Source organism: Amycolatopsis sp. NPDC033938 (genome assembly GCF_055575975.1).
Window position 1 is genome coordinate 1 of sequence record NZ_JBVIRO010000023.1, and the last position, 56,550, is coordinate 56,550.

A 56,550-nucleotide genomic window follows, 5' to 3' on the forward strand; every position below is an offset into this window, starting at 1 on the left:
CGGGAATTGATTTCCGCGAGGATCGCGTACTGCTCCGCCTCCAACTGACGTTTCAACACTTCGATTTCCTGTTTGCGGGCGTGCAGCGTCGCAGTGTCGGCACGCCACCACTCGGAGTGCGCCACCTGGGGACTGTTTTCGCTGGCCACGCCCCCAACAATACCCGCACTCGAACAGGTGTGCTATCACATATTCAGACTACAAGGTGGTTTCAACTGGTGAGTGCACCACCTCTAGTCTAGCAACACTTTACTGAACGCTTCGATCCAGTTTAAGCCATCCCAGTGTTTGCCGCGGCCGGTCGTTGAGCTCGTCTGCGATGAAATCGAGTTCGTCCTGTGAATACCCGGACAAGTCGGTTCCTTTGGGGAGGTATTGGCGCAGCAATCCATTGGTGTTCTCATTGCTGCCTCGCTGTCAGGGTGAACGAGGATCGCAAAAATACACTGGCATGCCCGTGGCCATGGTGAACTGCTTATGGCCGCCCATCTCGCCACCCTGATCCCAGGTGACACTGTTTTTGAAAACGTCAGGCAAGGTGTTCATCTTGGCGGCCAGTCGTGGGGCCACGTTCTCGGCCGTGCGATCGTGAGGGATGCGCACCAGCATGACAAATCGGGTGCTCCGCTCGACCAACGTAGCGATCTGCGACTGATTGTTCGCGCCGACAATCAGATCGCCTTCCCAGAAGCCCGGCACGGCGCGATCCTCAGCATCGGCCGGCCGCTCGCTGATCAGGACCATGTCCTTGATCCTGCCCCGCGGCTCCGCCCCTCGTGACCGGGCCCGTCGCTTGATCCTGCCCTGCCGTAAGCCCTCGGCCACCTCCGCCCGCAGCGTCCCCTTCGCCTGCACGAACAACGCCTGGTAAATCGCTTCATGTGACACCCAGCGAGAATGATCCATCGGATGCTCGAGCCGCAACCTGCACGCGATCTGCATCGGCGACCACTTCGTCCGCAACCCCGCGTTCACCACGCGAGTCAGAAAACGGTGACTTCAGCACCTTGCGTTCCTTCCGCCGTTCCGATCGACCTCGCGCGACACCACCGAATGATCCCGCCCAATCCAGGCCCCAACCTCCCGAAACGACTTCCCCTGCCTCAACCCGAACGCGATCAACTCACGCTCCACCGACCTCAACGGAACATCACGCGAAACGAAACACCCCCTTCGCTACCCAGAACGGTCATTATCCCAGCCGGTGCACTGACCATTTGAGCCCAAGCAAGTGGTTTCATTCGATGGGGAACAAGTGGCTGTGAAGAGAATGCTCTAATCGTCCACAAAGGACAGCCGATATTCGCCGAGGACGACCGGCAAACGACCGGCAATCGACCGGCCTCTCTCATCCAGCGTCGACGCCCGCGCCCGAGCAGCGAGATCAGCTCGCTCCGACAGGGTTATCGCGATGAAGGCAGCTCAACGTCCTCAGGCGTCTTGTCCGGCCGCAACCCGCGCCAGGTCGTATGCCGCAACCGCCCGTCCGGCGTCCAGTTCCGGTGCATGACCTCGCCGACGAGTTCCGGAGACACCCATCGCACGCCCCTGGCCCGGTCGCGCGGGACCTCGGTGGCGAACGGCGGCTTCTTCCGTCCCAGCGGAGCGAGCCGGGCATGCAGGTCTTCGAGGACCTTTTCGCTGAACCCGGTTCCGACGTCGCCGATGTATCGCAGCTCGCCGGATTCGTCGTGCGCGCCGAGCAACAGGGCGCCGAGCGTGCCCGAGCGGCGCCCTTCCCCGGGGCGCCAGCCGCCGATCACCACCTCTTGGGTGAGCCACAGCGCCCGTTTGATCCATTGCCGCGACCGCTTGCCGGGGTGGTATCGGCTGTCGAGCTTCTTCGCGATCAATCCTTCCAGGCCATGCTGGCGGACGACATCGAGGAGCTGATCGGGTGCGATGTCGTCGTCGGTGTAACCCGGTGGGATGACGACGCGGCCGCCGCCTCCCAGCGACGTCAAGAGTTCACGACGGGCGGCGTAGGGCTCGTCGAGCAGGACGGTGCCGTCGAGAAGCAGGACGTCGAAGGCGAAGAAGTGCACCGGGCTGCGGTCCAGCAGCGACGCGTCCGGGGTGCGCAGGTGCCGGGTCTGCAGCAGCGGGAAACTCGGCCGCCCCTGGTCGTCGAGGACGACGATCTCGCCGTCGAGGACGGTTTCGTGACCGTCGAGGGCTTCGCCGGTCACGTCGGGATACGTCGCGGTGATGTCGAGGCCGCGACGGCTGGTCAGGCGCGTCTCGCCGTCGCGGGCGACGCGCAGGCAGCAGCGGTAGCCGTCCCATTTGTATTCGTACCCCCACCCGCCGGTGGGCAGGTCGCCGTCGGTCGCCAGCATCGGGGCGATCGCGTCCGGAACGGTACTCATGCCTCACGGTACCCCGGAAACCCCGCCGGTGATCTATCGTCGAAGGGTGCCTGAGCGGATAACGGTCGAGGTCGAGGGACGGCGGCTGACGCTGTCCAATCTGGACAAGGTGCTTTACCCGGCGCACGGTTTCACCAAGCGCGAGGTCCTCGACTACTACCGCCGCGTCGCCCCCGTCATGCTTCCGCATCTGCGCGACCGCGCCGCCACGTTCCGCCGCTTCCCGGACGGCGTCGACGGCGAACCGTTCTACGAGAAGAACGTTTCCCGGCACGCGCCCGAGTGGGTGCGCACCGCGCGGCTGACCAACCGCGGCCGACGGGGCGGGGAAGAGACCCTCGACTATCCGGTGGTCGGGGACCTCCCGACGCTGATGTGGGCGGCCAATCTCGCCGCACTGGAGCTGCACGTTCCACAGTGGACGGTCGGACCACGCGGGGCGCGGAAATCACCCGATCTGCTGGTGTTCGATCTCGACCCCGGACCGCCGGCGGACGTCGTCGACTGCTGCCGGGTCGCCGAGACGCTCAGCGAACTGCTCACCGAAGACGGCCTGACCGTGTACGCGAAGACCAGCGGCAACAAGGGGATGCAGTTGTACTGCCCGGTGCGCACCCGGTCCGACGAACGCACCTCCGAATACGCCAAGGCCGTCGCGGAAGAGCTCGCGCGCCGGTCTCCGGAAACCGTGGTCGCCCGGATGGCCAAGGCGATCCGGCCCGGCCGCGTGTTCATCGACTGGAGCCAGAACAACACCGCCAAGACCACCATCGCGCCCTACTCCCTGCGCGGCCGCGCCATCCCGACCGCGTCGACCCCGGTGACCTGGGAGGAGGTCGAGGCCTGCCGGAAGGCCGCCGATCTGCTGTTCACCGCCGAGCAGGTGATCGAGCGTGTGGAGGAGATGGGCGACCTGTTCGGCGACATCGCCGAGCACCGCGCCGCCGTTCCCGTTCGGTGATGTTTAAGTCCCGGCGAACGGGAAACTCGCAGGGTCAGAGGAGTGACCCCGAATGACCGAGAACAGCAAAGACCCCGAAGGCTTGTCATACCGCGCACTGGCCATGCTGCGAGCGGTGGCACAGGGCAGAGCCGAAATCACCGTCAGTCAGGAACCGGATCTCTACGTCGACGGCTTGCCCTGCAGTGACCAGCTCACCGCCCACCGGCTCGCCCACGCCGGGCTGATCCGGCCCGCCCGCGACGGGACCCCGGGTGGCCGGGTACCCGCGAAGTTGTCCGAAACGGCGCGAGATCTGGTGGAGCCCTTGGCACCGGCGGCCTGAGGAGCGATTCGCCCGGAAAAGACCACTGTGGACTCCGCCCTGTTCCGCATACGATCGGCGGAACGGGCGCGCGGGGGTGCGCGCCACCGTACGGGTACCTCCGGGGCCGGTGAGGATGTGGCTGTTGACCGGGTATCACACGCTGGCCGAGACCGAGAACGCCGTGCGGGCCAAGCTGGGCGGCATCCCCCTGCTGTGGGAGCGGATGGAGGCGGTGGCCAACCTCCACCGCGCCGCCACGGCGGTCCGGCTGCACTTCGAGAACTCGGTCCTGCGGACGGCCGGCCTCACCTGGACCGCGTTCGTGGTGCTCTGGGTCGTGTGGATCTTCGGCGAGAAGGAGACCCGGCACGTCGCCGCGGAATCCGGGATCACGAAGGGGACGCTGACCGGGGTGATGAAGACCCTGGAGGCACATGGCCTGGTCACCCGTCGTAAACACCCGGAGGACGGCCGGTTGGTGCTGCTCGCGCTCACGCCGGAGGGGGAGCGGCTCATGCGGGAGCTCTTCCCGGAGTTCAACCAGGAGGAAGCGTTCGTCACCGAGCGGCTCAGTCCCGCGGAATGCACCGAGCTGGCCGGTTCGCTGCGGGAGATCGTCAAGCAACTGGAGGAGAAGGGCGAGGAGCGGCGCCGGGCCGCGGTGCCCCGGCCGAGCTGAGCCCTACCGAAGGCGGTTGCGGGAGCCCTGTCGCGACTCCTACGTTTTTTGGAGCCGAACGATCGAAGGGCGCCCCGATGGATTTCCGGTACTGGCTGGGTCAGGCGTTGACGTCGAACGAGGCGTGGGCGGAGATGTTCACTCCCGTGCGGCCACATCCCTCGCTGGAGATCCCCGACGGGCGGTTCGAGACCGCGTTCGAGGAGCTCACCGAGCGGCTGAAGGACAACTACCCGTTCTTCCACCCGTCCTACGCGGGCCAGATGCTCAAACCGCCGCATCCGGCCGCGGTGGTCGGCTACCTGACCGCGATGCTGGTCAACCCCAACAACCACGCGCTCGACGGCGGCCCGGCGACGGCCGAGATGGAACGCGAGGTAGTCCGTCAGCTGGCCACGATGTTCGGCTATACGGAGCATCTGGGGCATCTGACCACCAGCGGCACGGTGGCGAACCTCGAAGCGCTGTTCGTGGCCAGGGAATCGCATCCGGGCAAGGGGATCGCCTACAGCGCCGAGGCGCACTACACGCACGGACGGATGTGCGGGGTGCTCGGCGTCGAGGGCCATACGGTCCCTGTCGACGCCCGCGGCGCGATGGATCTCGACGCGCTCGAAGACCTGCTGCACACCGGGAAGATCGGCACCGTGGTGCTCACCGCGGGCACGACGGCGCTCGGCGCGGTGGAACCGGTCCACGAGGCGCTGGCGCTGCGCGAGCGGTACGGCGTCCGCGTGCACGTCGACGCCGCCTACGGTGGGTTCTTCCGTCTTCTGTCCGGTTTGGACGGTCCGGAAGGGCTGCCGGAGGCCCCGTGGCTCGCCATCGCCGAGGCCGACTCGATCGTCATCGATCCGCACAAGCACGGTCTCCAGCCCTACGGCTGCGGCGCGGTGCTGTTCAAGGATCCCCAGGCGGGGCGGTTCTACCTGCACGATTCGCCGTACACCTACTTCACCTCCGAAGACCTGCACCTCGGCGAGATCAGCTTGGAATGCTCCCGGGCGGGTGCGGCCGCCGCCGCGTTGTGGCTCACCTTCCGGGTGCTGCCGCCCACTCCCGACGGGCTGGGCCGGGTGCTCGCCGCCGGCCGCCGCGCGGCGTTGCGGTGGGCGAAACTGCTGGAGGACTCCGAGCGGTTCGACCTGTACCAGCCGCCGGAACTCGACATCGTCGCGTACTTCCCGCGTACGGAACCGCTTTCCCTGTCGAAGATCGACGCGGAGAGCGCGCGGATCCTGCGCAACGGCATGGCGGCGGCGAAGGATCCGGTGTACCTCAGCACCCTGCGCGTGAGCGACCGGCAGTTCGGCCTGCGTCACACCGGAGCCGAGGCGGACGCCGACGCCGCGAGGATCCTGCGTAGCGTGCTGATGAAGCCCGAAAGCGAGGACCACGTCGACCGGCTCCACGAGCGGCTGGAAGAGTTGTCCCGCGGTTGAGCGCCGCGTACCACCGCAGACGAATGGATCCGCCATGCCCGCACCAGGTCCCGCCGAATCCGTGACCGCACCGGAAACCCGGTCACTCGGCACCGGCTTCCGGCGGCGGCACGTCACCATGCTGGCCGTCAGCGGGGCGATCGGCGCCGGCCTGTTCGTCGGCACCGGCGCGGGGATCAAGACCGCGGGCCCCGGCATCCTGCTGTCCTATGTGGTCGCCGGACTGCTGATGGTGCTCGTCATGCGCATGCTGGGCGAGATGGCGGCCGCCGAGCCGAGCAGCGGTTCGTTCTCGGTGTACGCGGAGAAGGCGCTCGGGCGCTGGGCGGGGTTCACCGTCGGCTGGCTGTACTGGTCGCTGCTGGTGGTCGTGGTGGCCGCCGAGGCCACCGCGGCGGCAGGCATCGCGAACGGGCTTCTTCCAGTGATTCCACAGTGGACCTGGGTGCTGGCGTTCATGGCCGTGCTCACCGTGGTGAACCTGTTCGCCGTGCGCTCGTTCGGGGAGTTCGAGTTCTGGTTCGGCGCGATCAAGGTGACCGCGGTGGTGGCCTTCCTCGTGCTCGGCACGCTGGCGGTGTTCGGGATCCTGCCGGGGACGTCGCCGGTCGGCCTGAGCAATCTCACCGGGCACGGCGGATTCCTGCCCAACGGCCTGCAGGGAGTGCTGACCGGGCTGCTCGCGGTCGCGTTCTCCTTCGGTGGCATGGAACTGGTCACCATCGCCGCGGCGGAATCCGACGACCCGGCGGATTCGATCCGCCGCACCACGCGGACGGTGATCGTCCGGCTGCTGCTGTTCTACGTCGGCTCGGTCGCGCTGATGGTGCTGTTGCTGCCGTGGGAGTCCGCTTCGGCCAACACGAGCCCGTTCGTGACGGTGCTGGAGCAGGTCGGGGTCCCGTCGGCGGCGCTCCTGATGAGCTTCGTCGTGCTGACCTCACTGCTCTCGGCGCTGAACGCGAACCTTTACGGCGCTTCGCGGATGGTCTTCTCGTTGGCCTCGCGGGGTGAGGCGCCGCGCGCGATGCTGCGGCTCTCCGGCGCCGGGGTGCCGCGGACGGCGGTGCTGGCGTCGGTCACCTTCGGTTTCGTGGCCGTCCTGCTGAACTTCCTCGCCCCGGACCGCGTACTGCCGTTCCTGCTGAACGCCATCGGCGCGAACATCCTGCTGGTGTGGATCTTCGTCGCCGTCTCCCAGCTGCGGCTGCGGAAGGCGGCGGAACGCGACGGCACGGCCGCGGACCTGCCGGTGCGGATGTGGGGCTTCCCATGGCTCAGCTGGATCGCGCTGCTCGCGATGGCCGGCGTCCTGATCCTCATGTGGACCGACGCCGACGCGCGTACCCAGCTGTTCACCAGTGGCGCGGTCGCCGTGCTGATCGTGGTGATCAGCCTGCTCAGGCGACGTCCGCGACGCTGAACAGTTCGTGCTCCACGCGGCTGAGCGCCAGCCGCACCGCGCCGAGGGCCACCGAGTCGTCGCCGAGCGCCGACGTCTCGACGCGCACCGGGAACAGGCACAGCCTGGCCAGTTCGGCCCGCAGCGGCGCCGCCAGCAGGTCGTCCGTCCCGCCGATCACCACCAGCTGCGGGTCGACGGTGAGCACGGTGGCGGCGATCAGCTCGACGAACCTGCCCGGGGACGCGTACCAGCCGGTTCGCCATCCGGCGCCGATCTCGCCCGCCACACCGTTGTGCCCCATGTGCAGTTTCCCGCCGAGCAGCAGGCCGAGGGACACGGTCCGGCCGACCCGCACGTAGACGACGTCGTCGACGCCGTGCGCGGCTCCGCGCCAGTGTTCGGCCAGTGTCGCGAGCTTGGTGTCGTTGGCGGCCAGCACCGGGCAGGCGCCGCCGAATTCCGCGGGCAGGTCGAGGCCGGTCCAGCCGGGCAGGCGTTCGCCGCGGACGACCTTGCCGCCGGCCACCACCCCGGTGGTGCCGACGCCGAGCACGCGCACCGTCGAGCGGCCATCGAGGGCGGCACCGAGTACCCGGTGCGCCACCTCGAGGCGTTCGGCCGCGGCCATCTCCGGCGTGAGATCGGCCCTCGTCCGGCCGACGATGTCGCCACGCAGATCGGCGACCAGGCACAACGCCTTGTGCGGGCCGATCTCGAGTCCGGCGACGTGCCCGGCCTCCGGACGGAAGCGGTACCGCTTGGCCGGCCTGCCCACCGGTCTCGGCGCGTCGGGGGCGAGGGGGACCTCCTCGACCAGCCCCTGTTCACCGAGGTCGGCGGCGATCTCCTCGACCGTCGGCCGGGAGACCTCGCTCGCCTTGACCAGTTCGGCGAGGGTGAGTTCTTCGGCCGCGTACAGCGCCCGCAGGACCGCTATGGCGTTGAGCCGCCGCAGCAGTGACGGATCCCCGCCCGACAGTTTCGCCATACGGCTCCCTAGACGGTGACTCGCTGGTCGTACCGGGCGCGAGCGGCGGCGATCTCGCTCTGGTGGTCCTCGGTCCAGGTGACCAGTGACTGGATGGTCTGCAGCAGGGTCATGCCCAGCGGTGTCAGCGCGTAGTCCACGCGGGGCGGGACGACCGGGTAGACGGTCCGGTGCACCAGCCCGTCACGTTCGAGGTGACGCAGCGTGGTGGTGAGCATGCGCTGGCTGATGCCGTCGATCTTGTACTTCAGCTCGGTGAACCGGAGGGTGTTCCGGTCGAGCAGGGCGATGACCAGGAGTGACCATTTGTCCGCCACCCGGTCCAGGATCTGCCGGACCTCGCAGTCCTCGCGCGTGTCCCACTGGAAGGCCTCGTAGTCGGCCTCGGTGAGTTCACAACGACTGGGTGAGTTCAAAGTGCCTTCTTCCATGGTCGTCGATGGTGACGGAAGATCCCCTTGGTTACAAGAGGGAACTGACCGGCTGCTGGGTAACCGTCGGACCTCGTGCACTGAGGGAGAACCGATCTTGACCACGACCACAACGCCGCCGCGCGCCCCCGAGAAGATGAGCGGGCGGGCCTGGGGGGTGCTTCTGGTGCTCTGCGGCGCGATCTTCCTGGAGGGCATCGACGTCGCCATGCTGAACGTGGCGTTGCCGTCCATCCGCGCCGAACTCGGCCTGTCGACCGCCACGCTGAGCGGCGTGGTGAGCGCCTACGTACTCGGCTACGGCGGTTTCATGCTGCTGGGCGGGCGCGCGGCCGACCTGTACGGCCGCCGCCGCATGTTCCTCACCTGGCTGGTGGTGTTCCTCGTCTTCTCCGGACTCGGCGGGTTCGCCACCGAAGGCTGGACGTTGCTGCTCGCCCGCTTCGTCACCGGCGTCGCCGCGGCCTTCATGACCCCGGCAGGCCTGTCGATCATCACCACGAGCTTCGAGGAGGGCCCGAAGCGCGACAAGGCCTTGCTGTTCTACGCCGGCACGGCCGCGGGCGGCTTCACCCTCGGCCTGGTCATCGGCGGGCTGCTGACCAGGATCGACTGGCGCTGGGTGTTCTTCACACCGGTGCTCCTGTCCGCCGTCCTCCTGCTCGCCGCGCTCTGGCTCATCAAGGAACCCGTCGCGCGGGAACGCATTGTGCGGCGCGCGGACTTCGCCGGAGCGGTCACCGTCACCGCGGCGATGTTGCTGATCGCGTACGCGGTGGTCCGGCTGGAGCACCCCGGACAGGGCTGGGGCTGGACCGTGGCGTCCTTCGCCGGGGGAGTGGCCGCGCTGGTGGCCTTCGTGGCCATCGAACGCCGCTCGCCCGCACCACTGGTGCGGCTGGGGATCCTGAAATCGGGACCGCTGGTGCGGGCCAACGCCAGTGCTTTGCTGTTCGCGGGTTCGTTCTTCGGGTTCCAGTTCCTTGTCACCCTGTACCTGCAGGAACTTCGAGGCTGGTCGACGCTCGAGACGAGCTTGGCGCTACTGGCCGTCGGGGTCGACGCCGTCCTCGCGCCGACGTTGACGCCGCGCCTGGTGGCGAAGTTCGGCAACACGAGGGTGATCTTCGGCGGCCTCGTGCTCGCCACCGTGGCGTACGCGCTCTTCCTGCCGCTGGGCCTGGATTGGACGTACGCGGCGATGTTCCCGTCGATGATCATCCTGGGGCTCGGGTTCGCGCTCGCCTACGGACCACTCACCATCGTCGCCACCGAGGGGATCGCCGAAGACGAGCAGGGACTGGCGGGCGGCCTGCTGTACACGGCCTTCCAGTTCGGTGCGGCGCTCGGACTCTCCGCGGTGACCGCCGTCAACGTCGCCGCCCTCGGTGACGGGTCGCGGGAGGCCGCACTCGGCGGCTTCCGCGCGGCGTTGGTGGTGCCGCTGGTGATGGCCCTCCTCGCGGCGATCATCACCGCGTCCGGGCGTCGGCGCGGTTCGGCGAAGGACGCCGGGTCGGCGAACCCGGGGACGGATACGCTGGCCGCGAAGATCAGGGACACCGGTGATCCGCGGAGAGGGTGATCCACATCGAGTACCTCATCGCCTGGTCCGCCTTCCTCGGCGGCTGGCTGCTCGTCGCCGGGCCGATGTACCAGGGCGCGCTCGAGCTCCGTGAGGAGAGCGAGCGGTTCGGCGACCTGCGCGCGGTCGAGGCGCCGCGTCCCGACTTCGGTCCGCGTATTTCGCGCTGGTGGTGGTTGCTGCCGCCGGTCGCCGTCGTCAAGGAACGGCGACGGCGGCGCAAGGTGCACCGCGAGGTCATGAAGTCGCTCACGGCCGGGCAGCGGCGCACCATGGCCACCTTCGCCAACAAGGCCCGCGGCTGGTTCATCGTGACCGCGGGCGCCTTCTTCATCGCCCTCAAGGAAACGTGGCATCTGAACCATCTGTACCACTGGCCTTTGTGGACCTATGCCGCGCTCGTGCTCGTCCCGCTGGCACTGAGTTTCCTGCACACCTCGCGAGGCATCCGGCTCACCGTCCTCATCCTGGGTGACGAGGAGTGATCGTGTCGCGAGTGATCGACTCGACCTTCTCCTGCGTCTTCTTGGCGTCGGTGACCCAGAGCTTGTAGAAGTCGAACGGGCAGTCCGCCACGCCCTTGTCGCCTTCGTCCGCGTCCTGGACGCCGGTGTAGCCGCGGTGCAGGAGCTTGAAGATGTGGTTCTGAGACTGGTCGTAGGTGCGCGCGTCCCGGATCGCCGAGACGGACAATTGCGCGTACTGGATCCCGTATTCCTCCTCGCCGGTCTCGCCGAGTGTGCGGCCGTCGAAGCCGATGATCGCGGAATGGCCGAAGTACGAGTACACGCCGTCGAAGCCGGCGGCGTTCGCCACGGCCACGTAACAGTTGTTGGCCCACGCCATCGCCTTGGCCATGAGTACCTGCTGCTCCTTGGCCGGATACATGTAACCCTGGCAGCGCACGATCAGTTCGGCACCCTTCATCGCGCAGTCCCGCCAGATCTCCGGATAGTTGCCGTCGTCGCAGATGATCAGCGAAATCTTCAACCCCTTGGGGCCGTCGCTGACGTAGGTCTCGTCACCGGGATACCAGCCCTCGATGGGGCACCACGGCAGGATCTTGCGGTATTTCTGGACGATCTCGCCTCGGTCGTTGATGAGCACGAGAGTGTTGTACGGCGGCTTGTCCGGGTGGTCCTCGTGCCGCTCGCCGGTGATGGAGAAGACGCCCCAGGTTTGGGCTTCCCGGCACGCGGCGGCGAAGATTTCGGTCTCCTCGCCGGGGATCGTCGCGGCGGTCTCGTACATCTCCTTCGGGTCGTACATGATGCCCTGCGTCGAGTACTCGGGGAACACCACCAGGTCCATGCCGGGAAGCCCGGACTTCATGCCCACCACCATTTCGGCGATCTCGCGGGCGTTGGCGAGGACCTCGGCCTTGGTGTGCAGCCGCGGCATCTTGTAGTTGACCACCGCGACGCCGACCGTGTCAGGGCTGGCGGAAATGTCACCGTGTCGCATGAAGACTCCTTGTCTCCGAACGGCTTCCGGAACATCGAGGGCGTAACCGATGTCACCTGGAATACTTTCATCTGAAAGTATGTGGTGTGCCGGGGTGAGTCAAGGGCCGGATTTCAGAGCCGGGTGAGGACTTCGAAGTCGTAGCCGTCGGCGACCGCGAGGTGGACGTGCTGGTCGGCCTGCCGCCCACGGAATTCGACCGTGCCGCGCGGCCCGTGGTAGGCGACGCCGTCGATCGCCGCGTTGAGCGCGGGCAGGTCGGACGTACCCGCCCGGCGGACGAGTTCCGCCAGTGTGTGCAGTCCCTCGTAACAGGATTCGGCGGCGTTGTTGAGGGCGGGGGCACCGGGGCCGTTGCGGTCGATGTAGCGGCCGAGCAGGTCCATCGCGTCGGCGGTGACCATGGAGCGGAAGTAGGCGGCGGAGACGTAGAGGTCGCCGGTGGCGTTCGCGCCGCTCGCGAGGAGCATGTTCTCCTCCATCAGCGGGCTGAAGCGGATCAGGCGGTCGCTGAGCCCGCGCGCGGCGAAGGCCCGGTTGAACCGCACCGCGTCCTGCCCGACCAGCAACATCAGTACACCGTCGCTTGTGGACTGTTCCACCGAACGGACCACTGTGGACATATCACCCGTGCCGAGCCCGACAAACGCCTCTCCCGTGATGCGAAGGTCGAGATCCTTGGCGTACTGCCGGATCGCCCGCGTCGATCGCCGCGGCCAGACGTAGTCGTCACCGACGACGAACCAGCGCCGGGCGCCGAGATGATCGCGCAGCCAGCGCAGTGCCGGTTCGATCTGGCAGCGCGGCGTTTCGCCGGTGCAGAAGATGCCCGACCGGCGCTCGCCGCCTTCGTAGAGCGAGGTGTACACGTACGGCACCCTGTCGGCCACGACCGGCGCGAGCGCGTGCCGGATCGACGAGATGTGCCAGCCGCTCACCGCGTCGATCCGGCCGCTGTCGACGAGCCGTCGCAGGTCGTCGGCCACCTGCCCCGGACTGCCGCCGCCGTCGACCACCTCGGTCTCGACCCGCCTGCCGAGGATGCCGCCGGATTCGTTGAGCTCGTGGACGGCCAGGTCGGTGATCGCCTCGCAGGACGGGCCGAACAGCCCGGCGGGCCCCCGCAACGGGACCACCATGGCCACGCGCCAGGTGTCGTCGCGGGTCCGCGTGGCGAGGCGTAGGGGCATGGCGCTCCGTGCGGTGGCCCGGTAAGGTCAAATTGCTTTCACCTGGAAGTATTGCGAGGGTGTCCGGTTTTGGCAAGGGGACGGGATATGGGGCCACGCGGCGTCGCGACCACAGGACTGTCGCTCACCGGCTCGCTCACCCGCGCCGCGCGCGCCGTCGCGACCAGGGTGGAGCACGTGCTCGCCAAAGAAGGTCTCACCCTGGACCAATGGCTGGTACTGGACGCGCTGAGCGGTAAGGGCGGTCTGGCCATGGCCGACCTCGCCGACCGGACACTGACCACCGGCCCGACCCTGACGAGGGTGGTCGACAAACTGGTGACCACCGCGCAGGCCTACCGCGAGGTCGACGCCGCCGACCGGCGCCGGGTGCTCGTCCACCTCAGCGCCCGCGGCCGGGCGACGCACCGGCGGTTGGCGGTGAAGGTGAGCGAAGTCGAAGCCGGTCTCGACGTGACCGACGAGGTGCTCGCGGTGCTCCGGAGTCTCGGCGCCTGAAGTCAGGATCGTGCTGGGCCCTGCGGTGGGTAAGCCATCGGCTGGACCGGCGGTTTCGCTTTCGCCTGCGCGACGATGCCGAGAACGCCGGCGACGACGAGCGCGACGAACACGAACAGCGTGGCCACCAGGTACACCAGGCGGAAGCTGAGAGCGTCCGAGAGCAGCCCGCCGAGGAACGGCGCGATCAGCAAGGCAAGGACACCGAGGCCCGCCGCCGTCGCCGTCGCGGCGCCCCGCCGGGCGGGGAGCCGTCGGATCAGTGCGGCGGTCACCCCGATGACCGCGCCCGCGCCGAGTCCGGTGAGCACCCGCCCGACCAGGAGCATTCCGCTGCCCGAAACGAAAGCGACCATCAACACGCCGAGGAGCATCGAACAGATCGCGGCCACGGACACCGCCGTCGGGAGACGTCCCCCGAGCAGCAGACCGGGCGGGAAGGCGATCGCGGCCGCGACAAGGTAGGCGACGACGCCGATCAGCAGCAGCGACTGGCTGGACATGGCCAGTTCGACCTGCAAGGCCGACCGGCCCCGCGGGTCGAAGCGGTAGATCACGGTGAGCAGGAACAGGCCGATGAGCGCGGCGAACCCGGGGCCGATGACCAGCCACCAGGGAGGCCCGGCGGGTGTGCGCGGATCGTGCTGCGTCGACGCGTACATGCGCACAACCTATAGCGCCCGGCGAGGCGGATCGACCACTTCGCGGGAAGACGTGCCGGGTTCTCGGCGGTCCTGCGTCAGAGCTCCTCCATGACTCCCCGGTCGAACCAGTCGTCGTCCTCGTCGCGCCGTTCGACGGGCCGGGAGGGCCGGGATTCCCGCGGCGGCTCGGACGCGGCCCGCAGCTCCGCCTCGGCGGCTTCGATGTCCATACTCGCCAGCTCGTCGACCTCGCGACGCACCGCCTCCTGGGCGTGCGCGTGCAATTCCCGGAGCTCGGCCGGTGGGATCTTGTCGAGCAGCCGCCGGAGGGCGGGACCCTGCTCGGCGAGTTCGTCGGCGACGGGCCGGTGTGACAGGAGTTCGCGGGGTTGCCGCGTGCCTGCCAGGACGTCCTTGGCGAAATCGGCGCCGGCACCCGTTCCGGACGCGGCCAGCAGCCTCAGCATGTTGTGCCGGGCGGTCGACCAGTGGGGGCTGTCCGCGGGATTGATGAAGGTCATACCCGGACCTCCTGTCCGCACTCCGCGTGTGGATGGTCGTAGGTGAAGGGCCAGTTGGGGAGCTCGACGTGGCGCGCGGTGGCGCTCGTCGCCTCGCCGATGGCCCGGCCGAGTTCGAAGTGGTGCGCCAGCGCCATGATGGCGCTGACGGTGGCGCGAATGGCGCCGGCCTGGTCTATCGCGGCCGTGGCGAGGGCGACAAGCTGCTTGGCGTCGCCTTTGATGAGGACCTTCCACAGGTTTTTGCCCTCGGCGATGATGTCGATGATTTCGAGAATGAACTCGACGGTCTTCTTGCCGGACTTCGCGGCCGTCGCGGCCCCTCTGGTGTAGAGCAGCAGCACGATGTCGACCAGGGCGCCCAGGCCGTGCTTGAGCTCCTGCATCAGGTGGTACGCCGCTCTGGCCAGGCCCACGATGGCGTCCCCTGCCGCACCGCAGTATTCGGACAGGTCCAAGCATGCCGCGTGGTACTTGTCGAGCCAATCCTTCGCGGCGTCGGCCGCCCGGCCGGTCCACTGGTCCTGGATGCCGTAACGGCCCTGGTTGAGGTTGGCGGCGATATCGGCGAACCCGGATTCGGCGTCGTGAAAGAGGACCGCCTGTTCTTGCAACGCTCCCCAGTCGCCGATCACGGCGCGGGCGGCCAGGTGGAAGACGTCCACCCCGGTGAGGTCTTTGATGAACCCGGCCACGTCGCCCAAGACGCCGCCGAAATCGAAGATCTCCTCGACCGTGTCCTGGAGCTCGACCGGCCACCAGGCCGGATTGGTGATCTTCTTCAGGTCCGGGCCCGGATAGTCCACTGGTGCCACCTCCCGGAACGCTCCCGCGGAGGCCGGATCCCGGACCTCGTCCTTGCCGACGCGTTCGACCTCGATCTCCCGGAGTTGCCGGTCCAGTTCCGCCACCTTGGCGCGGTCGGTGTTGCGATACCAGACGGCCGCGCAGTGGAGTGCGTCACCGCCGGAAACACCCCAGTTGAACGCGATACCGAGATGATTTCCCGTGTTGTGCTGCCAGCCGTCCAGTTTCGGCCAGATCAGCGCGAGCAACCCTTCGCCGTCGTCGCTGGGCACGACGCTGTTGCGGAACGCCTGCTGGAAGTCGCCTGCCCCATCCCCCTGCTTGCGTACGAGGCCGGCGAGCCCATCCACCGCATCCGGCAGTACGAAAAACCCCGCTCCGCCTGATGTCATCGATCCACCCCCCTTGTGCCCCGGACGTTCGCCGACCGGGTCGATGTGGCACTTGAGGGTAGGATGTCACACAAGCCGGATCGGTTCCATGGTTCGCGGCCGGCCTCGAAACCAGCCGTTCCCCGAGGTAACGAAGATGTCTCGAACAGGGTTTGTTCGGGCACTGTGAGATCCGCTCGGACCCGAGGGACCGGATCCAGTCCGACGACAGCTCGCCGAGAAGTTCCGATCCGGCCATGCCGTAAGTGCTCGACATGGCCGGATCGTCGGCAACAATCTCTTGCCGTGCAAGCGACGTACACGCTGACCTCACCAGGGTTTCCCCTGGTAGTGCCCCCGGCAGGACTTGAACCTGCGACCTAGAGATTAGAAGGCTCTTGCTCTATCCAGCTGAGCTACGAGGGCCAACGTCGGCGACGTTGGGGTGTCGCCCAGCATCGGCAGCTTAGCCGTCGCCAACCTGTCGATCGTTCGACACCGCCAGATCGTTTCAGGTCGAGCCCACCGTTTTTTGGAACGCCCGTGAGCGCGTCGCGACGCGGGGTGACGCGCTCACGGGCCGGGGCCGCTTCGGGGGAGCGGCCCCTGGGTTCGCGCAGGTCGCGAGTCGACTCCGTGGCGAGCGACGCGCGCGAACCGCCGGGGTGGTCAGTCCCAGATCTTGAGGGCGCGGATCACGAACGGTCCTTGGGGTACGTAGGTGCCGCCACCCGGATAGGTGATGAAATCTCCTTCGGTCGTGCACTCTTCGCTCTGGTAAATCGTCACGTCCCGGCTCAGCCGGTTGACGAACGAATGTCCGGCGAAGTCTTGGGGCAGCGGAATGCATTCCTCGGGATTGGCGGTGCGCAGGTCGAATTTGTGCACTGTCCCGCCGAACGATTCTTCGCCCCATACGCAGAACTCGCCCTTCTGGCAGGCGGGTTCGGGCGGCGCGGTGGTGGCGCTCGCGACTCCGGTACTGGTCAGCAAGCCGAACATGGCCAGCAGAAGCACGTGCGGGATGCGGGCGCGCAGGTTCGTCAAACGTCGTGTCATGGCTGGGTTCTCCCCCGTGAATCGGCGGCTCGATCGCCGTCGTGAATGTGTGATTCCACGATGACCCGGCGGAAAGGCTTTGTCTGCCCGCATTTCTACTTCTGTGGATAAGTAGTCGTGCGCCGCTCGATCGGGGTGAGTTGTCCACAGATCGCCGGACCGCGTTGTGCGGACCGGCGATGAGTGTTAAGCGCGCGCGGTCGAGCCGCGGACGACCAGCTCGACGGGAAGTTGCGCCGGCGCGGGCGTCTTGTCGCCGCGAAGGAGGCCGAGGACCAGTTCCCCGGCGATCCGTCCCTTGGCCGAGAGGTCTTGCCGGACCGTCGTCAGCGGAGGTTCGGACCACCGGGCCGGTGGGACGTCGTCGAAGCCGACGACGGAGAGATCAGCGGGGACGGACAGGCCCAGATGCCCGGCCGCCGAGATCGCGGCCAGCGCGAGCTGGTCGGACATGCACAGCAGTGCCGTCGGCCGCGGGGTCCGGTCGAGCAGGCCCAAGGCGCTCGGGACGGCCCCCTCGACGGAGATCCCGGACGCCTCCCAGATCGGCACGTCCGCCGCCGCGATACCGGCCTCGGCCAGCGTGTCCAGGTAGCCGGCCAGCCGTTCTCTCGTGTCGTGGAAGCGGGTGTCCGCGGCGTGATCCGGGGTCATCTCGCCGCCGCGCGGCGAGGACAGGCATTGCGCCGAGAAGATCCCGATCCGCCGGTGCCCGAGTTCGAGCAGATGCCGGGCCGCCGCGGCCGCTCCCGCCCTGTCCTCCACGCCGATCCTCGCCGCACCGCGGACGTGCGGCTGGTCGATCACCACCAGCGGCATCCTCCGGTCACGGACCGCGTCCAGCGCCGGCGCGCCGTCCGCCAGGGAGCACGCCACCGCGATGTCGGCCTGCGCGGTCAAGACGCGTTCCGCGCGCGGTCCGCCGCTCTCACCGTCTCCCGGCAGCAGGAGGAGGGCGTGTCCTCCGGGGTCGACGACGGATGCGAGCGCGTCGAGGGTGACGGAAAGGGCGGGGTCCGAGAACGCGAGCGAGAGGTTCGTGTCCAGCATGACCGCGATCGCGCCGGTGCGGCTGGTGGCGAGGCTGCGCGCGGTCGGGTTGGGCCCCGCGTACCCGATCTTCTTTGCCGCGCGCAGCACCTCGTCCCGCAGCTGGGCGGACAGCTGATCGGGCCGGTTGTACGCGTTGGAGACGGTCGCTCGCGACACCCCGACGGCGTCGGCGACATCGTCCAACGTCGGCCTTCGCCGTCGCGTGCTGGTCACGGCGGCAGTCTAGTCCCGGGCGGGACGGGTGGACTTTCTGAAGCGCTTAAGTCATTCTGGAGCAACAGGAATCGGAGGGAGACTGGGGTCTATGCGTGATCGTACGGCCGTTTTCACGGTGTTCGCGCTCAACGGGGTCGCGCTCGGCTCCTGGGCGACGCGGACGCCGGCGCTGTCGGAAAGAGTGAGTGCCTCGCCGGGTGTTCTGGGCCTGGCGTTGCTGGGGGCCAGCGTCGGGATGCTGATCGCGGCGTCGGTGTCGGGGCGGCTGATCGAGCGGTACGGCGCACGGGCGGTGGTGGCGGGCAGTGCGATCATCGCCTGTGCCTCGCTGCCGATGATCGGCTTTTCGACGTCGGTGCCCATGCTGGCCGGGGCGCTGTTCGTCCTCGGGGTGAGCAACGGCGCACTGGATGTCGCGATGAACGTCGCGGGCGTCGAGGTGGAGCGTCGTTCCGGACGCGCCATCATGCAGACCCTGCACGCCGGGTTCAGTTTCGGCGCGCTGGCGGGTTCGGTCGCCGCCGGCCTCGCCGCGTCGCATCAGTGGTCGCCGGGCAGGCATCTCACCGTCGCCGCCGTGGCCGCGCTGATCGTGCTCGCCTTCATTATCGCGGCCGTGCCCGGCGCGCGGCCCGTGCACACCGAACCCGTCGAGAAACCGCGGACACCGCCCGTCAAGCGTCCCGTGCTCTGGCTGCTCGCCGCCATCGCGCTGTTCTCGGCGATTGCGGAAGGCGCGAGTTCGGACTGGTCCGCGCTGCTGATGACGTCCGTGCACGGCGTCGGCGAGGGCGCCGCGGCCTTCGCTTACTCCGGGTTCGCTTTGGCCATGGCGATCGCCAGGCTCGTGGGCGGCCGGCTCCAGAACCGTTTCGGCGCGACCCGCGCGCTGGCAGCGGGTGCCGGGCTCGCCGCGGCGGGGCTCGTGCTCGCCGCGCTGGCGCCGTCGCCGGTGTTCGGGTTCGTCGGCTTCGTGCTGGCGGGTGCCGGACTGGCCGCGGCCTTCCCGATCGCGTTGAGCCTCGCGGGGGCGGCGGGCAAACGTGCCGACGGCACTGGAGGCGAGCGGGAACTGGCCTTCGTCACCGCGATCGCCTACACCGGCTTCCTCGCCGGGCCGCCGCTGATCGGGGGAATCGCGCAGGTGACGTCGCTGTGGGTGTCGTTCCTGTTCGTCGGCCTGACCGCGGCCCTGATCGTCCCGTCCGCGTTGGCCGCCGCCAGGGCGCGGAAACGGGAGGAGGTCTCCGAACCCGTCGCCCGTTGACATCCTCGCCACGCCACGGGCAAGCTGATTGCTCGTAAACTGAAATGAATGCGACTCGCTCGCTGTTTCAGGGTGGCTGATCCGGGGAGGAGCGGCGTGAGGATGCTGATGCTCGGAGGCGGAATCCCGCCGCGGCTGGCGCGGACCACCTTGCCCCGGCTCGTGCTGGTCCCGGTGGTGTTCCGGCTGGCGATGCTGGCGCAGGCGGTGTGGACGGCGGGGGAGAGCGGCTCGTCGGTGCTGTGGACGGTCGCGGCGCTGCACCTGGTACCGAACGTCGCCGAGGCCGCCTGGGTGTTCCACCGGTCCGCCAGCGAGCCGGCGGGCACCCGGCTGGTTCCCCCGGCCGACGCGGCGTCCGCACTGGTACTCACCCTGGGGGCCGCGCTGATCGGCTCGGACACCGCGATCATGTCGATCGTCTGGACCCAGCTGATGGGCACGGTGATGATCTGGACCCTGCTGCGCGGCGCGCTCGCGGGTGCGCTGGTCACCGGGGGCGCCATCGTGCTGCATTCCACCGTGTACCCGGGTTCCCCGCTCGCTCTCTTCCTCACCCTCGGAACGGCGCTGGTGGCGTCACTCGCGATCGTCGGCCTGGTCGGCGCTTCGATGCGGTTCGCGCTCGGCTTCGGGGAGCAGCAGGGCAGGGCGGCGGAACGTGAACGGCACCGCCGCGACGTCCACGACACCGTCCTGCAGGTGATGGAGTCGTTCGCGATCCCCGCGCCCGCCGACGAACTCGATCCGGCGGCCAGCCTCGACCGGGTCCGCCGCACCGCCCGCGCACAGGCGATGCGCATCCGGATCAGTCTCGAACACGAACAGACGGGTCCGCTCGGGCTGCATCAGCGGCTCCGGCTGCTCGCCGCCGAGATGGCCGCGGAGGGGCTGCGGGCCGAGATCGTCATCCAGGACGAGTGTGGTCCGGACCTCTCGGAGGAGGCGGCCGTGGCCCTGCACGACGCGACGCGGGAGGCGCTGCGCAACACCCTCAAGCACTCCGGGACCAGGCGGGCCGTCGTCAGCGTCGAGGAGATCGACGGCGGCGTTTCCTTGACCGTGCGCGATCACGGCGCCGGTTTCGACGTGGGCGACCAGCGGCGCGGATTCGGGCTCGAGAACTCGATCATCGCGCGGATGGCGGAGATCGGCGGCTTCGCCCGGATCGAGTCCAGTCCCGGGCTGGGGACGAGGGTGGTGCTCCTCGCGCCTTCAGTGCTGAGTCTCCCCGTCGGGTGAGTCCCGCCACTGACGGAACGGGCGGTCCAGCGTCCACTTGTCGCCGTCGCGCTCGAGGACGCGGTATTCGCAGGTCGCCGGATTGGACAGCGACTCGAACAGCTCGATGCTCCAGCCGAAGAGCCGTCGGCACAGCAACCGGATGGTCAGGCCGTGTGAGACGACCAGCACGGTCCTGGGGTGATCTTCGCCGCAAGCCGCCAGTTCGCTGAGGTACGCCGCCACCCGGTCGTCGACGTCCGCCCCGGATTCACCGAACGGGAGCCGGTAGAAGAAGTGCCCGAACTCGTGACGGCGTTGCTTCTGTACCTCCTGCTCCAGCGGATCCTGGAGGTTGCCCCAGTCCTGTTCCCGCAGCCTCGGCTCCGGCACGATCCGCTCGTAGTCGTCGATGTCCAGTAGCCGCAACGTTTCCCGCGTCCTCAGATACGGGCTGACGTACACCGCGGGCCGCTCACCGTCGAACAGTTCCTTGATCTCCGGCCCGGTCCGCCGTGCCTGCTCACGGCCTGCCTCGGTGAGCGGGAGGGCGTGGTCGGGGATCCGGGTGTAGGCGAGTTCGTCGACGTTGCCGAGCGACTCGGCGTGCCTCAGCAGGATGATCCGCACGCCGCCATCTTGCCCCTTGCGTGCCCGGCATACCCTCGTGACGTGCCTTCAGACCCCGAGACGAAACCGGCCCCATCCGCGCGGAAGGCCGGTGTCCTGCCGCTGGTGTCGATCGGGGCGCTTCTGGCCGCGGTGGTGGCCGTCGGACTGGTCGCGCTGACCGGTGGCGCCGGTTACGTCATCGCGGGCCTGCCGGATCCGGGCCTGGTGACGCGCTACGGCATCACCGTCGTCAGGGTGCTGGCCGAGGCGTCCTCGGTACTGTGCGTCGGTTCGCTGCTGCTCGCCGCGTTCCTCGTCCCGCCGCAGAAGACCGGCACGCTCGCGGCGGACGGCTACGCGGCCATCCGCGTCGCGGGCGCCGCCGCGTGGGTCTGGTTCTTCGCCGCCGCCGCGTCGATCTTCTTCTCCGCCGCGGACGGCGCGGGCCGCCCGTTCACCGAGGTGCTCTCGCCGCAGGTCCTTGTCGACCTCGTGGACGCCATCGAGCAGCCCAAGGCCTGGCTGTTCACCGCGTTGATCGCGCTGCTGGTCGCGCTCGGCTGCCGTCTCGCGCTGACCTGGGGCTGGACGACGGTGGTCTTCTTCCTGTCCGTCGGCGGGCTGATCCCGGTCGCGGTCACCGGGCACTCCGCGAGCGGCGGCTCGCACGACATGGCGACCAACAGCCTGCTCTACCACCTCGTCGCCGCCGCGCTGTGGGTCGGCGGCCTGGTGGCGTTGCTCGCGCTCGGCTGGCGGCGTGGCGAGAACCTCACCCTCGCCGCGACGCGGTTTTCCAAGCTGGCGCTGGTCTGCTGGATCGTGATGGCGGTCTCCGGCATCGTCAACGCGCTGGTGCGGATCAGGATCGCCGACCTGTTCTCCACCGACTACGGCCTGCTCGTGCTCGCGAAGATCGTCGCGCTGCTGCTGCTCGGCGTCTTCGGGCATCAGCAACGGCAAAAGGGCGTCGCCGGGCTGGTGAACGGCGCCGGTGGCGGGCAGCTGCTCCGGCTCGCCGCGGTCGAGGTGCTGATCATGTTCATCACGATCGGCATCGCCACCGGCCTCGCGAAGACCCCGCCGCCGCAGGAGTCGTTCACCCAGCCGTCCACGACGGAACTGCTGATCGGCTACGACCTTTCCGGTCCGCCGACCGTCTTCCGGCTGCTCACGGACTGGCGGTTCGACCTCGTCTACGGCACCCTCGCAATCGTTCTCGCCGGGCTGTACCTCGCCGGCGTCCGACGGCTGCGGCGCCGCGGCGACACCTGGGCCACCGGCCGGATCGTCGCGTGGCTCGCGGGCTGCTTCGTGCTGCTGATCGCGACGTCGTCCGGCATCGGGCGGTACGCGCCCGCGATGTTCAGCGTGCACATGGGCAACCACATGCTGCTGTCCATGGTGGCGCCGGTGCTGTTCGTCCTCGGCGGACCCGTGACGCTCGCGCTGCGCGCGCTGCCCGCGGCGGGCAAGGACGCCCCGCCCGGACCGCGCGAATGGCTGCTCGCCTTCGTGCACTCACCGATCTCGCGGTTTCTGACGCATCCGATCGTGGCACTGCTGTTGTTCGTCGGTTCCTTCTACGGCCTGTACTTCTCGGGTCTGTTCGACGCCGCGCTCAACTACCACTGGGCGCATCTGGCGATGAACGCGCACTTCCTGCTCGCCGGATACGTCTTCTACTGGCCCGTGATCGGCGTCGACCCCGCGCCGCGCCGGATCCCGCATCTGGGACGGCTGGGGATGATGTTCGCCGCCATGCCGTTCCACGCGTTCTTCGGGATCGCGCTGATGAGCATGCAGACCGTGCTCGGCCAGGACTTCTACCGCTCGCTGAAGCTGCCGTGGGTCACCGACCTGCTGACCGACCAGCGGCTCGGCGGCGGGATCGCGTGGGCGTCCGGTGAGCTGCCGGTGCTGCTGGTGCTGGTCGCGCTGCTGGTGCAGTGGGCGCGACAGGACGAGCGGGAGGCCCGGCGCCGGGATCGCCGCGAGGACGCCTCGGGTGACGAGGATCTGAACGCCTACAACGCGATGCTGAAGAAACTGGCGGATCAGGGCCGGGGGCCGGGTTCCGGCTCTTAGCCGTCTCGGTCCCGTGGCGGACTCCTTGAGGGAGCGCGTGAAGGCCCCCTTCCCTCGGCTCAGCCGAGGAAACTCGACCTTCACCGCCAGCGCGGGACAAGGCGAGCGTGTCGTGGTGGGCCCGGCGACAACGGGCTCACGCAAAGGGACCTCACCCGGCTCTTGACTGTCCATAAGGGACACTTTACGAGACTAGTGTGCCCGACTTGGGTGGTTTGTGCGGTTCGTGAGTAGCAAGGAGCGTTCTAGTCAAGGGTGTTTAGGTACCTACGGCGGATGTCCCCGGTAGCCGCCTGGCCGTGAAGGACTCCTTGAGGGACTCAGAGTCCCTCAAAGTTCCCCTCACCCGGCCAGGAAGGCCATCACCAGCCTCGGTAGTAACACCAGGCACGTCGGCGGCGCGTGAAGGCCCCCTTCCCTCGGCTCAGCCGAGGAAACTCGACCTTCATACCTTCCTCAGTACGTGATGGCCCCCTTCCTTACGCCTAGCGCAAGAAAGGGGGCCATCACGTACTTCACGCGAGCCAGGCCGCAGGCCACGAGCAGGTACCTATGAGAGGGTCCGCTCTAACCGTCATTACCGCTCACGAGGTGCCTTCACCCCTTAGTCGCGTTACCACATTTCCCCCTGCCTTCTCGGTTTTCGGTTCGAGTTGTCCACAGGAAGCCCACATCGCCCGCAGTTGTCCACAGATCCCGTTCGCGCCCGTTTTCCTCCCTTGATCCGAGGCAGGCTGTGGTCAAGGGAAACACCGGGAGCGGCCCGGATCGAGGCGAAAGGCGGATGTGATGGCGATGGGCGAGACCTGGGTGACCATGATCGGCAACCTGACCAGTGAACCGGTCCACCATCCGGAGCGGGTGCACGGGCACGATGTCGTGTCGTTCGGTTTGCGGAGTGTCGAACGCCGGTACGACAAGGAAAGAGGGGAGTGGGGCGAGGGGCGGCAGCTCGCGGTCAAGGTCACCTGCTGGCGAAAGCTGGCGATGGCGGCTTTCTCGTGCCTCAGCAAGGGCGATCCGGTGATCGTGGCCGGGCGGCTGCGGGGCGCCGAGACCGCGGAGGAGATCCCGGCGCCTCTCGGTCTACCTGAGCTTGAGGCCTTCTCCATCGGCCCCAACCTCGCGCGTTGTTCGGCCGCGATCCAGCGAACCGGGCGTGACCGGCCCAGGGCGATCCCGATGCCGCCGCCCCTGGGGAATCCCATGGTCACCGCACTGGAAGAGGCATCCGTGGGATGAGGGGTCAGATGCTCACTCAGTGATATCGGACTGACTGTCGGTAGTTCGGTGGTGACCGCCGTCAAGGCCGCGATCGGCTCGCTCTACGATCGCTTGTATGGCCGAGTTCATCTACACCATGAAGAAGGTGCGCAAGACCGTCGGGGACAAGGTCATCCTCGACGACGTCAGCACCGCGTTCTACCCCGGCGCCAAGATCGGCGTGGTGGGGCCCAACGGCGCGGGTAAGTCCACCGTTCTGAAGATCATGGCGGGGATCGAGCAGGCCAGCAACGGCGAAGCCTTCCTCCAGCCTGGCGCCAGCGTCGGCATCCTCATGCAGGAGCCGGAGCTCAACGAGGAAAAGACCGTCCGCGAGAACGTCGAGGAGGGGTTGGGCGACATCAAGGTCAAGCTCAACCGCTTCAACGAGGTCGCCGAACTCATGGCGACCGACTACAGCGACGAGCTGATGGAGGAGATGGGCAAGCTCCAGGAGGACCTCGACCACGCCGACGCGTGGGAGATCGACTCCGCGGTGGAGCAGGCGATGGACGCCTTGCGCTGTCCGCCGCCGGAAGAGCCGGTCACCCACCTCTCCGGTGGTGAGCGCCGCCGGGTCGCGCTGTGCAAGCTCCTCCTGTCCGCGCCGGACCTGCTGCTCCTCGACGAGCCCACCAACCACCTGGACGCCGAAAGCGTGCTGTGGCTGGAACAGTTCCTCGCGAACTACGCGGGCGCCGTCCTCGCCGTCACCCACGACCGGTACTTCCTGGACAACGTGGCCGAGTGGATCATGGAGCTCGACCGCGGCCGCGTCGTCGGCTACGAGGGCAACTACTCGACGTACCTGGAGAAGAAGCGCGAGCGGCTCGAGGTCCAGGGCAAGAAGGACGCCAAGCTCGCCAAGCGGCTGAAGTCCGAACTCGAATGGGTCCGGTCCAACGCCAAGGCGCGCCAGACCAAGTCGCGGTCCCGGCTCGACCGCTACGAGGAGATGGCCGCGGAGGCGGACAAGCACCGCAAGCTCGACTTCGAAGAGATCCAGATCCCGCCGGGGCCCCGGCTGGGCAGCGTGGTCGTCGAGGTCGAGAAGCTGCGCAAGGGTTTCGACGACCGGGTGCTGATCGACGGGCTGTCGTTCGACCTGCCGCGCAACGGCATCGTCGGTGTGATCGGCCCGAACGGTGTCGGTAAGACGACCCTGTTCAAGACGATCGTCGGGCTCGAAGAGCCGGACGCCGGGCAGGTCAAGATCGGCGAGACGGTCAAACTGTCCTATGTGGACCAGAACCGCGGCGGGATCGACCCGAAGAAGACGGTATGGGAGGTGGTTTCGGACAAGCTGGACTACATCCACGTCGGGCAGACCGAAATGCCCTCGCGTGCCTACGTCAGCGCGTTCGGTTTCAAGGGGCCGGACCAGCAGAAGCCGGCGGGCGTGCTCTCCGGTGGTGAGCGCAACCGGCTGAACCTGGCGCTGACCCTCAAACAGGGCGGGAACCTGATCCTGCTCGACGAGCCGACGAACGACCTGGACGTCGAGACACTGGGTTCGCTGGAGAACGCTCTCGAACAGTTCCCCGGCTGCGCCGTGGTCATCTCGCACGACCGGTGGTTCCTCGACCGGGTCGCGACGCACATCCTCGCCTGGGAAGGCACGGACGAGAACCCCTCGCAATGGTTCTGGTTCGAAGGTAACTTCGAGGGCTACGAGAAGAACAAGGTCGAGCGTCTCGGTGCCGAGGCCGCTCGTCCGCACCGCGTCACCCATCGCAAGCTGACCCGCGACTGAGGGCCGGGGGTTCCCCGTGGAAGCCAGCAAGCGCCAACGGCCGGGCTCACCCACCACCATGGTGGGTGGGCGGACGGCTGCCACCGGGGGAACCTTGTCCGCTGTCGGCAGGCTGATCGAACGTGCGGACGCCCTGCATCTGAGGGCGCCGGAACTGGCACTGGTCCTCGGGGAGCGCGCGGCCGCGCTCGCCGAGGCGGCCGGTGCCGACGAGCAGTGGATCCGCGCGGAGAGCCTCGTGGTGACCGCTCGGGTGCGGCTCGGTGGCCGTCCCCGGACGGTCGGCCGGGCGGTGGCCGCCCTGCGCGCCGCCGAACACGCGGGCTACGGCGACATCGCGGCCCGGTTGAGGATCGACCTCGCGGTCTGCGCGCGCAGTGTCGGCATCCCGCTGACCGGGCTGGCCGCATTGCGTCCGCTGCTGGCGGATCCGGCGGTCTCGCCGGTGCACCGGGCCGAGGCGTTGTGCCATCTCGTCGGCTGCCTTGCCCAGTTCGGCCGGAAGACGGAACTGGACCGTGTGCTCGCCGAAGCGGACAAGCTCGTGCTCGGTGACGGCTCGATGGCGGCGGATTCGCAGCTGCTGATCCGCGCGATGCTGCGGGTCGGGGTGTCGGCGCACCGTCGCCGTCACGGCGATCTGACGGCGGCGGCGGACGCCGCGCGGACCGGGCTGGGCATGCTCGAAAAGCTCGCGAACCCCGACGACGACGGCGGTCTCGTCCGGATCCGGCTGGTCCTGCAACTCGTCTGCACGTTGCTGGACCGGGGCGACACGGAGATGGCGCTGGAGGTGGCGCAGCCGGTCCTCGACGCGCCCGTGCGGGCCGCCGGGATCTCGCCTGCCGCGTGGTTGCGGCTGGCGGTGGCCACCCGCGTCCTGCTGCCCGCGGGATCCGGGGAAGCCGCGGGCATGCTCGTGCGCGAAGCGGTCGCCGGGACCGAGGATCACCGCCTGCACGCCGTCACGGCACGGTTGTGGCTGGAACTGGCGCAGATCGAGGAACGGCTCGGTCGTCCCGAGGAGGCCATCGGCTGCCTGCACCGTTCGCGTGCCGCCGAGCATCTGCACGCCCGCGTGCGCAGGCAGGCGTGCAATGTCCTGGTCGGCGAGTTCGGCGCGGCCGAGAACACCGCGGTCGATCTCGACGACGTCCTGCGGGCCGTCGCCACGCGTCCGTCCGCCGTCACGGCACCCGAGCCCGCCCCGGCCGAGGTGACCTCGGTGATGGCGCCGATCGACGCGGCGCCTCCGAAGCGGGCGGCCGCCGAGCCGCCGGTGCACCGTGAACCGCCGCGGCCCGTTCGGCAGAACAGCCACGTCGCACCCGAGCCGTCGCGGAACACGCCTGCCGAGCCGCCGCGTCCCGTCGACCCTCCGCGTCCGGAACAACCTCCCGTGGCACCCGCCGCGGAAAAGACCGAAGCGCCGGTGTTGAAGCCGCCGTCCCGTCCGGAGCCGGCTCGCGAAGCCGCGGCGTCCGCCGGTGACTGGCGCCGCCGGGTACCGAAGAAACCCCAGGAGCCCAAGCCGTCGATCCGGTTCGAGCCCAAGGTCGAACCTGCCGCGCCGAAACTGATGCCGCCGCCGAAACCCGCATCGCGACCGGAGCCGGAGCACGGGCGACGCAGCCGTCCGGAAGCTCCCGCCGCTCGCGAGCAGATCGCCTCTTCGGCACCCGAACCCACGGTCACCCGGCCGGAAACCCCGATCCCGGCCGTGCGGCGCCGGTCAGAGACTCCAGTCCGGTACGAGGAGCCGATGCCGGAACCGGTGATCCCGGAACTGCTCCTGGCCCCCGAACCCGCCGCCGAGCCCCGGCCGCGGATCGCGGCGGAGGCCGAACCACCGCGTCCGCCGGGGACCGCCGCCCCGTTGTGGGAGAGCGACGAATGGGCGGCCGAAGAACGCGCCCGCCGGTCCGCCGCGCCCGTCCCGCGGACGACCAGGCACGACGCCGAACACGGTTCCGTGGCGGCGAAGTCGGTGCTGGACCGGCTCGGGATCTCCAGCGCGGGCGGACAAGGCGGTGGCCGCCGTCGTGCGGACAACACCGCGGACGCCACGCATCCCGGCCCCGCCGCCGAGGAGCGCGCCGAAACCGGCCGCGCCCGCCGGGAGCAGACGCCGGTGGAGTACGCCGAACCCGCCGTCCCGCTAGCGCCGCCGCCCCGGGAAGATCCGGCACCCTCGTTCCCCGGCGATGCCCAGGAGAACGTCCAGGAAAGCGCCAAGGAAGAGGTCGTGGATCCGTGGCTGCCGCGGCTGCGGATGCCACCGGCGCTGGATCCGTTGACCGACACCGGTTCCTGGCGGCCGATCACGCCGTTCCCGGAGAGCTACGCCCGCGCCATCGCCGAAGACGAGCCGCCGCCGGACGCCGGGCTGGCCGATCTGCTGGCCCGCGCGCTTGCCGAGCATCAGGCCGGCACCGCGAGTGCCGCCGCGCTCGTGAAACAACTCGGTTCCCAGGACTCGGGAAAGCGTCCGGTCAACGGCCGCGACCGGCACCGCGCCAACGGGAGCGACTGACCGCGGCGATAGCAAAGGTCCCTTGCTCCACCTCGGTCGGAGCCGGGATGGACTGGAACGATTCAGTCGGCCGGGTGAGACCTCGTGTCGTTCCGCTGAACGGCAATGGGCGCTGGTCACCCCCGGTGCGGCGGGGCGTGCGAAGGTCCGGACAGACCGCCTATGTGACCCGTCGGTAGCTGAACCGATCACGGCGATTCCGCTATCTGAGCAGGGAAATCTTCGACGGACGGGAATGACCCGGCCTTGTGGAGCCGTCAGTCCGGAGCTGTAGGTTGGGGTCTGGGCCGGTACAGAGTCGTGCCGGTCGCGGTGTCAATCTCGCACAGTGGAGAGTTGTCTCAAATGAGCTCGACGGGAGTCTCGTCCCCGCCCGGAAAAGATGTCGGCACCGAAGATGGCGCCCGGCGCCGGTCGGTGAACCCGGAGCAGATCCGGGACGACCTGATCGACGCCGCCGCGGCGTACGCCCCGGAGATCGGCGACCTGATCCGCCTGTACTACCGGCACATCCCGGCCGAAGAGATTCTCGGTGACGACCCGGTCGACCTCGTCGGCGCGGTCCGCTCGCATCTGCAGCTGGCCAAGGACCGGATGCCCGGCCGTCCCGCGGTGCGCCTGCTGAACCCGACCGGCCCCGAAGACGGCTGGACGCGTGAGGCCACCGTCGTGCAGGTCGTCACCGACGACATGCCCTATCTCGTGGATTCCGTCGCGGCCGAGTTCGCCCGCGACGGCGTGCAGGTGCAGCGCATCGTGCACCCGATCGTCGTGGTCAGCCGTGATCTCACCGGCGAGCTGCTGGCGGTTCACCCGGACGCCGACCCGGCCGAGCCACCAGCGAATTCGGCGGCCGAGTCGTGGATGTACATCGAGATCGACCTGGTGACGGACCCGAACCGTGCCCGTGAGCTGGACAACCGGCTCTCGTCGGTGCTGGGCGACGTGCGCGAGGTCGTCGAGGACACCGACAAGATGGCGGAGCAGGCGCGCCGTCTCGCCGACGAGCTGGACGAGAACCCGCCGCGGTTGTCCGCGCACGAGGTCGCCGAAGGTGCCCGGCTGTTGCGCTGGCTCGCCGACGGCCACTTCACCTTCCTCGGCTACCGCCGCTACGAACTGATCGACAACCCGCACCCCGACAACGAAGAGCCCGCCTTGCGCGCGGTGCTCGCGACCGGGCTGGGCGTGCTGCGCCAGGACAGCTTGGCCGCGCGCAGCCTCACCGCCGGTCCTGACACGGCGGTGTCCGCGCTCGCGCCGACGCTGCTGGTGCTGACCCAGGCCAGCGCGCCGTCCACGGTGCACCGCCCGGTCTATCCGTACTACGTCGGCGTGAAAACGTTCGACGACAACGGAAACGTCACCGGCGAACACCGTTTCCTCGGCATGTTCACCACCACCGCCCTGCACGAGAACGTGCTGGACATCCCCGTGGTGTGCAACAGGGTTCGCGAGGTCATCCACCGCGCGGGCTTCCCGATGGAGTCCTTCTCCGGCCAGCGGATGCTCGAGGTGCTGCAGAACTGGCCGCGCGCGGACCTGTTCTCGGCCGACACCGATTCGCTGTACTCAACGACGACCGGCGCGATCACGTTGTCGGATCGACGGCGGCTGCGGCTGTTCCTGCGCCGCGACCCGTACGGCCGCTTCTACTCCTGCCTCGTGTACCTCCCGCGCGACCGCTACACGACCCGTTCGCGGCTCGCGATGCAAGAGGTCCTGCTCGAAGAACTCGAAGGCACGCAACTGGAGTACAGCGCGCGCATCGGGGAGACCGTGCTCGCGCAGGTGCACTTCATCGTGCACACCGATCCCTCGCAGCGGTCGGAACCGGACACCCTGCGCATCCAGGAACGGCTCAACGAAGCCGTCCGCAGCTGGGACGACCGGATGGTCGAGGCGATCCTCGCCGAACGCCGCGAGCGCGCCGGGGACAGCGGCGTCGCGATCGGCCTGCTGGGCGAGGAGTCCGCGGGTGAACAGGGGCAGCGGTTCGCCGCGGTGTTCCCCGAGGGCTACAAGGAGGACTTCAGCGCGCTCGAAGCGCTCGCCGACCTCCGTGCCCTGGAGTCGCTGACCGACGAGGGCGACCTGTCGATGTCGTTCTACCTGCCCGCCGACGCCGAGGCGGGAGAGCGGCGCTTCAAGCTGTACCTGCGCGGCGAGGGCGTCACCCTCTCGCAGGTGCTCCCGGTCCTGCAGCGGATGGGTGTGGAGGTCGTCGACGAGCGGCCCTACGAACTGCGCCGTGAAGATGGTGGCCGGTCGTGGATCTACGACTTCGGCCTGCGGATCGACCCGCAGGTCCTCGACCACGCGGACACCGACCTGCGCGTCCGCTTCCAGGAGGCGTTCCACGCCGCCTGGCGCGGCGACTGCGAGGTCGACGGCTTCAACGGGCTCGTCCTGCGCGCTGGGCTCACCTGGCGTCAGGCGGCCATCCTGCGGGCCTACTCGCGGTACCTGCGCCAGACGAAGATCCCGTTCTCGCAGGAGTACATCGAGAACACCGTGCTCGCGCACACCGACATCGCCACCGCGCTGGTGCGGTTGTTCGAGACCCGCTTCGACCTGTCGATCAGCGCCGAGGCCCGCGCTTCGCAGGCCGAACAGCTCACCGCCGAGATCGGCAAGCTGGTCGACGAGGTGACCAGCCTCGACGAGGACCGGATCCTGCGGCGCCTGATGGCGGTCATCCTCGCCACGCTGCGCACGAACTACCACGTCACCGACGCGGACGGGAATCCCCGGCAGTACCTGGCGCTCAAGCTCGACCCGAGCGCGGTGCCCGAACTGCCCGAGCCGCGGCCGAAGTACGAGATCTTCGTGTACTCGCCGCGGGTCGAGGGTGTGCACCTGCGCTTCGGCGATGTCGCACGAGGTGGCCTGCGGTGGTCCGACCGCCGGGAGGACTTCCGCACGGAGATCCTCGGCCTGGTCAAGGCGCAGGCGGTCAAGAACGCGGTCATCGTGCCTGTCGGCGCGAAGGGCGGCTTCGTCGTGAAGCGCCCGCCGACGCCGACCGGTGACCCCGGTCTGGACCGCGACACCCAGACCAACGAAGGCATCGCCTGCTACCGGATGTTCATCTCCGGCCTGCTGGACATCACCGACAACCGGGTCGAGGGCAAGACCGTCCCGGCGCCGAACGTCGTCCGCCACGACGGCGACGACAGCTACCTCGTGGTGGCGGCGGACAAGGGCACCGCGAAGTTCTCCGACATCGCGAACGAGGTCTCGGCGAACTACGGGTTCTGGCTCGGGGACGCCTTCGCCTCCGGTGGTTCGGTCGGCTACGACCACAAGGCCATGGGCATCACCGCGAAGGGTGCCTGGGAGAGCGTCAAACGCCACTTCCGCGAGCTAGGCAAGGACACTCAGACCGAGGACTTCACCGTCGTCGGCATCGGCGACATGATGGGCGACGTCTTCGGTAACGGGATGCTGCTCTCGGAGCACATCCGGCTGGTGGCCGCCTTCAACCACCTGCACATCTTCCTCGACCCGAACCCGGACTCGGCGACCTCGTTCGCCGAGCGGCGGCGCCTGTTCGACCTGCCGCGTTCGTCGTGGGAGGACTACGACCGCTCGCTGATCAGCGAGGGCGGTGGCATCTACTCGCGGTCGGCGAAGACGATCCCGATCAGCCCGCAGGTCCGCGAGGCGCTCGGGCTCGGCGAGGACGTCACGAAGCTGGCGCCGAACGACCTCATGCAGGCGATCCTGCTGGCCCCGGTCGAACTGCTGTGGAACGGCGGTATCGGCACCTACGTCAAGGCCGAGAACGAGACCCACGCCGACGCGGGCGACAAGGCCAACGACGCCTTGCGTGTCAACGGCAACCAGCTCCGCGTCAAGGTCGTCGGCGAGGGCGGGAACCTGGGCCTGACCCAGCTCGGCCGGATCGAGTTCGCCCGCGCGGGCGGCAAGATCAACACCGACGCGCTCGACAACTCCGCCGGCGTCGACTGCTCCGACCACGAGGTCAACATCAAGATCCTGCTGGATCACCTGGTCTCGACCGGTTCGCTGGGCGCCGAGCAGCGCAACGAACTGCTGGAGCAGATGACCGACGAGGTCGGCGAGCTGGTGCTGGCCGACAACTACCGGCAGAACGCCGTGCTCGGCGTCAGCCGGGCGCACGCCGGGCCGATGGTCTCGGTGCACCAGCGGCTCGTCGCCGCGCTGGTCGCGAAGGGCGCCTTCGACCGCAAGCTCGAAGCCCTGCCGAGTTCGGCGGAGTTCCGCGCGCTGGAGAAGGCGAACGAGGGGCTCACCTCGCCGGAGCTGGCGACGCTCATGGCACACGTCAAGCTCGACCTCAAGGACGAGCTGCTGGCGAGCGAACTCCCGGATTCGGAAGTGTTCTCGCGCCGTCTGCCGGAGTACTTCCCCAAGCCGCTGCGCGAACGCTTCGGCGACGCGATCTTCCAGCACCCGCTCAAGCGCGAGATCATCACCACGATGGTGGCCAACGAGGTCGTCGACGGCGCCGGGATCTCCTACGTCTTCCGCCTGATGGAGGAGATGAACGCGACCGCGACCGACGCCGTCCGCGCGTACGCCGTGGTCACCCACGTGTTCGACCTGCCCTCGCTGTGGGCGCAGATCGACGCGCTGGACAACGTCGTGCCGACCGAGGTCGCGGACGAGATGATGCTGGAGACCCGCAGGCTGCTCGACCGGGCGGCCCGCTGGTTCCTCACCAACCGGCCGCAACCGCTGGCCCCGCTCGCCGAGATCAACCGGTTCGGCCGGGTCGTCGGCGAACTGGCCCCGCGGGCGCACGAACTGCTCCGCGGTGTCGAATGCGCGTCCGTCGACGACAACGCCGAACGGCTGGCCGAGCGGGGTGTCCCGGTCGAACTGGCCCAGCGCGTGGCGCTCCTGCTGCACACTTTCGGGCTGCTCGACGTCACCGACGTGGCGGAGATGGCCGAGCAGCAGGTCGGGATCGACGCGGTGCAGAGCCCGGCGGAGACCGCGGCGCTGTACTACGCGCTGTCCGATCACCTCAGCGTCGACAAGATGCTGACCTCGATCAGCGGTCTCGAACGGGGCAACCGCTGGCACGCGCTCGCGCGGCTGGCGCTGCGGGACGACGTGTACGGCTCGCTGCGGGCGATCACGCTGGACGCGTTGCGGCACAGCGATTCGGGCACCGACCCGGATGAGAAGATCGCGCACTGGGAGAAGACCAACGCGTCGCGGCTGCAGCGCGCCAGGGTGGCGCTGGACGAGATCAGCAAGTCCGGCAAGCTCGACCTGGCGACGCTGTCGGTGGCCGCGAGGCAGATCCGGAGCACGGTGAGGTAGTGAGCTACATTTCCCTGATCCGGCCGCGCTGGTCGGATATGGACGTCTACGGGCACGTCAACCACGCGAATCTGGTGACCCTGCTCGAGGAGGCACGGATCCCGCTGCTGTTCGGGGACGCCGTCCGGGCCGGGCTCACCGAACTGCCCAAGGGCATCGTGGTGGTGAAGCTGGCCGTCCATTACCGTTCGCCGATCGTGGTGTCCGATCAGGACATTCGGGTGGAGATCTCGTTGAAGGACTTGAAGCACGCCAGCTTCACTCTCGGTTATCGGGTGCACGCCGGGCCCGCCGAGTCCGACAAGGTCGCGGTCACCGCGGAGACGGTGCTCGCGCCGTACGACACGGTGTCCGAGCGGCCGCGGCGGCTGACCGAGGACGAACGCGCCTTCCTGGAGAAGGGGTTCGCGGATGCCTGAGCTCGTCATCCCGGACGCGGGTGACCGCGAAACGCTCGGCGCGTTCGTGGCCAGGGCGGTCCGGCTCGACCAGAACACGCTGGTGCGGCTGCGTCAGCGTGGTGACGGCGTCGTCGAGGCGTGGAGCGCGACCCCGTTCGAGGTCCTCGCGACCAGGGCCGTCGCCGGCGACATCACCCCGTCGGACGTCACGGTCTCCGGCAACGAATTGCTCGCCGCACTGACCGTCGCGGGCGGCGAGCGGATGGATCCGGGGCCGGCGAGGGACCTGATGTGGCATTCGGAGCTGCCCGCTCCGGGACGCTGGCAGCTGGTGGACGAACTGCCCGCGACGGTGATCTCGGAGCTCGCCGATCGCGGGGTGGCGCTCGCCCGCGACAACGTCGGCCCGCACGGCAACCCGCCCGCCTCGCTGATGGACCAGGCCGTGCTCACCGTCACCGGCGGTGAGCTGGAGATCAAGGTCCAGATGCGGTGCCTGTTCGCGTTGTCCGGGATGGGTTTCGTTGACTCGTCGATCGACGGTGACGTCGTCCGGGTGACCGCGACGGATTCGTGGATGCGGATCGACGCGCGCTATGGCGCCGTCCTCAAGCGCCGCCACGCGCTCCTGCCCTTGCTGTTCTGACGGGTTTCTTACCGCCGCGCACCGCGGGTGGCTTCCGGCCGCCCGCGGTGTCAGGCTGTCCCCATGAGCGACAAGGACGCCGGTAAGGACGGGGAGGACCCGACCGCGGACTTCCTCGCCGAGGTCCGGCCGGAGGAGACCCCGTGGCGCACCGAGCGGCCGCCGGGTGAAGAGGCGCCGGAACGCGCCGAACGCCCGGAGAAATGGGGCCGGGCCAAATCGGCCGGACGGGCCGCGGCGAAGGCGGCGCCCTACGTCCAGGCCGCCGCGCTGGCGACCTGGATCGTCTCGGGCACCCTCGACGACTCCGGTTCGGACTCCGGCTTCGGAGACATGGGCTCGTCCGGCGACGCCTGACCCCGACGAAACGCGTGGGTGACTAGAGCGTCGCCCGCATCGCCTTCATGCGCTCGATCTCGGCGGACTGGCCGGTGATGACCTCCTGCGCCATCTCCTGGGCCTTGATCTCCACTCCCTTGCCGAGCTGGGCTTCGGCCATGGTCAAGGCGCCCTGGTGGTGCGCGATCATCAGGTCGAGGAAGAGCTTCTCGAAGGCCGTGCCGGAGGCCGCGCGCAGATCGGCCAGCTGCTCCTCCGTCGCCATCCCGGGCATGAGCGCGTGCTCGTGGTGGCCCCCGTGCCCGTCGTGGCCCTCGCCGGGCACCGGCTTGCCGCGGTCGGTGAGCCACGTCTTCATCATCGTGATCTCACCGTCCTGGGCGACCGAGATCCGGCCCGCGATCGCGCGGATCTGCTCGTTCGCCGTTTTGCCCGGCACCAGATCGGTCATCACCTTCGCCTGCTGGTGGTGGGGGATCATCATGGTGATGTAGTCGACGTCGGCCTGGTTGGGCTGATCGCGCTTCACCGGGCCGAGTGCGACGGTGCCCGCCTGCTCACCCGGCTTTCCGGGGACGATCACCGGGGCGCTGGACGTCGTCGTGGCGGGGGTGTCGGAGCCGGTGCAGCCCGAGACGAGGAACGCGGCGATCACCAGCGCCGATGTCAAACTCTTTTTCATCCCGGGAGATCCTCCATTGGTCGGTATCTGCTGAGCCTAAATAAGGAATAAGGTTCCCGTAAAGCTGGGTGGAAGGAGAGCCATATCGTGCTGCAGCCTGGGCTGAAACGCCGCTTGACCAGGGTCTTCGTGTCGGCGGCCGCAGTCGCCGCCCTCGGGGCCTCCAGCGCGGTCGTCGCGCCGGCCGTCATCGCCGAACCGTCGGCGACCACGATCCCGGGTGTGGACGAGATCGTCCACAGCCCCAACCTCCGGTCGATCGCGAACGTCCCGCAGCAGGGACCGTTCACCAAGGACTCCACCGGAACGGACATCGCGTTCACCAAGGGACACGCGATCGTCGGCACGTACGACGGCTTCAACGTCTTCGACGTCCGCAACCCCTACCGTCCGAAGATCGTCAGCCAGGTCCTCTGCCCCGGCGGGCAGAACGACGTGTCGATCTCCGGCGACCTGCTCTTCGTTTCGACCGACTCCTCGCGTAGCGACAACTCGTGCTCGAGTGTCGCGAAGCCCGCGTCGGACAAGTCGGCGTGGGAAGGCATCAAGATCTTCGACATCTCGAACCTCGCGGCGCCGAAGTACGTCGCGGCGGTCGAGACCGACTGTGGTTCGCACACCAACACGATGGTGCCGGACAAGAGCGGCAAGGACGTCTACGTGTACGTCTCGTCGTACGCGCCGGCGGCGAACCTGCCCGACTGCCAGCCGCCGCACGACAAGATCTCGATCGTCAAGGTCCCGGTCAAGGACCCGGCGAAGGCCGCGCTCGTCGCGACCCCGGTGCTGTTCCCGGACGGCGGCAACGCCGGCGGCGACAACCCCGACGGCACCCGCCGCTCGGCGACCACCGGTTGCCACGACCTCACGGCGCTCCCGGAGAAGGACCTGATGGCCGGTGCCTGCATGGGTGACGGCGTCCTGTTCGACATCTCCGACCGCCTCAAGCCGCGGGTCCTCAGCCGCGTCCAGGACAACGTGAACTTCGCGTTCTGGCACAGCGCCACCTTCAACAACGAAGCCAACAAGGTCGTCTTCACCGACGAGCTCGGCGGCGGTGGCATGGCGACCTGCCTGGAGAAGTTCGGCTCCACCCGCGGTGCCAACGGCATCTACGAGATCACCGGCCGCGGCGACAACCGCAAGCTGGAGTTCCGCAGCTACTACAAGATCCCGCGGCTCCAGTCCGAGACCGAGAACTGCGTGGCGCACAACGGCTCGCTGATCCCGGTTCCGGGCAAGGACATCATGGTCCAGTCCTGGTACCAGGGCGGCGTCTCGGTGTGGGACTTCACCGACTCGGCGAAGCCGAAGGAGATCGCGTACTGGGAGCGGGGCCCGCTCTCGAACGAGAAGCTCGTCGGCGGCGGCACGTGGTCGGCGTACTGGTACAACGGCCACATCTTCTCGTCCGACATCGTGAAGGGGCTCGACGTCCTGGAACTGAACGACTGGCGGACCTTCCCGGCGAAGCTCGTCCGGCAGAACCAGTTCAACGCCCAGACGCAGTACAAGCTGCACCCGGGCATGAACTGATCCCTTAGCGCGCCATGAAAGGTCCTTTCCTTGCAAATTTTGCAAGGAAAGGACCTTTCATGGCGCCTTCTCGCCCTTGGGGTTCTGAGGTGGGGGCTGAAGGGGCCCTTCGCCTCATCTCACGCGGCGAAGGGCGCTTTCCCCGCATCGCATGCGGGGAAAGCGCCCTTCAGCCCCGAGCCGGGCTCAGACGAGCCAGGCGGCCGCGTCCGGTGGCAGTTTCCCGTCCACCAGCGGCACACTCGACAGCAGCACCTCGCCCGGCGGCAACGCGATCGGGCTCGCCGACGTGTTCAGCGCGCAGACCAGCCCGCCGCCTCGCCGCCGGAACGCGAAACAGCCGGCCGGGGCGCCGTACCACTCGAGGTCGTCGCCGCGGAAAGCCCGATGTGACTTGCGGAGCTCGATCGCCCGCCGGTACAGCGACAGCGTCGACGCGGGATCCTCCAGTTGCGCTTCCACGGTCACCGACGTCCAAGAAGCGGGCATCGGCAACCAGGTGCGCGGGTTGCGTGAGAAACCGAACGGCGGACGGTCGCCTTCCCACGGCAGCGGCACCCGCGCCGCGTCTCGGCCGAATTCGGCGCCGGAGGTCTTGGCGCGCGGGTCGGCGAGCGCCTCGGGCGGGAGGTCGACGTTGCCGAGGCCCAGTTCTTCGCCGTTGTACAGATAGATCGTCCCGGGCAGCGCGAATTCGACCAGCGCCATCGCCCGCGCCCGCCGCACGCCCCGCTCACCGCCGCCGTACCGGCTGACCTGCCGCCAGACGTCGTGGTTGCTCAGCGTCCAGGTGGCCGACGCCCCGGCGGCCTTCGGTACCGCCAGGGACCGCTCGATGGCCGTCCGCAGCGCGTCCGCGTCGAAATGCGTGAGCACGAGGCGGAAGTTGAACGCCAGATGCAGTTCGTCCGGCCGCAGATACCGCGCCAGGCGTTCCTCGTCGGTCACCCAGATCTCCCCGACGGCCATCGCGCCGGGGTACTCGTCGAGGACCTTGCGGATCATCTGGTGGATCTCGTGGACCCGGTCGTTGTCGAACCTCGGGTCGTAGAACTCGCTCGGCCCGAGCGGGTTCACCCGCGGGTCCATATCCGGCAGGCCCGGCGGTTTCGCCATGCCGTGCGCGACGTCGATGCGGAAGCCGTCCACCCCGTGGTCCAGCCAGAACCGCAGGGTGCGCTCCAGATCGGCGGCGACCTCGTGGTTGGTCCAGTTCAGATCCGGCTGCTGCGGCGAGAACAGGTGCAGGTACCACTGGCCGTCCGGGACCCTGGTCCACGCCGGGCCGCCGAACGCGCTGACCCAGTTGTTCGGCGGCTGGTCGCCGCGCGGGCCGAGCCCGTCACGGAAGATGTAGCGATCCCGTTCCAGGCTGCCCGGCGGCGCCGCCATCGCCGATTTGAACCAGGGGTGGGTGTTGCTGGTGTGATTGGGGACGACGTCGATGGTGACCTTGATGCCGCGTTTGTGCGCCTCGGTCAGCAGGACGTCGAAATCGCCGAGGGTGCCGAACATCGGGTCGACGTCGCGCGGATCGGCGATGTCGTACCCGTGGTCGGCCATGGGCGAGCGGTAGAACGGCGTCAGCCACAGCGCGTCGACCCCGAGCAGCTCCAGGTACCCGAGCTTGCCGCGGATGCCTTCGAGGTCACCGACGCCGTCCCCGTCGGAATCGGCGAACGAGCGCACGTAGACCTGGTAGAAGACCGCTTGGTCCCACCAAGCCGCGCCCGTCGCCATCACACGAAACTGTTCATCATGCTGTTGGCGGCCATTTCGAGATACGCCCACAGTTGCGAGCGGTAGGGCTCCTCGATGTGCTCCTCGTCGACCGCGATCTTGATGCAGCGCAGCCAGGCGTCGCGTTCGATCGGGCCGATCTTGAACGGCGCGTGCCGCATCCGCAGCCGAGGGTGGCCGCGCTGATCCGAGTAGGTGTGCGGGCCGCCCCAGTACTGCATGAGGAACAGCCGGAAGCGTTCCTCCGCCGGCCCGAGGTCCTCCTCGGGGTACAGCGGGCGAAGGACTTCGTCGACCGCCACCTCGGCGTAGAACCGCGCGACGATCCGGGTGAAGACCGGTTCACCGCCGATCGCCTCGTACAAGGTCGTGGGGTCTGGTTCGCTCACGGACACACTTCCATTCTGCCCTTGTCCTACTGGGTGGCGGGGCCGGTCGACATAAAGCGCCCCAGAGGTGGTTCGAAGCCCGCTTCGTCGAGCGCGGCGAGCAGGTGCGCCCGCAGCGCGCGCTGCACGGACCACTGCTTGCCGGGCCGGACCTTCACCGTCAGCCGGACCTTGATGCCTTCCGGCGTCACGGACTCCACACCGAGCATCTCGGGCGGCTCCAGCACGTGGGGAGCCAGCACCTCGTTCTCCAGGAGCGCCTTCGACTTCTCGGCCATCAGCTCGGTGGCCTTCTCGACGTCGACCGAGTAGCTGAGCGGGACGTCGACGACGGCCACCGCGAAGCCCTGGCTCGAGTTGCCGACCCGCAGCACCTCACCGTTGCGGACGTACCAGACGGTGCCGTTGATGTCACGCAGGGTGGTGATCCGGAGGCCGACGGCCTCGACGGTGCCGGACGCCTCACCGACGTCGACGACGTCACCGACGCCGTACTGGTCCTCGATCATCATGAAGATGCCGGAGAGGAAGTCCTTGACGAGGTTCTGCGCGCCGAAACCGAGCGCGACACCGACGATGCCGGCGGAGGCGATGATCGGCGCCAGGTCGATCCCCAGTTCGCCCAGCACGAGGATGAACGCGAGACCGTAGATGAAGAACGTCGCCATCGACTTGAGCACCGAACCGATCGTGGCGGCGCGCTGACGGCGTCGTTCCATGACCGCCGACCCGAGCACTTCGGGAGCCTTCTCCCGCAGCGGTCTCAAGAGGGCGGGCAGCTTCTTGGAGCCGCTCGGCATCCGCGTCACGCGGTTGATCAGGCGCCGGACGACGTACCGCAGCAGGAACGCCACGGCCATGATCAGCAGGATCTTGATCGGCTTCGTCAGCAGCCAGCCGGCCGACGCGGAGAGCCATTCGTTGTTTGTGACCTGGAACACCTGGCCGCAGAAGGTGCTGGCGTCCTTGACGCAGGCCGGAGGTTCGGTGGGGAGCAGGTTCACGGAGAAGAAATGTCCTTTCCAGCTCGGCGGGGACCGTTCGCGCTGCTGGGCGCGGCAGGAACCCCCGCGGATTCGAAACACCCGACTTCAGGTGGACGCGGGGTCGCGCGCATGTGACACGTCTTGTAACACACGTGCACTTTGGGGCTGATCTGTGGTCGACTATGCCTGCACCGGTGGAGGTGGTCGAGTGCCAGACCGACAACCCATCCCCCTCGGCGTCCCGAGCCAAGCCTTGGCCGGACAGGCGCCGGAGGTCGTGTTGCGCGCTCATCCGGGAGGTGCCCCCTCGCACGGGGCGCCACCGGGCGGGCCGGGAACCCGGCCAGGGGGTGTTGCCCGCCCGCCCGGACAGCGTAGAGGGCGGGATCCGTCGACTACGGCGGCACCCACGACGACTTCGTGGGGTCGCAGACGGGTATTGCTGTTGAATGCCACGTTCGAGCCGCTCACGGCGCTGCCGTTGCGGCGCGCGGTGGTCCTGGTGATGTGCGGCAAGGCCGAGGTGGTGCACGGAGACCCGGGAGGGCTCGAACTGCACGCCGCCACGGTTTCGCTGCCCGTGCCTTCGGTGATCCGGCTGAGTACCTACGTACGCGTGCCCTACCGTGCGCAGGTTCCGCTGACCCGGGCCGGGCTGATGCACCGCGACCGGTACCGCTGCGCCTACTGCGGGGGGCGGGCCGAGACGATCGACCACGTCGTCCCGCGCAGCCGTGGCGGTCCCCACAGCTGGTCGAACTGCGTTGCCTGCTGCGCCAAGTGCAACCATCGGAAGGCGGACAAGCTGCTGTCCGAGATCGGCTGGCGGCTGCGCGTCGTGCCGAGGGCCCCGCACGGGCCGCACTGGCGGCTGCTCGCCCATTCCAAGGAGGCCGACCCGTTGTGGCGGCCGTACCTGGGAACCGCGGCCTGACTTCGGTTCTGAAGCTGAACACGTCGGCGCCCCGGCTGCCTTTCGGCGGCCGGGGCGAGCCGATGATGCCGTGGTGAAGCTTGTTACGAGTACGCCGTCCCCTGCTTGACCGGTCGTGCCCGGGCTCAGGCGGCCAGCGAGAAGTCGTTCTTGCAGGTGACGCGGGTGCCACGGGTGACGCGAGTGCCACGGGTGACGCGGGTTCCGCAGGTGACGCGGGTGCCTGCCGTGACGCGGGTGCCGCGAGTGACGCGCGTGCCACGGGTGACGCGAGTGCCGGCGGTGACGCGGGTGCCACGGGTCACCCGGGTGCCACGCGTGACGCGGGTGCCGGCGGTGACCCGGGTACCGCGAGTGACACGAGTACCCCGCGTAACCCGTGTGCCCGCCGTCACACGCGTGCCGGTGAAGAATTCAGTTTCGAAGAGTGACGAAATGTCGTCGATGATCGCCTGGCCGGGTGTCTGGGTGCTCTGCATGACAAGTCCTCCTGCGACCGGTGCGTTACCTGCTGGGGTGGGGGAGCTGGGCGCAAGGCCCGTACAGGTGAAAAAGCTACGAGGATTTCAAGGCCACGACAAGACGACAGCGCCGGGTGCGGCCGCCCGTACGTTGAGTTGCAACCTTTCGGCCTTGAGGGCTTCGGCCCAACGTGGGAGCGCTTTCGCGGCAAGCGGCGGACGGCCCCTCGCGGACGGCGAGCGGTAGGTGGCGCGGACCACGCCACGCGACCGGGTGCGGCACGGCGTTCCGTACCCGGGTCGGATACGCTCACGCGCGTGAACCTTGTCGAGACGATCCTGGTCTTCGCGGTGATCCCCCTGGCCATCTACGCGCTTTGCGGGGTGGCCACGCTGCGGTCGAAGGGCGCGGGCAACGCCCGGTACCGGCCGGGGCAGCCGTGGGAGTACCCGGCCATGTGGTGGAGCGCCAACCCCGAGGGTGTCGGCGCCAGGCATTCGCACGCGAACGTCGGCGGTGCGACCGCCGTCGGTGCGACGGACGGAACTTCGGTGACAGGAGGCGCTCGTGGCAACTGGTGAACTGACCCACGCGTCCGCAGCTGTTGACGAAGAGCCCGGTTACGGCGCCGCCGTTACCTCGAGCGGCCGGATTTCCGCCGCCAAGATGTACGAACCGGCTGGGCCGATCAGCCCATTCTCGACCCAGCAGCTTGCCCGGCTGGACGAGGCGCTGACGCTGGCCAGCCGCGAGACCGGCCTCGACTTCAGTGTGTACCTCGGTGAGCTCGGCGACGACACCCGCGCGGCCGCCGAAGGCCTGCTGGCCTCGACCGACAACCCGGCCGACGCCGTGGTCGTCGCCGTGTCGCCCGGCCAGCGTGCCATCGAGATCGTGACGGGCTCGCAGGCCCGGTACCGCCTGCCCGACCGCGGCGCGAAGCTCGCCGTGGCCAGCATGGTGGCCTCCTTCAAGGAAGGCGACCTCATCGGCGGCCTTGTGAACGCTCTGCGCATGCTCAGCGACCAGGCCGGCTCACCTCAGCACTGACGCTCGCTTCAAGCACTTCCGAGTGCCATGAAAGGTCCTTTCCTTGCAAAATTTGCAAGGAAAGGACCTTTCATGGCGTTACGGGACCAATCGCGTCACCGGACTAGACCCCGGCCTGCGAGTCGAACTCACGGGCGGCCAGCGCCCGCACGATCCCGGCCCGGCCTTCGGAAACGAGACGGCGCAGCGCCGCCGGGTGCTCCCCGGCCAGCCACGCGTCCGACGCCTCCACGGTCGACGGCTCGACCGCCCACGACGGGTACAGCCCGACCACGGTCGGCTGCGCCCGCTCGCTGGAGCGTCGCTGCCACACCTCGTCGATGACGTCGAAGTAGCGCGTCACGTAGTCACCGAGCAGATGCTTCTGGCCGGGGTGGGAGAACCCGGTGATCAGCGAGTCGCTGACCGCGTTGGGCAGCTCGTCGTCGTACACCGCCCGCTGCCACGCGTCGGCCTTCGCGTCGCTGGTCGGCCGGAGCGCCCGCGAGCGCTCCGCCTGACGCCGTCCGGCGGCGGTGTCGTCCTTGGTGAGTTCCGCGTCGATCTCGGCGTTCTCCGCCTTGCCGTGCGCGACCAGCGCCTGCAGCAGCCGCCAGCGCAGGTCGGTGTCGACGGTCAGCCCCTCCAGGGGAGCCGTACCGTCGAGCCAGCCCGCGATGATCGCCAGCGTCTTGTCGTCGAGCACGCATCCGGCGAGCGAGTTCACGAACGCGAGCTGGTGGTCCGAACCGGCCTCGGCGCCCTGCGCCAGCTCCAGCAGCCTGCCGGAGAACTCCGGCCAGCCCTTGTCCGCCGCCCACGCCGGGTTCGCGTACGAGTTCAGCGCCGTCTGCGCCTGCAGCAGCAGCCGCTGCACCACGCCGACCTCGGTCTCGGTGTGGACGCCGCGCTGGACCAGCGTGACGAAGTCGCGGGCCTTGAGTTCGGCCTCCCGCGTCATCTCCCAGGCCGCCGACCAGCACAGCGTGCGGGGCAGCGGGTCGGTGATGTCGGCGATGCGGTCGATCAGCGTGGTCAGCGACGCCGGGTCGAGCCGCATCGTGCAGTAGGTCAGGTCGTCGTCGTTGACCAGCACGAGCTTGCCCGCCGGGAGACCGACCAGCTCCGGCACGTCGGTGCGTTCGCCGTCGACGTCGAGTTCGACGCGGTGCTTGCGGACGATCTTGCCGTTTTCGTCCTCGTCGTAGACGCCGACCGCCACCCGGTGCGTCCGCAGCTCACCGGCACCCGGCTTGGCGCCGGTCTGCGTGACCGCGAACGAGGTGTACGCGCCGTCCGCGCCGATCTCGTAGCGCGGGCTCAGCGAGTTGAGACCGGTGGTCTCCAGCCACTGCGCGCTCCACCACGACAGGTCGCGGCCCGACGCCTCCTCCAGCGCGCCCAGCAGGTCCGCCAGGGTCGCGTTGCCCCAGGCGTGCTTGCCGAAGTAGACCTTCAGGCCTTCGAGGAAGTGGTCGAGCCCGACGTAGGCGACGAGCTGCTTGAGCACGCTCGCGCCCTTGGCGTAGGTGATGCCGTCGAAGTTCACCTCGACCGCGTGCAGGTCGACGATGTCCGCGGCGATCGGATGCGTCGAGGGCAGCTGGTCCTGCCGGTACGCCCACGACTTCTCGATGTTCGCGAAGCTGGTCCACGCGTTCTTGTACTCGGTCGCCTCGGCCTGCGCGAGCACGCTCGCGAAGGTCGCGAACGACTCGTTCAGCCACAGGTCGTCCCACCAGCGCATGGTGACCAGGTCGCCGAACCACATGTGCGCCATCTCGTGCAGCAGCGTCTCGGCGCGGCGCTCGTAGGCGTAGCGCGTGACACGGCTGCGGAAGACGTAGTCCTCCAGGAAGGTGACGGCGCCCGCGTTCTCCATCGCGCCCGCGTTGAACTCCGGCACGAACAGCTGGTCGTACTTGGAGAACGGGTACGGGGTGGCGAACTTCTCGTGGTAGAAGGCGAAACCCTGCTTGGTCTCGGTGAACAGCTTGTCCGCGTCCATATGCTCGGCGAGCGAAGCGCGGCAGTAGATGCCGAGCGGGATCGTGCGGTGGGAGTCGGAGTACTCGTCGCGCCACTCGCTGTACGGGCCCGCGATCAGTGCGACCAGATAGGTCGAGATCCGCTCGGATACGGCGAAAACGGTGCGGACGGCACCTTCCGGGGTCTCTTCGGTCGACTCGACCAGCGCGTTCGAAATGACCTTCCAGTCCTTCGGCGCGAGCACGGTGAGCCGGTAGACCGACTTGAGGTCGGGCTGGTCGAAGCAGGCGAACATGCGCTTGGCGTCGGCGGTCTCGAACTGCGTGTAGAGGTAGACGCCGTCGTCGACCGGGTCGACGAACCGGTGCAGGCCCTCGCCGGTGTTCATGTACCGGCAGACCGCGTCCACGACGAGTTCGTTGGACTCGGCGAGCGACGGAAGTTCGACGCCCTTGTCCTCGACGTACCCGCTGACGTCGAGTTCCGTCCCGTTGAGGACGGCGGACTCGATCCCCTCGGCGACGATGTCGACCCACGACGCTTCGCCGCTCCTGGCGCTCGCGAACTTGATCGTCGTCTTCGACGTGAAGGTCTTCTCACCGGGACCGCCGCGGCCGTCGGTCAGATCCAGTTCGATGTCGTAGGACTCGACGTCGAGCAGATCCGCGCGCAGCTTGGCTTGGTCTCGGGTCAGGTTGGGGGCGGGCACTGGCACCTCTGGTCATCGGTATCGGTTTTGGTTTCCAACTACAGGCATCCAATCATGTCGAGGGCGGTGCTGACGACGGGAACAACACCGACGGCCGCGATGTTGGCTCGCTGTGTAGCACTCCGTAGGCACCGCTCCACCAGACGATGGCATTGGGAGAACTTGATGACCGCCCCGTCCGAGACGACCAAGGTCGACTTCTACTTCGACCCGATCTGTCCCTTCGCCTGGATCAGCTCGCGCTGGATCCTCGAAGTGGAAAAGCACCGCTCGCTCGATCTGCGCTTCCGGATCATGAGCCTTTCCGAGCTCAACAGCGGTCGCGAAGACCTGCCTGAGCAGTACAAGGAGCTGCTGAGCCAGGGCTGGGGACCCGTTCGTGTCGCGACCGCGCTCGCGCAGAAGAACGGCGAGGAGGCCCTGCGCGACTTCTACACCGAATTCGGCACGCGCCACCACAATCAGGGCAACAAGGACATCCCGCAGGTCATCAAGGAGACCCTCGAAGCCATCGGCGCCCCGGCCGAACTGGCCGAGGCCGCGGAGTCGACCGAGTACGACGAGGCGCTGAAAAAGAGTCACTACGAAGGTATGAATCCCGTCGGAATGGACGTCGGCACCCCGACCATCCACATCGACGGCGTCGCCTTCTTCGGCCCGGTGCTCAGCTCGATCCCGCGTGGCGAGGACGCCGTCAAGATCTTCGACGGTGCCCGCGCGCTCGCGAGCTACCCGGACTTCTTCGAGCTGAAGCGCACCCGGACCGGGGACCTGAACTTCGATTAAGGGGTCTCCAGGGCGGCCCTGGTGACATCGTCGGGGTAGGGGGACTTCGCGACGGCTTCGTCCGTCGTGAGGTCTCCTGCCTTGAGCCGCGTTTTGAGCGCGACAAGTTCGCGCAGCCCATCGCGGTGCTTCGCGATGAAGGCGGTGTCGACCGGGTCTCCGTGCCCGGCGACGATGATCCGCGGGTCCAGCGTGAGGATCGCGTCCATCACGTCCGTCCAACTGGGCAGCGAGCTGCCGTCGTTGAAGGAGAACGCGCTGAAGCCTGCTTCGGCGTTCTCGACGGCGTCGCCCGCGTAGAGGACGCCGACGTCGGGCACGTGGACGAACAGATCGTGGTCGGTGTGGGCGTGGCCGAGGAACCGCAGCACGACCTCGCGACCGCCCAGGTCGATCTCGGCGGTGTCGGTGACCAGCCGGTCCGGCATGGTGATTTCGGTGCGTTCCAGCGCCTTGGCCATTTCGGGCCGGTTTTCCTTGAGGTAATGCTCAATCCACTTTTTCCGGGCGCCCTCGCCGTAAGTGGTCAGCTCGGTCAGGCACGCTTCGTGCGCCCAGACATCGCACGGCAGGAACGGCGTGGTGCCGAAGGCGTGGTCGAAATGCGCGTGGGTGTACACGACCGACCACGGCAGCGGCGTGATCTCCCGCACCGCGGCGGCGAGTTCGGCGCCCTGCTCGACGTCGCCGCGGACGTCCACGACCAGGCAGCGTTCACTCCCGACGACCAGGCCGACGGTCAGGTCCAGCTCCTGGTAGCGGCGGGCGTACACGCCGTCCGCGAGTTCGAGCCAAGTCACAGGTCCTCCAGAATTCCGTTGCGCAGCATCGGAACCGTGCTGCTCGTATCGAGTCGCGCGGCCAGGGTGACGTCGTTCCCGTGCCCGGCCGCGGCGAGCTCTCGCCCCGAGGAGCACTCTGCCAGTGCTTGGGGGATGTCGGTCGCTTCGGCGGCGACGGCCGCGAGGCGGGCTTCGGCGGAGACGCGTCCCAGCGTTCCCTGGCCGGGATGACGCCGATCGGGCGGCCGTCCGCGAGTTCGGCGGCACGCGCGGCGACGGCGGAGGCGTTGCGCAGGCAGCCCGCCAACACGTGGGCCCCGGTCGTGGCCGCGGCGTCGCAGAGCGTGGCGCCGTTGGGGGAGGGGAGCGCGAGGAGGGTTCCGGAAGGGATCTCCGTCACAGACGAAGGTCGCAAGGTCCACTCGCCTTCACCCGCCAGGATGGCTCCGGCCGCCTTCGCTTCTTTCTCGCCGCGGTGATCGCGCCAGCGGACGGGCAGCACACGGCCGCCGTTGCCGAGGACGAGATCCGTTGTGGTGCAGAAGGAAAGCACGTCGACGACGATCAGAACGGCGCAGCCGCCTTTCAGCGCTTCGATGCCCTCGGGTCCCCATTCGAGCCTGATGTCGGATTCCCGCTGCCCCCAGATGTCCACCCCCCAGAGCATGCCCGAGGCGTGCGGTGATGGCAGACTCCGCACCGTGCGTGTTTACCTTGGCTCTGACCATGCCGGTTTCGAACTGAAGAACCACCTCGTGGCCCACCTCAAGGAGCAGGGTCACGACGTCGAGGACGTCGGTCCCTTCGTCTACGACGCGGCGGACGACTACCCGGCCTTCTGCATCGAGGCGGCCCGCCGGGTCGTCGCGGACGAGGGCAGCCTCGGCATCGTCGTCGGCGGTTCCGGCAACGGCGAGCAGATCGCGGCCAACAAGGTGAAGGGCGCTCGCGCCGGTCTCGCGTGGAGTGTCGAGACCGCGAAGCTCACCCGCGAGCACAACCACGCCCAGCTGATCGGCGTCGGCGCGCGGATGCACACCGCCGAAGAGGCGACCGAGATCGTCGAGGCGTTCCTCGCGACCCCGCCGAGCCCGGACGAGCGGCACGGCCGCCGGGTCCAGCAGATCGTCGACTACGAGAACACCGGCTGGCCGCCGCCGCTGCCCGAGCACTGACATGCCCGAGGGGCACACGCTCCATCGCCTCGCCCGTCTGCACAAACGCCGTTTCGCCGGTCATCCGGTCGCGGTGAGCAGCCCACAGGGACGGTTCGCCGCCGAAGCGTCCCGTTTGGACGGCCGGGTGCTGGTGAAGGCCGAGGCGTACGGGAAGCATCTGTTCCACGACTACGGTCCACACGGGACGGTGCACGTCCACCTCGGCCTCTACGGCACGTTCTCCGACGACGCCTTGCCGGTTTCGGAGCCGGTGGGGCAGGTGCGGATGCGGCTGGTCGGCCCGACGCATTCCGCCGACCTGCGCGGCCCGACCCGGTGCGAACTGCTCGACACGCCCCAGGTCGACGCGATCAAGGCCCGGCTTGGCCCGGACCCGCTGCGCCGGGACGCGAAACCGGACAAGGCGTGGGAGCGGATCTCGCGGTCCAAGACCTCGATCGCGGCGCTGCTGATGGACCAGTCGGTGCTGGCCGGGGTCGGCAACGTGTACCGCGCCGAGGTGCTGTTCCGGCACGGTGTCGCCCCGCTCCTGCCCGGCCGCGCGCTCGATCGCGGGCTGTGGGACGACCTGTGGGCGGATCTCGTGACGCTCATGCGGCACGGTGTCCGGGTGGGACGGATCGACACGGTCGCGCCGGAGCATCTGCCCGAGGTGACCGGCCGCGCGCCGCGGCAGGACCGGCACGGGGGAGAGGTGTACGTCTACCGCCGCGAAGGTCTGCCGTGTCTCGTCTGCGGGACGGCGGTGCTGCGCAGCGACCTGGCCGCGCGGAACCTCTTCTGGTGCCCGACCTGCCAGCCGGGCTGAAGGGGACTTTCCCCGCATCTCACGCGGCGAAGGGCGCTTTCCCCGCATGCGATGCGGGGAAAGCGCCCTTCAGCCCCAAGCCGCAGCCAGGTCCGACGTCGCAAGTAGTCGACCACCTGCACCGACGAATCACCGCAGCCTGGGTCCCGAATGCCATGAAAGGTCCTTTCCTTGCAAAATTTGCAAGGAAAGGACCTTTCATAGCGCTTGAAAAGACCGAAGCGGGCTAGAAGTCGAAGCCGCCCCCGTCGAACCCGCCGCCGTCAAAACCGCCGCCGTCGAAGCCGCCGCCGTCGAAGCCGCCGCCGTCGAAGCCGCCGCCGTCCCCGCCCATGTCACCACCGGCGTCGCCACCCGCGTCCGCGGCGGCGTCCTCCTGTCCGGCGTCGTATCCCGACTCCCAGGCCGACGCGCTCGCGACCCCGGCCATGCCGGAGAACATCGCGCTGAACAGCAGCATCGACCCGAGACCCCAGGCACCGGCGACGAGCGCGGGCTTCCACCACGGCTCGCTGTACCAGCCCTGCGGCACCGGACGGCCCGCCACGCGCCCACCGGGGTAGTAGTGCGGCGTCCGCTGGCTCGGATCCGGCGAAGCCTCGTAGTGCTCGCCCTCGACGTCGACCGAGCGGTACTCCGTGACCTTGCCGGCCCGATCGCGCTCTTCGCTGCCGGGCAGCTCCGGACCGGGGTCCATGCCCATCGCGATCCTCGCCGCGCGGACGTAGTAGAGGCCCTCGATGGCGGTCTCACGCACCAGACGAGCCTGCTCGACGGTCTGCGCCTGTTCCATCTGGGAGCCCGCCGCGGTGAAGCGTTCGGACGCGTCCGCCATCGCCTGCTGGGAGGCGGTGTCCGTGCCGGTGATGTTCATGACCTGACCGCCGAGTCGCTCGACGAGGCGCCGTGCGTCCGCCTTCGCGTCGTCCAGCTGGCGCTTTTTGGCCGCCGCCTGGGATTTCGCGAAGTAGATACCGCCGCCGACCACGACGGCGAGGAGCACGATCAGGAAGATCGCGGTGCCCATGGGTTCACTCCAGGAATCGTTCGGCCCTTTGCCCGGACAACGCGGCCGGTGCGCCGGGGGTTCCCGCCAGTGCTCCCGGTCACCGCGAGCACTGGCGGAAGAAACTAGAACACGTTATAGTTCGGCCCCATGAAGTTCACCCTGTCGATCGCGATGAATCCGCTCGATCAGCTGGGCGAGCTCGCCCTCGCCGCCGAAGAGGCAGGGTTCTCTTCGATCGCGCTCCCGGATTCGCTGTTCTATTCCGAAACCGTCTCGGCCGACTATCCGTACACGCCCGACGGCAGCCGGTTCTGGACCGAAGAGACGCCCTGGGCCGATCCGCTGATCGCGGCCGCGTCGATGGGCGCGGTCACCGAACGGCTCACCTTCTACACCTCCGTGCTCAAACTCGGCTCCCGCAACCCGGTCCTGCTGGCGCGTCAGGTCAACTCGGTCGCGGCGCTGACCGGCGGCCGGTTCGGGCTCGGGCTCGGCGTCGGCTGGTCGCCGGAGGAGTTCCGCTGGTGCGGCGCGCCGTATGAGAAGCGCGGCAAGCGCGTGGACGAGGCCATCGACGTGCTGCGGCTCATCCTCGACGGCGGAATGGTCGAGTTCCACGGCGAGTTCTTCGACTTCGACAAGCTCCGGATGAGCCCCACGCCACCGTCGCGGGTGCCGTTCTACATCGGCGGCCACACCGAGGTCGCGTTGCGCCGGGCCGCTCGTGTGGGGGACGGCTGGTCGTCGGCGATGATGAAGTTCGACGACCTGCGCGACACCATCACCCGGTTGCGTGCGCTGCTGGCCGAACAGGGCCGCGCCGATGTCCCGTTCGAGTACCAAGCGGTCTGCATCGACAAATTCGGCCTCGACGGCTACCGCGAGCAGGGCGACATCGGCGTCACCGACATCATCACCATGCCCTGGGTGTTCGACGGTCTCGGCTTCGACGCCGAAGTCGGCCCGAAGCTCGATTCCATCAAGAAGTTCGGCGACGAGATCATCGCGAAGATCGGAGACTGAGCATGGGTGTCGACGTCTGCTGGGATCCGGCCGCCACGCAGCCGCCCGCGCGCCAGGCCGCGTTCCGTTCGATGACCGCCGTGACCGCCGGGGACAAGGCCGCGTGGCTGGAACTCTTCGCCGGGGACGCCGTCGTCGAGGACCCGATCGGTCCGTCCATGTTCGACGAAGAGGGCAAAGGGCACCACGGGCACGACGGGATCAGTGCCTTCTGGGACAAGACGATCGGATGCGTCGAACGCTTCCAGTTCACCATCCGCGACTCCCACGCGGCCGGTGACGAGGTCGCGAACGTCGGCACGATCACCACGTACCTCCCCGGTGGCTATCGCGTCGACACCGACGGCGTATTCGTCTACCGGGTTCGCGAGGACGGCCTGATCGTGTCGATGCGGGCGTTCTGGGAGACCGAACGCGCGATGGCCACCGCTCGCAAGGTCGAGGAGTGACCACCGTCCACTGAGGACCGAAACGTCATCGACGGGGTCCTGCCCGCCGTGCTCCTGTGGCGGCGGGCGGGACCCCGTCTTATTTGATGGTGCCGGGTTGGGCGGAGAGGAGGGTTTGGCTCCAGCCGGCGGTGTCGACGGCTTTCGCTGGGGTGATGTCGTTGTCTTGGCCGTCGTAGGGGTTGGTGTCGTTGTACTGGATCAGGGATCCTTCGGTTTTGTGTCCGAAGTAGACGCCTCCGCCGGGGGAGAGGAGGTGGTCGAAGGTTTGCCAGGTGCTGGAGCGGAGTTCGTGGCGGGTCCAGTTTTCGGGGCCGCTGATCTTGTAGGAGAGGAGTTGTCCGGCTTCGGTGGTTCCGAGCAGCCAGTCCGGGCCGGTGGTGGTGAGGGTTTTGAGGGTGAAGCCGTCCTGGATGAGGGTGTTGCCGGTGATGTCGTCGGCTGCGGGTTTGGCGGTGTTGATGTTGTAGCGGCGGAGGGTTGTGCCCGCGATGCCGTAGAGGTGGCCGTTGCCGTCGTAGGCGAGGAGCCGGTGTGTCCAGCCGGTGGCGAGCGGGGTGGGTTTGGTGAAGGTGAGGGCGTCGTTGTTGGTGATGATGTCGATGCGGTGGAGCTGGCCTGCGGGTGAGGTGACGAGGAGGGTGTTGAAGTTGAGGGTGGCCATGGCGACCGGGCTGAAGCCGAGGGTCTCGGTGGAGACGACGGCGCCGTGGCTGCGTTTCCCGGTGGCGACGTCGATGGTGGTGTAGGTCAGCCTGCCGTCGGCGAGTACCCCGTAGATCGACGCGGTACCGGCCGGATTGCCGTTGATCTTGTCGTAGCGGATGCCGCGGTAGGTGGTCATCTCCGACCAGGAGTTGGTGTTGTGGTTGGTCTTCTGGCCGTAGGTGTTCTCGGAGTAGACCCAGGCGCCTTCCGAGTGGTTCTTGGGATCGACCCATTTCTCGAACAGCTCGATGTGGCCGTCCTTGAGCAGGGCGTCACCCGGGAGGAGGTCGTGCAGGCTGCTCAGCCAGCTCTTCTGCGAGTAGGAGTGGAAGTCGTCGGTGTTGAGGTCCCAGCCGTCGGATTTCTTGGGCAGATGCCACGCCATGGCGACGAGGCCGGAGCAGTCGGGCCGGTACTTGCCGCCGGTGCCGTCGGAGATGGCGTCGGACTGGTTCTGGCTGTACCAGGTGTCGCCCCGGTCGTACCAGTACTTGGCGCGGGCGATGATCTCGGCACGGGAGATCTCGCCGCCGACGGACGACGCCGCTACCGCCTGCGGGTGCTTCGCGATCGTGGTGTGAAGGGTGAGCAAGCCCGCGACGAGCGTCGCTACGACCGCGAAAGCCGAGGCCGGCCGCCGGAGGCGCGGTGAACCGGATCTGTTCATGGGGACCTTCCCTGAGAGTGACGGGTGAACACCACGAAGGTTCCGGGAGGCGGCTGTAGCCACGGTTCAACGCGGGTTACAGCGGGGAAGGAAGACCGGCGGGCCGGCGCCCTTCGAACAGGCCGAAGTTCGGCGGACGGCGAGCCGTACGGCGTTCGCGAGAACACCGGCTACAGCGTTTCTGAAGGACGCTGGTGCACGCTGGCCGGGAACCACACACGCCCGGACTTGACCCCGCTTCGTAAGCACTCTTTACTCAAGATTCGTTCTACGAGTGCTCTTCCGCCGCGTACTCGTCGGATGCCTTCCCCGAGCGCGTCCAAGGAGAGAGCATGTCGGCATCCACTTTCGCGCGGCGGTGCGCCGCCCTCGCCGTCGCGGCCTTCGCACTGACCCCGGTCCTGTCGGTCCCCGAACCCGCGCTGGCGCTGGAAAACGGCCTCGCCAGAACCCCGCCGATGGGGTTCAACAACTGGAACACCACGCAGTGCCGCGCGGAGTTCGACGAGGCGATGATCAAGGGCATCGCGGACATCTTCGTCTCGCAGGGCTTGAAGGACGCCGGTTACACCTACGTCAACATCGACGACTGCTGGGCGCTGCCCACCCGGAACGCGCGAGGGGACCTGCAACCGGATCCGAAGCGCTTTCCGGGCGGTATCAAGGCACTCGCCGACTATGTGCACTCGAAGGGACTCAAGTTCGGCATCTACACCAGTGCCGGAACCAAGACCTGCAACACCGCGGGCTTCCCGGGCGGGCTCGGGCACGAGCAGCAGGACGCGAATCTGTTCGCCTCGTGGGGTGTCGACTACCTGAAATACGACAACTGCAACAACCAGGGCGTCGACGCGCGGAAGCGGTACACGGCGATGCGTGACGCGCTCGCGAAGACCGGCCGCCCGATCGTCTACTCGATCTGCGAATGGGGGCGGACCGACCCCAAGGTGTGGACCTGGGGTGAGCCGGTCGGGAACCTGTGGCGCACCACCGGCGACATCTCCGACAACTGGACCAGCATGATCGGCAAGGCCAAGGCCAACCGGGTGCTCGCGCGATACGCCGGTCCCGGTCACTGGAACGACCCGGACATGCTCGAGGTCGGCAACGGCGGCATGACCGCCACCGAGTACCGCACCCATTTCAGCCTGTGGGCGATGATGGCCGCGCCGCTGCTCATCGGCGCGGATCTGCGCAAGGCCGGTGCGGAGACGCTCGCCATCCTCAAGAACACCGACGTCATCGCCCTCGACCAGGACCCGCTGGGCAAGCAGGCGACCGTCGTGAGTTCCGACGGCGGCTTGGTCGTCTACAACAAGGTGCTGGCCAATGGCGACCGCGCGGTCGCACTGTCCAATGAGAACACCTCCACCGCGACTATCGCCACCACCGCGTCGGCGCTCGGCATCGGCGGCGCGCCCTCGTACGAGCTGAAGGACCTTTGGTCGAAGGCGACGCGGACGACCACCGGGAGCATCAGCGCTTCCGTCCCGGCGCACGGGACCGTGGTCTACCGCGTCGCCAAAGGCACCGACGATCCGGCCGATCTGGACTACCTGGACGTCGTGACCGGGTAGGTTCTCCGCCATGCGAGGGTGGCTTCGCGCGGCCAAGGTCGTGCTCCTGGTGTCGGGGTTCTACATCTTGGCCGCGCTGGTCTTCGTCCTGCTGGCCTTCGGTGGCGGCCTCCTGCTGGGCACGATCGACAACGGCCTGGTGTTCCTCGTCGCCGCGCTCGGGCTGGGACTGCTGCTCGGCGCCGGAGTCGCGGCCCTGCTCCCGTTCCGGGAGAAACCCTTCGTGCCGACCGGAGTTCCGCTCTACCGCGACGACGCGCCGGAGCTGTGGGCCACGCTCACCGAACTGGCGGAGACGATCGGGACCCGGCCGCCGGACCAGGTGTGGCTCACGGCGGCGCCGGGGGCGTCGGTCGTCGAGCAGACGAGCCTGTTCGGCCTGAAGCCCGGCCGCCGGTTCCTCATGATCGGCTACCCGGTACTCCAGGCGTTCACCCGTGCGCAGGTGCGCGCGGTGCTGGCGCACGAGTTCGGCCACTACGGGCAACTGGACGGGCAGACCACCGTGCCGGGCTACCGGGCACATGTCGCCGTGGCACGGATGCTCGAACGCTTCCCCCACCGCACGATCAACCCGCTGTCCTGGCTGTTCCGCGGCTACGCGCGGCTGTTCATCCTGACCCAGCGAGTCGCGAGCCGACGGCGCGAGTACGGCGCCGACCAGGTCATGGGCCGGATCGCCGGGCGGGTCCCGGCGCAGTCGGCGTTGCGGCTGCTCCCGTCGCTCGGCGGCGAATGGGTCCGGTACCTGCAGGTCCACGTCGGGTCGGGAGCGGAGGTCGGATTGGCCCCCGCCGACATCTACGGCGGGTTCGCGCGGATGCTCGAAGCGCGGCGCGAATGGCTGTCCACCGTCGACGCGCCCATCCTGCCCCCTTCGCGCTGGGACACCCACCCGCCGACCGTGGAACGCCTGTGGGCGTTGGAATACGCGCCGGACAGGTCCGATGTGGACGAACGTCCGGCGCTGGGCCTGCTCGCCGATTCCGCCCGTGCCGGGGCCCGGCTCGAAGAAGCTGTCTTCGATTTCAGCGACCGACGCCGACTTCCCTGGGAGGATTACCCGCGTGAAGCGATGATGGCGCGCCTGAAGGTGGCCGCCGAGGCCGCGTACCGCGCGATCTCACGGGCTTCAGGACAGCGTGAGGGAAGCCTCGAAGCACTGATCGCCTTGGCCGGGACCGAGGTCCCGGAGTACGGCTTGGAGGCGGCCATCACGCTGGCCGCCTGCGAAGCGGGCACGATCCGCTATCGGCACCGGTGGGACGACGAACCGGATTTCGTGCACGCCGACGGGTCCCCGCTGGACCTGTTCGACCTCGTCGAGGACCTGTTGATCGGTGAACCCGAGCAACTCGTGCGCGCCCGCGCGGCCCTGGCCAGGCTGGGTATCGACCCCGCGACCGCGACGGGCGGGACAGAGCGGCTCTCGCCGGGCGGATCACCGGTGATCGGCGGGCTGTCGGACGTGAGATTCGACGACCTGCCCGGCCATCTGCTGATCACCGAACGAGGCCTGATCTTCGTGCCCGTCAAGGGAAAAGCGTCCGACACCGGGAAACAGGGACTGCTCGACCTGATGGCCGAAGAGCCGTTCGCGGTCGCCGCCAGGCCGGGTTCGGTCTGGTTGCCGTACGAGGAGTTCTCACGGGTGGAAAGGCAGCGCGACATCCCG

The 56,550-nt window shown here is 68.4% G+C and carries 50 protein-coding genes, 1 tRNA gene and 2 pseudogenes (1 of these 53 only partly in view); 29 read left to right on the forward strand and 24 right to left on the reverse strand.

What is annotated here, in order from left to right; all coding sequences use genetic code 11:
- Window positions 1–417 precede the first annotated feature (417 nt).
- The 3 genes from ACZ5ZX_RS36420 to ligD (ACZ5ZX_RS36430) form a co-directional block, all read right to left on the reverse strand.
- Window positions 418–978, reverse strand: coding sequence for an IS30 family transposase (locus tag ACZ5ZX_RS36420; RefSeq protein ID WP_465506534.1), 561 nt, complete (start codon window positions 976–978; stop codon window positions 418–420).
- A 21-nt stretch (window positions 979–999) separates the two neighbouring features.
- On the reverse strand, window positions 1,000–1,134 hold the full coding sequence (locus ACZ5ZX_RS36425) for a helix-turn-helix domain-containing protein (RefSeq protein WP_465506535.1): 135 nt from the start codon (window positions 1,132–1,134) through the stop codon (window positions 1,000–1,002).
- Window positions 1,135–1,403: 269 nt separating this feature from the next.
- Window positions 1,404–2,369, reverse strand: coding sequence for a non-homologous end-joining DNA ligase (ligD, locus tag ACZ5ZX_RS36430; RefSeq protein ID WP_465506536.1), 966 nt, complete (start codon window positions 2,367–2,369; stop codon window positions 1,404–1,406).
- A 46-nt stretch (window positions 2,370–2,415) separates the two neighbouring features.
- On the opposite strand from ligD (ACZ5ZX_RS36430), the gene ligD (ACZ5ZX_RS36435) reads away from it, so the two are divergent.
- The 5 genes from ligD (ACZ5ZX_RS36435) (at window position 2,416) to ACZ5ZX_RS36455 (ending at window position 7,181) form a co-directional block, all read left to right on the forward strand.
- Window positions 2,416–3,330 carry a non-homologous end-joining DNA ligase gene (gene ligD / locus ACZ5ZX_RS36435; RefSeq protein ID WP_465506537.1) on the forward strand — a complete coding sequence of 305 codons (915 nt, stop codon included), beginning with the start codon at window positions 2,416–2,418 and terminating at the stop codon, window positions 3,328–3,330.
- A gap of 52 nt (window positions 3,331–3,382) precedes the next feature.
- On the forward strand, window positions 3,383–3,655 hold the full coding sequence (locus ACZ5ZX_RS36440; protein ID WP_465506538.1) for a hypothetical protein: 273 nt from the start codon (window positions 3,383–3,385) through the stop codon (window positions 3,653–3,655).
- Between the two features lie 115 nt (window positions 3,656–3,770).
- Complete coding sequence (locus ACZ5ZX_RS36445; RefSeq protein WP_465506650.1) at window positions 3,771–4,316, forward strand: MarR family winged helix-turn-helix transcriptional regulator; 546 nt, start codon at window positions 3,771–3,773, stop codon at window positions 4,314–4,316.
- A 77-nt stretch (window positions 4,317–4,393) separates the two neighbouring features.
- Entirely contained in the window at window positions 4,394–5,758 is a 1,365-nt protein-coding gene (locus ACZ5ZX_RS36450) for a pyridoxal phosphate-dependent decarboxylase family protein (protein ID WP_465506539.1), read from the forward strand.
- A 34-nt stretch (window positions 5,759–5,792) separates the two neighbouring features.
- Window positions 5,793–7,181 (forward strand): amino acid permease, encoded by a 1,389-nt coding sequence (locus ACZ5ZX_RS36455; RefSeq protein WP_465506540.1) that lies wholly within the window; start codon window positions 5,793–5,795, stop codon window positions 7,179–7,181.
- On the opposite strand, the gene ACZ5ZX_RS36460 is transcribed toward ACZ5ZX_RS36455, so the two are convergent.
- Entirely contained in the window at window positions 7,159–8,151 is a 993-nt protein-coding gene (locus tag ACZ5ZX_RS36460) for an ROK family transcriptional regulator (RefSeq protein WP_465506541.1), read from the reverse strand. The genes ACZ5ZX_RS36455 and ACZ5ZX_RS36460 overlap by 23 nt on opposite strands.
- 8 nt (window positions 8,152–8,159) lie before the next feature.
- Window positions 8,160–8,582, reverse strand: a complete 423-nt coding sequence (locus ACZ5ZX_RS36465; RefSeq protein ID WP_177242387.1) for a winged helix-turn-helix transcriptional regulator — start codon at window positions 8,580–8,582, stop codon at window positions 8,160–8,162.
- Between the two features lie 97 nt (window positions 8,583–8,679).
- On the opposite strand from ACZ5ZX_RS36465, the gene ACZ5ZX_RS36470 reads away from it, so the two are divergent.
- Both ACZ5ZX_RS36470 and ACZ5ZX_RS36475 read left to right on the forward strand, forming a co-directional pair.
- A complete protein-coding gene (locus ACZ5ZX_RS36470; RefSeq protein WP_465506542.1) occupies window positions 8,680–10,167 on the forward strand; it encodes an MFS transporter in 1,488 nt (495 codons plus the stop codon).
- Window positions 10,164–10,652, forward strand: coding sequence for a hypothetical protein (locus ACZ5ZX_RS36475; RefSeq protein ID WP_465506543.1), 489 nt, complete (start codon window positions 10,164–10,166; stop codon window positions 10,650–10,652). The genes ACZ5ZX_RS36470 and ACZ5ZX_RS36475 overlap by 4 nt, the downstream gene beginning before the upstream one ends.
- Here ACZ5ZX_RS36475 and ACZ5ZX_RS36480 read toward each other — a convergent pair.
- Window positions 10,630–11,631: an aliphatic amidase gene (locus ACZ5ZX_RS36480; protein WP_465506544.1), complete on the reverse strand. Its 1,002-nt coding sequence runs from the start codon at window positions 11,629–11,631 to the stop codon at window positions 10,630–10,632. The two genes, ACZ5ZX_RS36475 and ACZ5ZX_RS36480, sit on opposite strands and share 23 nt — an antisense overlap.
- A gap of 113 nt (window positions 11,632–11,744) precedes the next feature.
- Window positions 11,745–12,821: a substrate-binding domain-containing protein gene (locus ACZ5ZX_RS36485; protein ID WP_465506545.1), complete on the reverse strand. Its 1,077-nt coding sequence runs from the start codon at window positions 12,819–12,821 to the stop codon at window positions 11,745–11,747.
- Between the two features lie 87 nt (window positions 12,822–12,908).
- On the opposite strand from ACZ5ZX_RS36485, the gene ACZ5ZX_RS36490 reads away from it, so the two are divergent.
- Window positions 12,909–13,319, forward strand: coding sequence for a MarR family transcriptional regulator (locus ACZ5ZX_RS36490; protein ID WP_465506546.1), 411 nt, complete (start codon window positions 12,909–12,911; stop codon window positions 13,317–13,319).
- A gap of 2 nt (window positions 13,320–13,321) precedes the next feature.
- Here ACZ5ZX_RS36490 and ACZ5ZX_RS36495 read toward each other — a convergent pair whose 3' ends face one another.
- From ACZ5ZX_RS36495 to ACZ5ZX_RS36520, 6 genes are all read right to left on the reverse strand, one after another.
- Window positions 13,322–13,981 carry an MFS transporter gene (locus tag ACZ5ZX_RS36495; protein WP_465506547.1) on the reverse strand — a complete coding sequence of 220 codons (660 nt, stop codon included), beginning with the start codon at window positions 13,979–13,981 and terminating at the stop codon, window positions 13,322–13,324.
- 77 nt (window positions 13,982–14,058) lie between these two features.
- Window positions 14,059–14,484 carry a hypothetical protein gene (locus ACZ5ZX_RS36500; RefSeq protein WP_465506548.1) on the reverse strand — a complete coding sequence of 142 codons (426 nt, stop codon included), beginning with the start codon at window positions 14,482–14,484 and terminating at the stop codon, window positions 14,059–14,061.
- Window positions 14,481–15,683, reverse strand: a complete 1,203-nt coding sequence (locus ACZ5ZX_RS36505; protein ID WP_465506549.1) for a hypothetical protein — start codon at window positions 15,681–15,683, stop codon at window positions 14,481–14,483. The genes ACZ5ZX_RS36500 and ACZ5ZX_RS36505 overlap by 4 nt, the downstream gene beginning before the upstream one ends.
- 331 nt (window positions 15,684–16,014) lie before the next feature.
- Window positions 16,015–16,088 (reverse strand) — tRNA-Arg (locus ACZ5ZX_RS36510).
- Window positions 16,089–16,331: 243 nt separating this feature from the next.
- A complete protein-coding gene (locus tag ACZ5ZX_RS36515; protein WP_465506550.1) occupies window positions 16,332–16,721 on the reverse strand; it encodes a peptidase inhibitor family I36 protein in 390 nt (129 codons plus the stop codon).
- A gap of 186 nt (window positions 16,722–16,907) precedes the next feature.
- Window positions 16,908–17,957 carry a LacI family DNA-binding transcriptional regulator gene (locus tag ACZ5ZX_RS36520; protein ID WP_465506651.1) on the reverse strand — a complete coding sequence of 350 codons (1,050 nt, stop codon included), beginning with the start codon at window positions 17,955–17,957 and terminating at the stop codon, window positions 16,908–16,910.
- Between the two features lie 121 nt (window positions 17,958–18,078).
- On the opposite strand from ACZ5ZX_RS36520, the gene ACZ5ZX_RS36525 reads away from it, so the two are divergent.
- Both ACZ5ZX_RS36525 and ACZ5ZX_RS36530 read left to right on the forward strand, forming a co-directional pair.
- A complete protein-coding gene (locus ACZ5ZX_RS36525; RefSeq protein ID WP_465506551.1) occupies window positions 18,079–19,257 on the forward strand; it encodes an MFS transporter in 1,179 nt (392 codons plus the stop codon).
- A 102-nt stretch (window positions 19,258–19,359) separates the two neighbouring features.
- Window positions 19,360–20,499 carry a sensor histidine kinase gene (locus ACZ5ZX_RS36530; protein ID WP_465506552.1) on the forward strand — a complete coding sequence of 380 codons (1,140 nt, stop codon included), beginning with the start codon at window positions 19,360–19,362 and terminating at the stop codon, window positions 20,497–20,499.
- Here ACZ5ZX_RS36530 and ACZ5ZX_RS36535 read toward each other — a convergent pair.
- Window positions 20,473–21,108: a histidine phosphatase family protein gene (locus ACZ5ZX_RS36535; RefSeq protein ID WP_465506553.1), complete on the reverse strand. Its 636-nt coding sequence runs from the start codon at window positions 21,106–21,108 to the stop codon at window positions 20,473–20,475. The two genes, ACZ5ZX_RS36530 and ACZ5ZX_RS36535, sit on opposite strands and share 27 nt — an antisense overlap.
- Before the next feature lie 42 nt (window positions 21,109–21,150).
- Between ACZ5ZX_RS36535 and ACZ5ZX_RS36540 the strand changes: the two genes are divergently transcribed.
- The 8 genes from ACZ5ZX_RS36540 (at window position 21,151) to ACZ5ZX_RS36575 (ending at window position 35,450) form a co-directional block, all read left to right on the forward strand.
- A complete protein-coding gene (locus tag ACZ5ZX_RS36540) occupies window positions 21,151–23,178 on the forward strand; it encodes a bifunctional copper resistance protein CopD/cytochrome c oxidase assembly protein (RefSeq protein ID WP_465506554.1) in 2,028 nt (675 codons plus the stop codon).
- Between the two features lie 789 nt (window positions 23,179–23,967).
- Entirely contained in the window at window positions 23,968–24,420 is a 453-nt protein-coding gene (locus ACZ5ZX_RS36545) for a single-stranded DNA-binding protein (protein WP_465506555.1), read from the forward strand.
- A gap of 97 nt (window positions 24,421–24,517) precedes the next feature.
- Window positions 24,518–26,194: an energy-dependent translational throttle protein EttA gene (gene ettA, locus ACZ5ZX_RS36550; protein WP_044855908.1), complete on the forward strand. Its 1,677-nt coding sequence runs from the start codon at window positions 24,518–24,520 to the stop codon at window positions 26,192–26,194.
- Between the two features lie 16 nt (window positions 26,195–26,210).
- Window positions 26,211–28,727 (forward strand): hypothetical protein, encoded by a 2,517-nt coding sequence (locus ACZ5ZX_RS36555; RefSeq protein WP_465506556.1) that lies wholly within the window; start codon window positions 26,211–26,213, stop codon window positions 28,725–28,727.
- Window positions 28,728–29,072: 345 nt separating this feature from the next.
- Window positions 29,073–34,046, forward strand: a complete 4,974-nt coding sequence (locus ACZ5ZX_RS36560) for an NAD-glutamate dehydrogenase (RefSeq protein WP_465506557.1) — start codon at window positions 29,073–29,075, stop codon at window positions 34,044–34,046.
- Window positions 34,046–34,465, forward strand: coding sequence for an acyl-CoA thioesterase (locus ACZ5ZX_RS36565; RefSeq protein WP_465506558.1), 420 nt, complete (start codon window positions 34,046–34,048; stop codon window positions 34,463–34,465). The genes ACZ5ZX_RS36560 and ACZ5ZX_RS36565 overlap by 1 nt, the downstream gene beginning before the upstream one ends.
- On the forward strand, window positions 34,458–35,093 hold the full coding sequence (locus ACZ5ZX_RS36570; RefSeq protein ID WP_465464626.1) for a DUF8010 domain-containing protein: 636 nt from the start codon (window positions 34,458–34,460) through the stop codon (window positions 35,091–35,093). Before ACZ5ZX_RS36565 ends, ACZ5ZX_RS36570 begins: the two co-directional genes overlap by 8 nt.
- Window positions 35,094–35,156: 63 nt before the next feature.
- Entirely contained in the window at window positions 35,157–35,450 is a 294-nt protein-coding gene (locus tag ACZ5ZX_RS36575) for a hypothetical protein (RefSeq protein ID WP_465506559.1), read from the forward strand.
- 22 nt (window positions 35,451–35,472) lie between these two features.
- On the opposite strand, the gene ACZ5ZX_RS36580 is transcribed toward ACZ5ZX_RS36575, so the two are convergent.
- Entirely contained in the window at window positions 35,473–36,114 is a 642-nt protein-coding gene (locus tag ACZ5ZX_RS36580; RefSeq protein ID WP_465506560.1) for a DUF305 domain-containing protein, read from the reverse strand.
- Between the two features lie 87 nt (window positions 36,115–36,201).
- Here ACZ5ZX_RS36580 and ACZ5ZX_RS36585 point away from each other — a divergent pair, with 87 nt between their 5' ends.
- Entirely contained in the window at window positions 36,202–37,650 is a 1,449-nt protein-coding gene (locus tag ACZ5ZX_RS36585; RefSeq protein ID WP_465506561.1) for an LVIVD repeat-containing protein, read from the forward strand.
- 186 nt (window positions 37,651–37,836) lie between these two features.
- Here ACZ5ZX_RS36585 and ACZ5ZX_RS36590 read toward each other — a convergent pair whose 3' ends face one another.
- From ACZ5ZX_RS36590 to ACZ5ZX_RS36600, 3 genes are read right to left on the reverse strand one after another with little or no spacing between them, the layout of a single operon-like run.
- Entirely contained in the window at window positions 37,837–39,390 is a 1,554-nt protein-coding gene (locus ACZ5ZX_RS36590) for a glycoside hydrolase family 13 protein (protein ID WP_465506562.1), read from the reverse strand.
- The gene (locus ACZ5ZX_RS36595; protein ID WP_465464631.1) at window positions 39,390–39,785 is read right to left on the reverse strand and encodes a globin; all 396 of its coding nucleotides are present in this window, start codon (window positions 39,783–39,785) and stop codon (window positions 39,390–39,392) included. Before ACZ5ZX_RS36595 ends, ACZ5ZX_RS36590 begins: the two co-directional genes overlap by 1 nt.
- A 20-nt stretch (window positions 39,786–39,805) precedes the next feature.
- Entirely contained in the window at window positions 39,806–40,783 is a 978-nt protein-coding gene (locus tag ACZ5ZX_RS36600) for a mechanosensitive ion channel family protein (RefSeq protein ID WP_465506563.1), read from the reverse strand.
- A gap of 421 nt (window positions 40,784–41,204) precedes the next feature.
- Here ACZ5ZX_RS36600 and ACZ5ZX_RS36605 point away from each other — a divergent pair, with 421 nt between their 5' ends.
- Entirely contained in the window at window positions 41,205–41,699 is a 495-nt protein-coding gene (locus ACZ5ZX_RS36605; protein WP_465506564.1) for an HNH endonuclease, read from the forward strand.
- Between the two features lie 125 nt (window positions 41,700–41,824).
- Here the strand turns inward: ACZ5ZX_RS36605 and ACZ5ZX_RS36610 are convergent, their stop codons facing one another.
- Window positions 41,825–42,178 (reverse strand): hypothetical protein, encoded by a 354-nt coding sequence (locus ACZ5ZX_RS36610; RefSeq protein ID WP_465506565.1) that lies wholly within the window; start codon window positions 42,176–42,178, stop codon window positions 41,825–41,827.
- Window positions 42,179–42,478: 300 nt separating this feature from the next.
- On the opposite strand from ACZ5ZX_RS36610, the gene ctaJ reads away from it, so the two are divergent.
- Window positions 42,479–42,742, forward strand: coding sequence for an aa3-type cytochrome oxidase subunit CtaJ (gene ctaJ, locus ACZ5ZX_RS36615; RefSeq protein ID WP_465506566.1), 264 nt, complete (start codon window positions 42,479–42,481; stop codon window positions 42,740–42,742).
- Window positions 42,729–43,211, forward strand: coding sequence for a DUF5130 family protein (locus tag ACZ5ZX_RS36620; protein ID WP_465506567.1), 483 nt, complete (start codon window positions 42,729–42,731; stop codon window positions 43,209–43,211). The genes ctaJ and ACZ5ZX_RS36620 overlap by 14 nt, the downstream gene beginning before the upstream one ends.
- A gap of 103 nt (window positions 43,212–43,314) precedes the next feature.
- On the opposite strand, the gene pepN is transcribed toward ACZ5ZX_RS36620, so the two are convergent.
- Window positions 43,315–45,888, reverse strand: a complete 2,574-nt coding sequence (pepN, locus tag ACZ5ZX_RS36625; protein WP_465506568.1) for an aminopeptidase N — start codon at window positions 45,886–45,888, stop codon at window positions 43,315–43,317.
- 165 nt (window positions 45,889–46,053) lie between these two features.
- Here pepN and ACZ5ZX_RS36630 point away from each other — a divergent pair, with 165 nt between their 5' ends.
- The gene (locus ACZ5ZX_RS36630) at window positions 46,054–46,674 is read left to right on the forward strand and encodes a mycothiol-dependent nitroreductase Rv2466c family protein (RefSeq protein ID WP_465506569.1); all 621 of its coding nucleotides are present in this window, start codon (window positions 46,054–46,056) and stop codon (window positions 46,672–46,674) included.
- Here ACZ5ZX_RS36630 and ACZ5ZX_RS36635 read toward each other — a convergent pair.
- Both ACZ5ZX_RS36635 and ACZ5ZX_RS36640 read right to left on the reverse strand, forming a co-directional pair.
- Window positions 46,671–47,474: an MBL fold metallo-hydrolase gene (locus ACZ5ZX_RS36635; protein WP_465506570.1), complete on the reverse strand. Its 804-nt coding sequence runs from the start codon at window positions 47,472–47,474 to the stop codon at window positions 46,671–46,673. The two genes, ACZ5ZX_RS36630 and ACZ5ZX_RS36635, sit on opposite strands and share 4 nt — an antisense overlap.
- Window positions 47,471–48,123: pseudogene (locus tag ACZ5ZX_RS36640) on the reverse strand (2-phosphosulfolactate phosphatase). Before ACZ5ZX_RS36640 ends, ACZ5ZX_RS36635 begins: the two are co-directional and overlap by 4 nt.
- A gap of 34 nt (window positions 48,124–48,157) precedes the next feature.
- Between ACZ5ZX_RS36640 and ACZ5ZX_RS36645 the strand changes: the two are divergent.
- Window positions 48,158–48,631, forward strand: coding sequence for a ribose-5-phosphate isomerase (locus ACZ5ZX_RS36645; RefSeq protein ID WP_465464641.1), 474 nt, complete (start codon window positions 48,158–48,160; stop codon window positions 48,629–48,631).
- 1 nt (window position 48,632) lies between these two features.
- Entirely contained in the window at window positions 48,633–49,442 is an 810-nt protein-coding gene (locus ACZ5ZX_RS36650; protein ID WP_465506571.1) for an Fpg/Nei family DNA glycosylase, read from the forward strand.
- Window positions 49,443–49,668: 226 nt separating this feature from the next.
- On the opposite strand, the gene ACZ5ZX_RS36655 is transcribed toward ACZ5ZX_RS36650, so the two are convergent.
- A complete protein-coding gene (locus tag ACZ5ZX_RS36655; protein ID WP_465506572.1) occupies window positions 49,669–50,469 on the reverse strand; it encodes a hypothetical protein in 801 nt (266 codons plus the stop codon).
- A 129-nt stretch (window positions 50,470–50,598) separates the two neighbouring features.
- On the opposite strand from ACZ5ZX_RS36655, the gene ACZ5ZX_RS36660 reads away from it, so the two are divergent.
- Both ACZ5ZX_RS36660 and ACZ5ZX_RS36665 read left to right on the forward strand, forming a co-directional pair.
- Window positions 50,599–51,474 (forward strand): TIGR03619 family F420-dependent LLM class oxidoreductase, encoded by an 876-nt coding sequence (locus ACZ5ZX_RS36660; protein ID WP_465506573.1) that lies wholly within the window; start codon window positions 50,599–50,601, stop codon window positions 51,472–51,474.
- A 2-nt stretch (window positions 51,475–51,476) separates the two neighbouring features.
- The gene (locus tag ACZ5ZX_RS36665) at window positions 51,477–51,923 is read left to right on the forward strand and encodes a nuclear transport factor 2 family protein (protein WP_465506574.1); all 447 of its coding nucleotides are present in this window, start codon (window positions 51,477–51,479) and stop codon (window positions 51,921–51,923) included.
- Window positions 51,924–52,002: 79 nt separating this feature from the next.
- Here ACZ5ZX_RS36665 and ACZ5ZX_RS36670 read toward each other — a convergent pair whose 3' ends face one another.
- The gene (locus ACZ5ZX_RS36670; protein WP_465506575.1) at window positions 52,003–53,298 is read right to left on the reverse strand and encodes a hypothetical protein; all 1,296 of its coding nucleotides are present in this window, start codon (window positions 53,296–53,298) and stop codon (window positions 52,003–52,005) included.
- A gap of 332 nt (window positions 53,299–53,630) precedes the next feature.
- On the opposite strand from ACZ5ZX_RS36670, the pseudogene ACZ5ZX_RS36675 reads away from it, so the two are divergent.
- Both ACZ5ZX_RS36675 and ACZ5ZX_RS36680 read left to right on the forward strand, forming a co-directional pair.
- Window positions 53,631–54,824: pseudogene (locus ACZ5ZX_RS36675) on the forward strand (glycoside hydrolase family 27 protein); the annotation flags it as partial.
- Between the two features lie 61 nt (window positions 54,825–54,885).
- Window positions 54,886–56,550, forward strand: the 5' portion of a protein-coding gene (locus ACZ5ZX_RS36680) for a M48 family metallopeptidase (RefSeq protein ID WP_465506576.1). 111 nt of this gene lie beyond the right edge of the window; 1,665 of the gene's 1,776 nt are visible here — the first part of the coding sequence; it begins with the start codon at window positions 54,886–54,888; the stop codon falls past the right edge of the window.

Bases quoted from the DNA above. Each gene is read 5' to 3' on its own strand.
- ACZ5ZX_RS36525 (WP_465506551.1), top strand. From the start codon at position 18,079: ATGCGTGATCGTACGGCCGTTTTCACGGTGTTCGCGCTCAACGGGGTC.
- ACZ5ZX_RS36655 (WP_465506572.1), bottom strand. From the start codon at position 50,469: ATGGGCACCGCGATCTTCCTGATCGTGCTCCTCGCCGTCGTGGTCGGC.
- ACZ5ZX_RS36590 (WP_465506562.1), bottom strand. From the start codon at position 39,390: ATGGCGACGGGCGCGGCTTGGTGGGACCAAGCGGTCTTCTACCAGGTC.
- ACZ5ZX_RS36570 (WP_465464626.1), top strand. From the start codon at position 34,458: ATGCCTGAGCTCGTCATCCCGGACGCGGGTGACCGCGAAACGCTCGGC.
- ACZ5ZX_RS36665 (WP_465506574.1), top strand. From the start codon at position 51,477: ATGGGTGTCGACGTCTGCTGGGATCCGGCCGCCACGCAGCCGCCCGCG.
- ACZ5ZX_RS36480 (WP_465506544.1), bottom strand. From the start codon at position 11,631: ATGCGACACGGTGACATTTCCGCCAGCCCTGACACGGTCGGCGTCGCG.
- ligD (WP_465506536.1), bottom strand. From the start codon at position 2,369: ATGAGTACCGTTCCGGACGCGATCGCCCCGATGCTGGCGACCGACGGC.
- ACZ5ZX_RS36630 (WP_465506569.1), top strand. From the start codon at position 46,054: ATGACCGCCCCGTCCGAGACGACCAAGGTCGACTTCTACTTCGACCCG.
- ACZ5ZX_RS36445 (WP_465506650.1), top strand. From the start codon at position 3,771: ATGTGGCTGTTGACCGGGTATCACACGCTGGCCGAGACCGAGAACGCC.
- ACZ5ZX_RS36560 (WP_465506557.1), top strand. From the start codon at position 29,073: ATGAGCTCGACGGGAGTCTCGTCCCCGCCCGGAAAAGATGTCGGCACC.
- ACZ5ZX_RS36495 (WP_465506547.1), bottom strand. From the start codon at position 13,981: ATGTACGCGTCGACGCAGCACGATCCGCGCACACCCGCCGGGCCTCCC.
- ACZ5ZX_RS36485 (WP_465506545.1), bottom strand. From the start codon at position 12,821: ATGCCCCTACGCCTCGCCACGCGGACCCGCGACGACACCTGGCGCGTG.
- ACZ5ZX_RS36490 (WP_465506546.1), top strand. From the start codon at position 12,909: ATGGGGCCACGCGGCGTCGCGACCACAGGACTGTCGCTCACCGGCTCG.
- ACZ5ZX_RS36460 (WP_465506541.1), bottom strand. From the start codon at position 8,151: ATGGCGAAACTGTCGGGCGGGGATCCGTCACTGCTGCGGCGGCTCAAC.
- ACZ5ZX_RS36575 (WP_465506559.1), top strand. From the start codon at position 35,157: ATGAGCGACAAGGACGCCGGTAAGGACGGGGAGGACCCGACCGCGGAC.
- ACZ5ZX_RS36530 (WP_465506552.1), top strand. From the start codon at position 19,360: ATGCTGATGCTCGGAGGCGGAATCCCGCCGCGGCTGGCGCGGACCACC.
- ACZ5ZX_RS36440 (WP_465506538.1), top strand. From the start codon at position 3,383: ATGACCGAGAACAGCAAAGACCCCGAAGGCTTGTCATACCGCGCACTG.
- ACZ5ZX_RS36610 (WP_465506565.1), bottom strand. From the start codon at position 42,178: ATGCAGAGCACCCAGACACCCGGCCAGGCGATCATCGACGACATTTCG.
- ettA (WP_044855908.1), top strand. From the start codon at position 24,518: ATGGCCGAGTTCATCTACACCATGAAGAAGGTGCGCAAGACCGTCGGG.
- ACZ5ZX_RS36465 (WP_177242387.1), bottom strand. From the start codon at position 8,582: ATGGAAGAAGGCACTTTGAACTCACCCAGTCGTTGTGAACTCACCGAG.
- ACZ5ZX_RS36455 (WP_465506540.1), top strand. From the start codon at position 5,793: ATGCCCGCACCAGGTCCCGCCGAATCCGTGACCGCACCGGAAACCCGG.
- ACZ5ZX_RS36650 (WP_465506571.1), top strand. From the start codon at position 48,633: ATGCCCGAGGGGCACACGCTCCATCGCCTCGCCCGTCTGCACAAACGC.
- ACZ5ZX_RS36515 (WP_465506550.1), bottom strand. From the start codon at position 16,721: ATGACACGACGTTTGACGAACCTGCGCGCCCGCATCCCGCACGTGCTT.
- ACZ5ZX_RS36450 (WP_465506539.1), top strand. From the start codon at position 4,394: ATGGATTTCCGGTACTGGCTGGGTCAGGCGTTGACGTCGAACGAGGCG.
- ACZ5ZX_RS36670 (WP_465506575.1), bottom strand. From the start codon at position 53,298: ATGAACAGATCCGGTTCACCGCGCCTCCGGCGGCCGGCCTCGGCTTTC.
- ACZ5ZX_RS36580 (WP_465506560.1), bottom strand. From the start codon at position 36,114: ATGAAAAAGAGTTTGACATCGGCGCTGGTGATCGCCGCGTTCCTCGTC.
- ACZ5ZX_RS36500 (WP_465506548.1), bottom strand. From the start codon at position 14,484: ATGACCTTCATCAATCCCGCGGACAGCCCCCACTGGTCGACCGCCCGG.
- ACZ5ZX_RS36505 (WP_465506549.1), bottom strand. From the start codon at position 15,683: ATGACATCAGGCGGAGCGGGGTTTTTCGTACTGCCGGATGCGGTGGAT.
- ACZ5ZX_RS36660 (WP_465506573.1), top strand. From the start codon at position 50,599: ATGAAGTTCACCCTGTCGATCGCGATGAATCCGCTCGATCAGCTGGGC.
- ACZ5ZX_RS36545 (WP_465506555.1), top strand. From the start codon at position 23,968: ATGGCGATGGGCGAGACCTGGGTGACCATGATCGGCAACCTGACCAGT.